Origin of the sequence: Burkholderia sp. RS01, from assembly GCF_039748055.1 — a bacterium.
In the GTDB taxonomy this organism is placed as follows: domain Bacteria; phylum Actinomycetota; class Actinomycetes; order Actinomycetales; family Micrococcaceae; genus Arthrobacter.
The window spans coordinates 1-57264 of the sequence record NZ_JBDLAK010000007.1; the positions used below are offsets into that span (position 1 = coordinate 1).

Annotated in this window: 52 protein-coding genes (1 of these 52 only partly in view); 15 read left to right on the forward strand and 37 right to left on the reverse strand. The window is 62.2% G+C overall.

The window, feature by feature from the left end; genetic code table 11:
- Positions 1-593: 593 nt before the first annotated feature.
- The 8 genes from ABFP37_RS08220 to ABFP37_RS08255 all read right to left on the reverse strand — a co-directional run bounded on the left by ABFP37_RS08220 (position 594) and on the right by ABFP37_RS08255 (position 7879).
- A complete protein-coding gene (locus ABFP37_RS08220; protein WP_015062036.1) occupies positions 594-734 on the reverse strand; it encodes a hypothetical protein in 141 nt (46 codons plus the stop codon).
- Between the two features lie 179 nt (positions 735-913).
- Positions 914-1546 (reverse strand): division plane positioning ATPase MipZ, encoded by a 633-nt coding sequence (locus tag ABFP37_RS08225; RefSeq protein WP_015062035.1) that lies wholly within the window; start codon positions 1544-1546, stop codon positions 914-916.
- A 661-nt stretch (positions 1547-2207) separates the two neighbouring features.
- A complete protein-coding gene (locus ABFP37_RS08230) occupies positions 2208-3821 on the reverse strand; it encodes a hypothetical protein (protein WP_347033229.1) in 1614 nt (537 codons plus the stop codon).
- A 390-nt stretch (positions 3822-4211) separates the two neighbouring features.
- Entirely contained in the window at positions 4212-4457 is a 246-nt protein-coding gene (locus ABFP37_RS08235; RefSeq protein ID WP_015062033.1) for a hypothetical protein, read from the reverse strand.
- A 72-nt stretch (positions 4458-4529) separates the two neighbouring features.
- Positions 4530-5993: a hypothetical protein gene (locus tag ABFP37_RS08240; protein WP_347033230.1), complete on the reverse strand. Its 1464-nt coding sequence runs from the start codon at positions 5991-5993 to the stop codon at positions 4530-4532.
- A gap of 6 nt (positions 5994-5999) precedes the next feature.
- On the reverse strand, positions 6000-6515 hold the full coding sequence (locus ABFP37_RS08245; protein WP_347033231.1) for a hypothetical protein: 516 nt from the start codon (positions 6513-6515) through the stop codon (positions 6000-6002).
- Positions 6512-7594, reverse strand: a complete 1083-nt coding sequence (locus tag ABFP37_RS08250) for a CHAP domain-containing protein (RefSeq protein WP_347033232.1) — start codon at positions 7592-7594, stop codon at positions 6512-6514. Before ABFP37_RS08250 ends, ABFP37_RS08245 begins: the two co-directional genes overlap by 4 nt.
- A 33-nt stretch (positions 7595-7627) precedes the next feature.
- Entirely contained in the window at positions 7628-7879 is a 252-nt protein-coding gene (locus ABFP37_RS08255; protein ID WP_015062447.1) for a helix-turn-helix domain-containing protein, read from the reverse strand.
- A gap of 188 nt (positions 7880-8067) precedes the next feature.
- Here ABFP37_RS08255 and ABFP37_RS08260 point away from each other — a divergent pair, with 188 nt between their 5' ends.
- The 10 genes from ABFP37_RS08260 (at position 8068) to ABFP37_RS08305 (ending at position 18729) form a co-directional block, all read left to right on the forward strand.
- Positions 8068-8661 carry a DUF6668 family protein gene (locus ABFP37_RS08260; RefSeq protein ID WP_347033234.1) on the forward strand — a complete coding sequence of 198 codons (594 nt, stop codon included), beginning with the start codon at positions 8068-8070 and terminating at the stop codon, positions 8659-8661.
- A 13-nt stretch (positions 8662-8674) separates the two neighbouring features.
- A complete protein-coding gene (locus ABFP37_RS08265; protein ID WP_347033235.1) occupies positions 8675-8962 on the forward strand; it encodes a hypothetical protein in 288 nt (95 codons plus the stop codon).
- An 11-nt stretch (positions 8963-8973) separates the two neighbouring features.
- Positions 8974-9699: a hypothetical protein gene (locus ABFP37_RS08270; protein ID WP_347033236.1), complete on the forward strand. Its 726-nt coding sequence runs from the start codon at positions 8974-8976 to the stop codon at positions 9697-9699.
- A gap of 206 nt (positions 9700-9905) precedes the next feature.
- Entirely contained in the window at positions 9906-11003 is a 1098-nt protein-coding gene (locus ABFP37_RS08275) for a hypothetical protein (RefSeq protein WP_347033237.1), read from the forward strand.
- Position 11004: 1 nt separating this feature from the next.
- Positions 11005-12516, forward strand: coding sequence for an SCO6880 family protein (locus ABFP37_RS08280; RefSeq protein WP_347033238.1), 1512 nt, complete (start codon positions 11005-11007; stop codon positions 12514-12516).
- Complete coding sequence (locus ABFP37_RS08285; RefSeq protein WP_347033239.1) at positions 12516-14123, forward strand: hypothetical protein; 1608 nt, start codon at positions 12516-12518, stop codon at positions 14121-14123. The genes ABFP37_RS08280 and ABFP37_RS08285 overlap by 1 nt, the downstream gene beginning before the upstream one ends.
- Positions 14124-15126: 1003 nt before the next feature.
- A complete protein-coding gene (locus tag ABFP37_RS08290; RefSeq protein ID WP_347033240.1) occupies positions 15127-16896 on the forward strand; it encodes a TraM recognition domain-containing protein in 1770 nt (589 codons plus the stop codon).
- Positions 16889-17311, forward strand: coding sequence for a DUF4913 domain-containing protein (locus ABFP37_RS08295; RefSeq protein ID WP_347033241.1), 423 nt, complete (start codon positions 16889-16891; stop codon positions 17309-17311). The genes ABFP37_RS08290 and ABFP37_RS08295 overlap by 8 nt, the downstream gene beginning before the upstream one ends.
- A 298-nt stretch (positions 17312-17609) precedes the next feature.
- Entirely contained in the window at positions 17610-18125 is a 516-nt protein-coding gene (locus tag ABFP37_RS08300) for a hypothetical protein (RefSeq protein ID WP_347033242.1), read from the forward strand.
- 373 nt (positions 18126-18498) lie between these two features.
- Complete coding sequence (locus ABFP37_RS08305; protein WP_347033243.1) at positions 18499-18729, forward strand: DUF2188 domain-containing protein; 231 nt, start codon at positions 18499-18501, stop codon at positions 18727-18729.
- A 366-nt stretch (positions 18730-19095) separates the two neighbouring features.
- Here ABFP37_RS08305 and ABFP37_RS08310 read toward each other — a convergent pair whose 3' ends face one another.
- The 8 genes from ABFP37_RS08310 to ABFP37_RS08345 form a co-directional block, all read right to left on the reverse strand.
- A complete protein-coding gene (locus ABFP37_RS08310) occupies positions 19096-19368 on the reverse strand; it encodes a hypothetical protein (RefSeq protein ID WP_166842944.1) in 273 nt (90 codons plus the stop codon).
- A 69-nt stretch (positions 19369-19437) separates the two neighbouring features.
- Positions 19438-20463: an ATP-dependent 6-phosphofructokinase gene (locus ABFP37_RS08315; protein ID WP_028271809.1), complete on the reverse strand. Its 1026-nt coding sequence runs from the start codon at positions 20461-20463 to the stop codon at positions 19438-19440.
- A 94-nt stretch (positions 20464-20557) separates the two neighbouring features.
- Positions 20558-20809 (reverse strand): hypothetical protein, encoded by a 252-nt coding sequence (locus tag ABFP37_RS08320; protein ID WP_043438973.1) that lies wholly within the window; start codon positions 20807-20809, stop codon positions 20558-20560.
- A gap of 20 nt (positions 20810-20829) precedes the next feature.
- Positions 20830-21852, reverse strand: a complete 1023-nt coding sequence (gene galE / locus ABFP37_RS08325) for a UDP-glucose 4-epimerase GalE (RefSeq protein ID WP_028271808.1) — start codon at positions 21850-21852, stop codon at positions 20830-20832.
- 970 nt (positions 21853-22822) lie between these two features.
- On the reverse strand, positions 22823-25954 hold the full coding sequence (locus ABFP37_RS08330) for a glycoside hydrolase family 2 TIM barrel-domain containing protein (protein WP_347033244.1): 3132 nt from the start codon (positions 25952-25954) through the stop codon (positions 22823-22825).
- A complete protein-coding gene (locus tag ABFP37_RS08335) occupies positions 25951-26856 on the reverse strand; it encodes a carbohydrate ABC transporter permease (protein ID WP_134165682.1) in 906 nt (301 codons plus the stop codon). Before ABFP37_RS08335 ends, ABFP37_RS08330 begins: the two co-directional genes overlap by 4 nt.
- Complete coding sequence (locus ABFP37_RS08340) at positions 26853-27812, reverse strand: sugar ABC transporter permease (RefSeq protein WP_134165681.1); 960 nt, start codon at positions 27810-27812, stop codon at positions 26853-26855. The genes ABFP37_RS08335 and ABFP37_RS08340 overlap by 4 nt, the downstream gene beginning before the upstream one ends.
- Positions 27809-29008 (reverse strand): extracellular solute-binding protein, encoded by a 1200-nt coding sequence (locus ABFP37_RS08345; protein ID WP_347033245.1) that lies wholly within the window; start codon positions 29006-29008, stop codon positions 27809-27811. Before ABFP37_RS08345 ends, ABFP37_RS08340 begins: the two co-directional genes overlap by 4 nt.
- A gap of 263 nt (positions 29009-29271) precedes the next feature.
- Here ABFP37_RS08345 and ABFP37_RS08350 point away from each other — a divergent pair, with 263 nt between their 5' ends.
- Positions 29272-29931: a TetR/AcrR family transcriptional regulator gene (locus ABFP37_RS08350; protein ID WP_134165679.1), complete on the forward strand. Its 660-nt coding sequence runs from the start codon at positions 29272-29274 to the stop codon at positions 29929-29931.
- Positions 29932-30211: 280 nt separating this feature from the next.
- Entirely contained in the window at positions 30212-30379 is a 168-nt protein-coding gene (locus ABFP37_RS08355; RefSeq protein WP_347033344.1) for a histone-like nucleoid-structuring protein Lsr2, read from the forward strand.
- Between the two features lie 729 nt (positions 30380-31108).
- Here the strand turns inward: ABFP37_RS08355 and ABFP37_RS08360 are convergent.
- The 3 genes from ABFP37_RS08360 to ABFP37_RS08370 all read right to left on the reverse strand — a co-directional run bounded on the left by ABFP37_RS08360 (position 31109) and on the right by ABFP37_RS08370 (position 33559).
- Positions 31109-31555 carry a DUF2871 domain-containing protein gene (locus tag ABFP37_RS08360; protein ID WP_134165677.1) on the reverse strand — a complete coding sequence of 149 codons (447 nt, stop codon included), beginning with the start codon at positions 31553-31555 and terminating at the stop codon, positions 31109-31111.
- 99 nt (positions 31556-31654) lie between these two features.
- The gene (locus ABFP37_RS08365) at positions 31655-32353 is read right to left on the reverse strand and encodes an ABC transporter ATP-binding protein (protein ID WP_134165676.1); all 699 of its coding nucleotides are present in this window, start codon (positions 32351-32353) and stop codon (positions 31655-31657) included.
- A 72-nt stretch (positions 32354-32425) separates the two neighbouring features.
- Entirely contained in the window at positions 32426-33559 is a 1134-nt protein-coding gene (locus ABFP37_RS08370) for an ABC transporter permease (protein WP_134165675.1), read from the reverse strand.
- Positions 33560-33736: 177 nt separating this feature from the next.
- Between ABFP37_RS08370 and ABFP37_RS08375 the strand changes: the two genes are divergently transcribed.
- Positions 33737-35053 (forward strand): sensor histidine kinase, encoded by a 1317-nt coding sequence (locus tag ABFP37_RS08375; protein WP_347033246.1) that lies wholly within the window; start codon positions 33737-33739, stop codon positions 35051-35053.
- A gap of 16 nt (positions 35054-35069) precedes the next feature.
- The gene (locus tag ABFP37_RS08380) at positions 35070-35696 is read left to right on the forward strand and encodes a response regulator transcription factor (protein ID WP_347033247.1); all 627 of its coding nucleotides are present in this window, start codon (positions 35070-35072) and stop codon (positions 35694-35696) included.
- 640 nt (positions 35697-36336) lie between these two features.
- On the opposite strand, the gene ABFP37_RS08385 is transcribed toward ABFP37_RS08380, so the two are convergent.
- The 13 genes from ABFP37_RS08385 to ABFP37_RS08445 all read right to left on the reverse strand — a co-directional run bounded on the left by ABFP37_RS08385 (position 36337) and on the right by ABFP37_RS08445 (position 51070).
- Positions 36337-37083, reverse strand: a complete 747-nt coding sequence (locus tag ABFP37_RS08385) for a glucose 1-dehydrogenase (protein ID WP_347033248.1) — start codon at positions 37081-37083, stop codon at positions 36337-36339.
- Positions 37084-37449: 366 nt separating this feature from the next.
- Entirely contained in the window at positions 37450-38571 is a 1122-nt protein-coding gene (locus tag ABFP37_RS08390; RefSeq protein WP_055805566.1) for an alcohol dehydrogenase catalytic domain-containing protein, read from the reverse strand.
- A 221-nt stretch (positions 38572-38792) separates the two neighbouring features.
- Complete coding sequence (locus ABFP37_RS08395) at positions 38793-39821, reverse strand: LacI family DNA-binding transcriptional regulator (protein ID WP_055805569.1); 1029 nt, start codon at positions 39819-39821, stop codon at positions 38793-38795.
- Between the two features lie 194 nt (positions 39822-40015).
- A complete protein-coding gene (locus tag ABFP37_RS08400) occupies positions 40016-41359 on the reverse strand; it encodes an MFS transporter (protein WP_055805572.1) in 1344 nt (447 codons plus the stop codon).
- Between the two features lie 40 nt (positions 41360-41399).
- On the reverse strand, positions 41400-42704 hold the full coding sequence (hisD, locus tag ABFP37_RS08405; RefSeq protein WP_055805657.1) for a histidinol dehydrogenase: 1305 nt from the start codon (positions 42702-42704) through the stop codon (positions 41400-41402).
- 847 nt (positions 42705-43551) lie between these two features.
- The gene (locus ABFP37_RS08410) at positions 43552-43854 is read right to left on the reverse strand and encodes an antibiotic biosynthesis monooxygenase family protein (RefSeq protein ID WP_055805575.1); all 303 of its coding nucleotides are present in this window, start codon (positions 43852-43854) and stop codon (positions 43552-43554) included.
- A 34-nt stretch (positions 43855-43888) separates the two neighbouring features.
- Complete coding sequence (locus ABFP37_RS08415) at positions 43889-44338, reverse strand: hypothetical protein (protein ID WP_055805578.1); 450 nt, start codon at positions 44336-44338, stop codon at positions 43889-43891.
- A 266-nt stretch (positions 44339-44604) separates the two neighbouring features.
- Positions 44605-45828: a Gfo/Idh/MocA family oxidoreductase gene (locus ABFP37_RS08420; RefSeq protein WP_347033249.1), complete on the reverse strand. Its 1224-nt coding sequence runs from the start codon at positions 45826-45828 to the stop codon at positions 44605-44607.
- Between the two features lie 93 nt (positions 45829-45921).
- A complete protein-coding gene (locus tag ABFP37_RS08425) occupies positions 45922-47085 on the reverse strand; it encodes a Gfo/Idh/MocA family oxidoreductase (protein WP_055805582.1) in 1164 nt (387 codons plus the stop codon).
- On the reverse strand, positions 47082-47867 hold the full coding sequence (locus tag ABFP37_RS08430; protein ID WP_055805584.1) for a ThuA domain-containing protein: 786 nt from the start codon (positions 47865-47867) through the stop codon (positions 47082-47084). The genes ABFP37_RS08425 and ABFP37_RS08430 overlap by 4 nt, the downstream gene beginning before the upstream one ends.
- A gap of 71 nt (positions 47868-47938) precedes the next feature.
- Complete coding sequence (locus tag ABFP37_RS08435) at positions 47939-48808, reverse strand: carbohydrate ABC transporter permease (protein ID WP_055805586.1); 870 nt, start codon at positions 48806-48808, stop codon at positions 47939-47941.
- Between the two features lie 12 nt (positions 48809-48820).
- Positions 48821-49684 (reverse strand): sugar ABC transporter permease, encoded by an 864-nt coding sequence (locus ABFP37_RS08440; RefSeq protein ID WP_235506089.1) that lies wholly within the window; start codon positions 49682-49684, stop codon positions 48821-48823.
- 156 nt (positions 49685-49840) lie between these two features.
- Complete coding sequence (locus ABFP37_RS08445; protein WP_055805589.1) at positions 49841-51070, reverse strand: ABC transporter substrate-binding protein; 1230 nt, start codon at positions 51068-51070, stop codon at positions 49841-49843.
- A gap of 258 nt (positions 51071-51328) precedes the next feature.
- Between ABFP37_RS08445 and ABFP37_RS08450 the strand changes: the two genes are divergently transcribed.
- Positions 51329-52375, forward strand: coding sequence for a LacI family DNA-binding transcriptional regulator (locus ABFP37_RS08450; protein ID WP_235506093.1), 1047 nt, complete (start codon positions 51329-51331; stop codon positions 52373-52375).
- Between the two features lie 636 nt (positions 52376-53011).
- Here the strand turns inward: ABFP37_RS08450 and ABFP37_RS08455 are convergent.
- From ABFP37_RS08455 to ABFP37_RS08475, 5 genes are all read right to left on the reverse strand, one after another.
- Complete coding sequence (locus ABFP37_RS08455; protein WP_347033250.1) at positions 53012-53242, reverse strand: hypothetical protein; 231 nt, start codon at positions 53240-53242, stop codon at positions 53012-53014.
- Positions 53243-54435: 1193 nt separating this feature from the next.
- Positions 54436-55110, reverse strand: coding sequence for a Gfo/Idh/MocA family oxidoreductase (locus tag ABFP37_RS08460; protein WP_055802838.1), 675 nt, complete (start codon positions 55108-55110; stop codon positions 54436-54438).
- Positions 55111-55181: 71 nt separating this feature from the next.
- Entirely contained in the window at positions 55182-55361 is a 180-nt protein-coding gene (locus tag ABFP37_RS08465) for a hypothetical protein (protein ID WP_347033251.1), read from the reverse strand.
- Positions 55362-55626: 265 nt separating this feature from the next.
- Positions 55627-57084 carry an aldehyde dehydrogenase family protein gene (locus ABFP37_RS08470; protein ID WP_082506854.1) on the reverse strand — a complete coding sequence of 486 codons (1458 nt, stop codon included), beginning with the start codon at positions 57082-57084 and terminating at the stop codon, positions 55627-55629.
- Positions 57085-57146: 62 nt separating this feature from the next.
- Positions 57147-57264, reverse strand: partial view of an iron-containing alcohol dehydrogenase gene (locus ABFP37_RS08475; RefSeq protein ID WP_082506853.1) — the end only. 1064 nt of this gene lie beyond the right edge of the window; 118 of the gene's 1182 nt are visible here — the last part of the coding sequence; its start codon lies beyond the right edge, outside the window; the stop codon is at positions 57147-57149.

Genomic DNA, 57264 nt, shown 5'->3' on the forward strand with positions numbered 1-57264 from the left:
TGCCAACAGGATTTCCAGCCAACGATCGTTCACGCTCATCACTCTCATCTGATTAAGAGTGTCAGCGATGTCCCGCCAACGGACTGTCAGCTATGTGTCAGGACCGTGCACAATCGTTTGGAACGGGTGGCTCAGTTTTCAACCGTCACAATGGCTCACTTTTCGACCGTCACCGACACGCAGGGCGCCTGTAGCAGAAGAGGCAGGAGAGCTGACGCCATCTCTAGGCAGCAGGCCCGATGTACCAGTCCCTCCTGACTACCTCCGTTTAATCGCAGCACCCGCACTTCTAGCCCTTGCTGGAGCTACGTTGGCCTGGGTTATGAGTAAACGCCGGCGATAGCTCCAGAACGGTTGCTGTCTCGCTAAAAGATCAGAGGTTGCGCACGTCCGTCGGCGTTGGGTGGTGAAGTGCTAAGGGGATCCGGAGCCAAGTTGGTGGGAAACTCAGGCCTTGTCTGCTTTGATCGCGTCAAACCACTGTGGCTGCATTTCCTCCAACCGGCCACGGCGTCGCTTTGAGCCAACTATCTTGCGACTGCTATGGAGTTGCTATCAACTTGATAGCAACTCCACCGATCCGGGTGGCTTACTTACTCGTAACTGTCGCGGACCTGCTCGAGACCGATTCTAAGAGCGCGCAATGCCATCGGATGCTTCTTGCGGCCTTCGAGCTTCGCGACGTCCGCAAGTAAGTCCATGAGCTCACGGTCCTCGTCAAAACGAAGCAACATCGTTCTGGCAGTCCCCTTGTCCCTCGAATCACTAAGTGTGGGCGTGACACTGGGCCTGGCTGGAGTTCCGCGCTCAGCGCTGACAGCAGGCGAGGCCAATAGTGGTTCAGCGGCATTGCCAAACGCCTCGATAGCCTCATCCCTAGCCTTCTCGGACGCGGACCGTTTCTTGATTGCCACTACCCCATCAACTCCTCTACCAGCCCCCGGATTTCCCTCGCAGCTTTAGGGTTCTTCCACTCAACAACTCCGAGCCCCTCCCCCACCACGTCTCGATAAGCCTTGCGCTCGTACAGAACGGTTCGCAGTGGTTCGATACTCGGATAGTCGGAAAGGTAATCCCTGGCGTCGCCACTTTCAGATTCGAACGCGTTGGTTGATACCCGCGTAAGAGCCCCCCTGACTCGAAGGGAGGGATTGAAGTCACGGGCAGTTTCGATCAACCTATCGACAGTCGCGAGTGTGTCGAGATCAAATTGACTCGATTGCGTCAGGATCAACAACTGATGGGCCGCAGTCATGGCTGTGCGCATCTCCTTGCTGTCCTTCCCTGCCACATCGACAAGGACAACGTCATAGCTCGTATCCAGTTCACGCAATGTCTCGTGCAGGCTGCCCAGTTTCTCCACTACAAAGATGCGAGGTTCATGCCCGGCCTCTTCGCGGTCTACGGCCCAACGAGCAGTGGAGCGCTGCCGGTCACCGTCCACGACCGCTATGCGCATCCCCCGCTTCGCCAGCTCAACAGCAAGGTTAGTTACAACCGTGGACTTGCCTACGCCGCCCTTTTCGCTACCCACAACAATGATCATGCCTCCAACCTAATGCCGAGGTTGATAGCAAAAGGCTAGCGACACGCTACCTGTTTGATAGCACTATGAAAGCAGTATTAAATAGGCCGAATCGAGATCAGGTCCTCCGAAACGGTGACAGCAGTTTCAAACTGCTATCACTTCACTATCAAAACAATATCCTCGAGCGATGAAGGCCCAGGCCGTCGGCAAGCCCGAAGCTCAAGCTCAGCCGTTACTCATCGTTACTCACCCCCTGACTCGAGGTCATGCGTCATATCGAATACTGCTTCGCTCGCTACTAAACCGCTATTGAATCACTATCGATTTGCTAGTGACTGTGAGACGGGGGAGGGACAAGCTGGCGACTGCAGAGAGGCTGATTTGCTAGCGAAACACTACTTATTCGATAGCACTATGAAAGTAGTATCAGTACGCGGGCGGCGGACCAATGTATGCCCGAGCCTAGGAGCAGTTTCAAAGTGCTATCAAACCCACTACACAACCGCGACTGAGGACCAACCTCAAACTGCTGGACGAGCGTAAACTGGACGCAATCGCCACCCACGCGCAGTAGGGATGCCGGACCGACTTGAAACGCGGTGCTAGCGAGAAGCTACTAGAGCACTATCGGATCGCTAGCATTTTGGTAGCTAGCAGCGAAATAAACTGCACCAGGGACCTATGCCGGCTGAGCAATTCGCCACACTGCCGCATCATCCGGGGGTAGCCAATACTCATCCCTTTCAGGATCAAACAAGTCGACCTCAGCGATCCCAAGCTGCAGTGGCTTGAACCTATCAAGGTAGGCATGCCAGATCGCGCGTTCGTGACGGTTCCGGCGGATGTGGGCAAGGTAGTCGTCGAGCACTCCGAGCCTGGCAGCGAGCATGCGGAGGTTCACTGAAGTGGTTTTCCACACTCCACCGTGGCGCTGGATCATACCGAGTGTCTCCATCTCAGCCAATGCGGCCGAGCAGGCGTTGCGGCTGACACCACTGTTACGGGCTACTTCCGCGGTGGTGGGGGAGTGGCGCCCGCGTTCGATTGCCTCGTAAGCAAGGGCAGCCACGTCTCCCAGGGCCCGAAACACCGGGCGGATGGCGTGGATTTTTCCTTTCCGCCACGTTAGTTCCCGTGCAAGTTGTTGGTAGTGCTCGGGGAGTTGAATGAGGTAAACATCGGCCGCTTTCTGACGTGCGTCGGCGATCTTAGTGAGGATCCCATCAGAAGCTTGAACCAGGATGGGTAACAGCCTGGCGATGGTGACGTGATGTTTGCCCATCGCGACAGCAAGAGTGCGGCAACCGACATCAAGGATGTCTGTTTCTTTAGCCCGCATGTATCCCAACAATCCGCGGATCAGTAGACGGAGGCTGAGGCCTTCGCGACCGCGTTTTTGGAGTCTGTGGTCAAGGACTGCATAAAGAACGTTTTCCAAATCGTTCACGAGTTGATGTACAGCAGCACTGCTGGGTTTGCTTGCCCCCCCGGTGGTTAATGTGGGGCTTGTGTTGTTAATAAGTGCACTCCTTTCCCCGCGATTACGGGGGAGCGGTTTTCGCGTGCTCGAAGCTGCGCCGGTGAAGGCCTGGGCTTTGGCCCACTCGTAAGGAAGGAGCCTTGCCTGGCGTTCTGCAGATCCGTAGAGGGCAGCTAGGCCCGGGAACTGGCCGGCGAGTTCGTTTTCTACGTGCTGCAGGGACCAGCCACAGGCACTGAAATGGTTCAGCACGGCCATTCGGGCCTCGGACGGGCCCTTGTACTTAGCCGTGTCGTACAAACCGGTTCGCGCGACCCGTCGCAGCGGGGTCTCACTACTGGATTTCAGTGAGAGCGCCGGTAGCCCGCCGGTCCGTTGAGCGGCGACGGTCTTCGCTTCTCGGGCTTTGAGTGCGCGTTTGCGGGCCAGTTCCGGCGCCAACGCCGTACGCAGCTGCACTAAGCCCCGTGCTGAGTTGCGGTGGCGCAAGATGTCGTACGCCTGGGACAGGGGAGTGATGAGGGTTTGGTGTCCACCGGACTTGTGGATTGTTCCTGGGACACGGATGCACCCGTCTGTGATGTTCTGGTGGGGGCTCGGGTCAAGACTGGTGGCCATAAGGGCTAGCGCTTCGACCAGTTCCCGGGCCTCTGCTGCGTCCATCCGGTCGTGCAGCGGCACGTACAAGTGTCGTCCACCGCTGGGGGAGAAATCCTCCACGAACCTCATGCCGCACTCCGACAACAATCGGCCCACCCGGACCGCGTCCGCGTCCACCACGCCCTTCAGCGCCTTCGAGGTATCAAAGTCCAAGCACAGCGTGGAGACTCGGCCATCCGTGCCGTGCACCATTACAGCAGCAGGATGTCCCGGCAAAGAACGAGTGATCTTCGGCGCATTTTTCGGCCGAGGATATTGAAACCTCTGCCCAATCCACCGCCCCAACCGGTACGAAGGCGCGCCAGCAATCAGCGGAGCAAGACCCCATGCATCTTCCGGTGTGGGACGTGGAGCGACACTCACAAGGGCATGCGTTGACGTCAATACCGGTTCCGGTACCATAAGGACAGTAGTTCCTTTCGAGGTAACACAAATGGCACCCACAGCGTGGGTGTTGTAACAGCTCGGATCCGGATCTTGGCGGATGAGGGATCTGAGCGAAGGATTAGGAAGGTCCCTCCTTTTAGGAGGGGCCTTCTTCCGTTAGGAAGCCTTATCGATAGGCAGGGCTCCTTGTTCCTGGTAGTCGTCTATGTCAGGCCAAATAGGCAACCCGCGAGCATCCAGCCGGATGCTCATCAGGAGGCGTTCGGCTGCCTGTCCTTTGGAGAGTCCCATGTGGGTGGCAAGACGTTCCACCAGAGCTTTAGCATCGGCAGCAACGTCAACTTTGAGGACGACGTTGCCGGCCCCTGTACCCCGTACGCGTCTGTGGATGGCTGTACTCATAAGCCCGAGCCTATAGGTACCGGTACCGTTAACTGCGCGGCCCGTTCGGCGTGTCGTTTCCATTAGACGAGGTCAGAAGCCTTTAGCCACCGCGGCAGCCGCGGCGAGCCAGGCGCGTTGGGTGGCTGGTTGGAGGGCCTTGTAGCGGATGGGGCCGTTGACCAGGGCGGGGTCGTAGGGGATGCGGACTACGGCTCGTACATGGGGGGCGAAGCCGTCAGCGATCCGCCGGGCCTCATCCTTGGCGCGCTTGAGCGCATCGCCGCTCATGCTGCGCTTGGCGTCGGTGGACTCGGACACGATGACGACGGCGTTGCGGGCCAGCTCGGCGTCGTGGCCGCCGCGGGATTCGAGCGTTTGGAGGGTCAGGCGCGCGGCCTCGGCGCGGTCTTCGATGGCTGTCACGGGGACCACGAGCTGGTTGGTGTGGTGGATCATTCGCCGCCAATTTGCGGCGCGGGCCGTGTTTCCGGAGTCCATGACGATCAGACGGTAGTAGCGGGTGAGTACTTGGTGGGCGATGTCCACCTCCTCTGCGGTCACTTCGTGGTCGCCCTCCTCGTTCTCGTCTGAGCGCAGGACGTCGAACTTGTCCGAGGTCTGGTGGTGGACGAATTGGGCGATCTCGGCTGCTTGGGCGCTGGGGGAGAGCAGAGCCTGGGACGAGTCGATGAGATCCAGGACGCTGTTGTCATGGCCACCCTTTTCGGTGCGCCAGCCGAGCGTGCCTTGTGATTCGTTGTTGTCCCAGGCCACGGTCGCCGCGCCGCTGTAGCGGGCCAGGATCGCGCTGAGCATGACGACGGTGGGAGTCTTGTTCGCTCCGCCCTTGCGGTTGACGACAGCTACGGTGCGGGGGCCGGGCCAGTGCTGGCTCACTGTGCGGATGTCCTCGCGTTCGGCCAGCTCTTCGGGTGATGGGTCCATGCGGAGGCCGATGCGGCTGAGAATGCCGCGCCAGCCGCGCGTGGCCGGCTGGAGCACGGGCGCGCTAATGAGGAACGAAGTGTCTTTGAGGCTGCGCCGAGTGGCAGGCTCCACAGCGGCTGCTTTGGCAGCCGGTGCGGGCCCCTCGGCGGGTGCGGCTGTAACGGCTGCGCTGAAGGTCACCGGCGCAGCGTCGGCAGCTTGTGCCGGCGCCTCCTCGGACGGAGAGTCGTCGGGAACCGAAACAGGCGTAGGTGCAGGCGCGGCCGTGGTCGTGGCCTTGGCCGTTTCCAGCGAAGGGGATGCCGTAACGGGCAGACGGTCCTGCTCCCGCTTCGGGGTGGCCTTGATCGGTGCGGCCTCGCTGACGACGCCCTCGGGGGAGACGATGATGAGGCCCTGCCCGTCCGGGTCAGTGGTGCTGACGCGGACGGGTCGGCCGAGCTGAGCAGCGGTTTCAGTGATGATCCGTAATGCATCGCTAAGGACGGCGGCTTCGTCGGCGGCCTCGATCGCGTGGGAGGTCCCGTTGATGGTGACTTCGCCGGTTCCGTTAGTGCGTAGAACGGCGTTGATCTTGGGGAAGTCGAGCGCTTGAGTTTCCATCATCTGTCCTTACTTTGTGCCGTTCGGGGGCGTGAAACGGTTGACCTGCCAAGGCTTGTCGGCTGCGCTGCGGAGCAGTTGCACGTCGTAGTCGCCGGCATCGGTGGGAAAGACGACATGGCAGCCGAAACCGTTGTTCTCATCGATCCTGAGCTGGCCGGTTCCGGTGATCCTGGTGGCCGGGATGTTGGCCGGGTCAACGTATTGGTAATCAGCGGTTGCTTGGGCGGTCAGGAGCTGCCCGAGCTCCTGGATCCATTGTTTGTCCGGGACCGTGGGACGGGCGTACAGCGTCATGGCCTTGGTCGCGGTTTCCAGCGCGGCTGTTTTGCTTGCCTCGTCCCAGTCGATGCCCAGGGTGGCCGGTGCTGTGCCGCCGGGAGCTTGGGGCTTACCGCCTGCGCTGAGAGTGGCTGGGGTGGCGGCGGAAGTGCTGGGCGACGGTTCCGGGGGTGTTGAGCTGGATACCGGCGCGCAGGCCGTGCACACGAGCAGGGCCGTGAGGGCTGTCAGGGCGTGTTTCATGGTTCCTCCGGTGAGTCGCTGCCGGGCAGGTAGAGAAAGGCGCTGGGAGTGCTGTTCTTTACTGTGCGGGTGTAGTAGGTGTGGTCGTTCGGGGCGGGGTTGCCGTTGTAGCCCTCTTCCAGGAAGCTGCCGTCTCCGTTGACGGCTTTGACGACGGCGACGTGGCCGTAGGTGCCGTCGGCGCCTCCGGTGCCGGGGGAGTACCAGACGACAGCGCCGACACGGGGTGTTCCACCGGTGGGCCAGCCCTTGGCGTCCCAGCCGTTTTTCCAGGTAAGGGCTGAGCCGAGCACGGCGCCGTCAGGCCGGAAGGTGCCGTTCAGGATCTTGTAGGGGGTGGTGGTGCTGCCGAACTGCTGGTTGACGCGCCAGAGGGCGAAGTCGACGCATTCGCGGTTGTACATGCCCAGCGGGGATGGCTCGTAGATCTTGGCTGTGCGCCACGGCAGGTCATCGTCTTTGCCGGATTGCCCGGGAATGCCGCAGGAGCTTTCCCCGCCGGCATCGGTGATCTGCACGTCGGCCAGGGCGGCGACGACCTCGACGGCGGCCGCCCAGTAGGACTGGTAGTGGAACGGGTCGGCGTTGCGCTGGACCCTGTGCGCGGCCGTGGTGGGTTCGAGCTGTTCCCACCCGCTGACCTTCTGCAGGGCGGTGAAGAAGTTCGTGGCTGACGTCGTGGGGTTCATGCGGTCCGGGTAGGTTCCCCACGCGCCGTTGTCGCGCTGCTGGAACAGTCCCCGGGAGTCAGGTCCCGGGCCGTCGCCGTGGTCCAGGACCCGAAGCCCGGATTCGCCCATAGCCGTCATGACACCGATCGTCTGCCCCCGGGCCGACAGGCCAAGGGTTTTGCCTGCGTTGATGATCAGGGCCGCGTTCTTCAGCTGTTCGCCCTCGTAGCCGCCGACAGCCACCTTGGGCAGCTGGCTTGCGTCAACGCTGACGCTGGATCCGGTCGGTGAGCAGACGTCGGCAGCGGCCTGGGAGCCCCCGCCGAACAGGATGATGGACAGTACCAAGCCGACGGGTGCAAGGCCGGCGCCGGCGGCCAGCGCAGGAGCGCTCGTTCGTGATTGCATGTGTCCCCCTCACATCTGCTCGGCTGCTTCGCCCTAGGGCTGGTCCTCGTCGTTCACTTCCGGTGTCTGGCCCTTCCTGAGTGTGTTCCGGTTCTCCCACACCCAGTCCTTGACTTGATCTCTGGCGATCAACCATGTCTTCTCGACTTGGTAAGCAGGAATCACTCCGGTTTGGAGCCAGCGGTAGACGGTGTTTCGGGACAACCCGAAGATCTCTTCGAGGTCCTGAGGCGTAAGACGCTCCGGGTACTTGGCGAAGAGTGCTTCCAGGTACTTGGGGTCCACGCTCAGTCCGTCCCACCGCATAGAGCCATCGTAGACCACAAATTGGTACTGTGGTGTACTAGGCGTGACTGAAAGGTACTAAAGCTGTTGTTTGCGGTCACTTTTGGCCTTTCGTGTCGGATGGTACCGATACGATCTTTGCGGACATTAGTAGGGGAAGTGAAATGCCGGTCTCAAAGAATCGCTGGGTGACGCTCGGCGCAGAAACTATCGACGAACCCGTTCCAGCCATCCCGGAAGAGCCGCCGTTCATCCCTATGGGGGCGACCAGGCCACAGCTGAGTGTTCCGCAACCGGACCAAGCTGACCGGCTTCCCCGCAGGAACGCTACGGGGAGGGAACCGAGCTTCTGGTGGCTTGGCGTCCACGGCGGCGCCGGCGAAACGTCGCTTGCACGCCTAGACAAGGGAACCAAGGCTGCCGAGCATCAGTGGCCTTTGACGGCAGCCGGATCCGTGATCGTCCTGGTTGCCCGGTCCAATATCCCGGGCCTTCGCGCAGCACGGCTGGCGGCAACGGAATGGGCTTCCGGTTCTCTTCCCGGGATCCACGTCGCTGGCCTCATGGTCATGGCTGACGCTCCCGGACGGCTCCCCAAAGAGATCCGCGACTTCGCCCGCGTCGTCGGCGGGGGAGTGCCCCACATGTGGCATTTCCCGTGGGTAGACGCATGGCGCTACGGCCATGACATCGCCACCGAGGAACTTCCCAAAGAAGCCCGCACCACCCTTGAACAGGTGCACATCGCAGTAACTGCCACTGCCGGACTCCCGGCTAAGTAGAAAGTAGAAACTCATGTTGTTTTCCAAGGCCATGGAATGGTCAAGCTTTGCCATCACCGAGATACCGAACCCGGGCACAGGTGAGGCACCTCCCGGCTCTGAAGGTTTGCTGACGATCCTCAAATGGGTCGCATGGATCGTCTTCGGCTTGGCAGTCGCGGGCATCCTGGTCACGGCCGGAACGATGATGATCAATAACCGACGCGGCGAGGGCGGCGAGCATGCCGGTCGCCTGGCATGGGTCCTCGGCGGCTGCATCCTGGCAGCCTCCGCCGGCGGCGTCGTAGGCGCCTTGGTCTAAGGAGCCGAGCCATGACTGAACCGACAGTGAACGAAGACCAGAATCCGCTGACCAAACCTAAGTTCATCATCTCGGCCGTTGTCGTGGCGATCATTGTCGCGCTCGGGATAATCCTGGCCCTGGTTCCCAGAGGCGGCGGAACAACGTCCCCTGAACCGAGCACCACCAGCACGAGCACCAGCAGCGGCGAACCTACGGCGACGGCGGCGGCCAGCGTGTGCGGCCTGCCATCCGGTGACCAGGCCAAGCCGGCCACTACACCCGCCGACACCAAATGGGAACTGGTCGGCAAGATCGCCGCACCAACATCGCCCACGCATTTCGGCCCCGGCAAGACCGAAGCCAACGGCCTCCGCTCCTGCTTCGCACACTCACCCATGGGAGCCCTGTACGCCGCGTCGAACGTCGCCGTACTGTCCGCCACGGGGAAGGCTCGGCTGGTTTATGAGGAGCTAGCAGTCCCTGGACCCGAACGCGATGCACTGCTGAATCAGCCTGAGCCGCAAGCGACATCAGCTGTGACAGCGCAGATCGCCGGCTTCCAGATCCGCTCGTATGACCCCGATCGAGCCGTGATCGTCATTGCTGCAAAGGGCAGCAACGGTGCGCTGGTTTCCGTTCCTGTTCCGCTCCAGTGGCACAGCGGCGACTGGAAGGTTGTTGTTCCCGCAACCGGCAGCACGGGCGGGGGACAGATAAGTGACTTGTCCGGGTACATTCCCTGGTCTGGTGTCTGATGGCCTGCGAAGGATGGGACGCCTTCAGCATCGGCTGCCATGCAGGCGCGGCCTTAGAGGACGTCGCCAATGATGCCGTCAAGAACATGGCAAAAGCTATTGCCGATGCCGTTGGACAAACAGTCCAAACACTCGGGACATTTTGGCTGAACGTGGGAACGCCCGCTCTAACCGCAGCCCCGGGAGGGTCCACCGCGAGTGACCCGGTGTTGTTCCTGCAGAACAGTCTCTACTTCTGGACCGCTTCCCTGGCGGTGATGTCTGTCCTCGTGGGTGCAGCCAAGATGACGATTGAGCGCAGGGGTGCCCCCTTGCGGGATCTGGTGCGTTCGCTGGCGACCCTAATCGTCGTCTCCGGCGCCGGTGTGGCAGCAGTGGGACTGCTGACAGTCGCGGCTGATCAGTTCTCAGCCTGGATCATCACTAACTCCACGAACGGGACCTCGTTCAACGAAAACATCACCGCCCTGTTGGCGCTTTCGGCCACCAGCCCGATCGGGTCGATCATGATCATTCTCCTGGGGCTCATTGCGATTCTGGCCTCCGTAATGCAGATCGTGCTCATGATCATCCGCGGTGGCCTGCTCGTCATCCTGACAGGGATCTTCCCTACGGCTGCAGCTTTCAGCAACACCGAGGCAGGCAGGGGTTGGTTCCAGAAGTGCACAGCTTGGCTGATCGCTTTCATTCTCTACAAGCCCGCGGCCGCCATCGTCTACGCGACGGCCTTCCAGCTCAGCGGCAGCAAGATCTTCGGGAACGTTGGTGACGGCAAGGACTTTGGCTCCGCGCTGCTGAGTACGGTCACCGGGCTGGCTCTGATGACCATTGCTTTGTTCGCCATGCCAGCCCTCATGCGGTTCGTCACCCCGATGGTTGGTGCTGTCGCTGGCGGCGGTGGCGCTCTGGCAGCAGGGACGGTCGGCGCACTGGCTTCCGGCGCAATCAGCATGGGCAGCGCCGGACGCGGCGGCGGATCATCCACCAGCTCAACGACAACCAGCAGCACCTCGAGCCAAAGCCCTGGATCGCAGGGCCCCTCGGGCACTGGCAGCCAGGGAACGGCAGGAACGTCCGGCACAGCGGGGAAGACAGGTACCCGGAGCGCCGGAGCCACTGGCGCGGCAGCATCTCCCGGTGCCGGCAGTGCTGCTGCAGGCAGCGGAGCAGCCGCGAGCGGTGGCGCTTTGGCGGCGGGCGCGGGCGGTGTCGCCGTACTGGCAGCACAGAAGGGCGTCGAAGCAGGCCAGGCCGCTTCCGGTGCCATCAAAGACATGAGCGAAGAATCCACGGGGGGTGCCTGAAATGGCCGCTATAGAGAACACATACAGGGAACCGACTTACGGCAACTGGCGGCGTCCGCGTAAGGCAGGCATCGGCACCCTTGGTGGGCTGGCAACAGCCGGTTTGTTTGTTGGCCTCATCATCACGGTGATCTGTCTCTTTGTCGGCGGCTGGCTCGCCGGGCTCATTGCTTTGCTCGTCCTTGGGATGGCGCTGGCCGTCGTCTCGGTGACCGACAAGCACAACAAGTCCGTAGGGGAGCGGGTCTTCGCCCGGCTGGCGTTCCGCTCAGCACGGCGCAGACGCGCCAACATCTACCGCTCCGGTCCGCTGGGACTGACGCCTTGGGGCGAGTTCCAGCTGCCGGGGATCTCTGCCAGTTCCAAGCTTTACGAGTTCACCGACTCCTATGACCGCCCGTTCGCGCTGATCCATCTTCCCGCCACCGCGCATTACACCGTTGTCTTCGGCACCCAGCCCGACGGTGCGTCCCTGGTTGATCCCGAGCAGGTTGATGCATGGGTGGCTAACTGGGGCGGTTGGCTCGCTTCGTTATCGAATGAACCTGCCGTCGTGGCTGCATCCGTCACGGTCGAAACCGCGCCCGATTCCGGGGCACGGCTGCGCCGGGAAGTTGAATCGAACATCCACGACGACGCCCCGGACATTGCCAAGGCCATGCTCCGGGAGGCCTTGAACACCTACCCGCAGGGATCGGCCACGATCCGTGCCTGGGTCGCGCTGACGTTCAGCGCCGCTGCCCGGGCCGGCGGCAAACGACGCACAGCAGAAGAGATCGCAAGGGATCTCGCCTCACGGCTTCCCAGCCTGACCGAGCGTCTGGAATCCACCGGCGCCGGGGCATGCGCACCGTTGAACGCCCAGGAACTCTGTGAGGTCGTTCGGGTCGCTTACGACCCTGCAGCGGCCCGGCTCATCGACGAAGCCCACTATCAGGGCACACCCGTTGACCTGGACTGGGGCGACGTCGGACCATCCGCGCACCAATCCAACTGGGACGGCTACCGCCACGATTCCGGGCACTCAGTGTCCTGGACGATGACGGGCGCCCCGCGCGGACACATCCTGGCATCAGCGCTGGGCCGCCTCGTCGCACCGCACGGGGAGATCGACCGCAAGCGCGTCACCTTGCTGTACCGGCCGATCGAAGCCGGCCGCGCGGCCGCCATCGTGGAATCGGACCAGACCAGCGCCCTGACCCGGGCCTCCTCGACCAACCGGCCCACCGCCCGTGCCCTGGTCGATGCCCGTGCGGCGCAGGCCACCGCAGCGGAGGAAGCCAAGGGCGCAGGGCTGGTCAACTTCGGCATGGTGGTCACGGCCACGGTGCTGTCCTCCCGTGACCTTGAGGACGCCGTGGCCGTCGTGGAGGGCAACCTCGGCCCGTCGGCACGTCTGCTGTTGCGCCGCGCTTACGGTTCGCAGGATTCTGCGTTTGCCGCGTCCCTGCCACTGGGGCTGGTCCTGCCCAAGCACTTGAAGGTTCCCGAAGAGATCCGCGAGGCCATGTGATGTTCGGCAGCAAGACCAAGCACCAGCGCACACCGGCCCCGGCCACGAAGCTCGCCGCCGCGGTCGCCCGCCGCCCGGGTCTGCGGGGCTGGCGCGGCCGCGGACAGGGCGAAGCCGTCTACGTCACGGCAGCCGACGAATGGCGCGGAACCTCGGTCCAGGTCTGCGGTCTCTGGCCGTTCGTGGGCGGGTCCGGCACCCCGATCCTGGGAGTGCCGATCGGCGTTCACACCGACACCGGAGCACCCTTCGGCGCCGATCCGATCAGCTGGTTCATGCATGGAATGATCAACAACCCCTCCATGTTCGTCCTCGGCCTGCCGCACTACGGCAAGTCCACCCTGGTCCGGCACATCGTCCTGGGCTTGGCAGGGCGCAGCATCAACCCCTTAATCCTTGGTGACCTGAAGCCGGACTACGTTGACCTGATCGAAGCCCTCGGCGGGCAGGTCATCAGTCTGGGTCCTGGCCGCGGCCACTTGAACGTCCTGGACCCCGGTGAAGCCACGGGGGCCGCCGTCAGGCTGCTCGCCTCGGCCGAGGAACACCGGGCCAAGGCGAATCGGACCCTGAACGATCCAGATGGCGACCAAGCTGGGGCCGCGCCGCTGATCGCTGCCGCGGTGAAGGCGGAGAAGCTGGCAGAACAGCTGATGGCAGACTCGCACAACCGGCGCCTGAACATGATCACGGCGCTGATCACCATCGTGCGGAACGCAAAGCCCAGCGCCCACGAGGAATCCCTGATTGACCGGGCACTGCACATCCTGGACGAGCGCCTGGACCGCGTTCCCCTGATCGGGGACCTGATCGAGGTCATCAAAGACGCCCCCGACGAGCTGCGGGCCATCGCGCTGGACCGCGGCGACATGAGCCGCTACCTCGACGCGACCGACCAGCTGCGCCAGTCGCTGTACTCCCTCGACGGCTCGGGCCGGTTCTCGGACATGTTCTCCCAGCCCACCGACCAGCCGATGGACCTGACCAAACCCGTGGTCTTCGACCTGTCAGGAATCTCCGACACGCAGAGGGACATCCAAGCGGCCTGCCTGCTGGCCTGCTGGTCAACCGGGTTCGCCACCGTCCAGGTCGCCCACACCCTGGCAGACGCTGGCCTGGAGCCGCGCCGGAACTACTTCGTCGTCATGGACGAACTGTGGCGTGCCCTGCGCTCCGGTGAAGGCATGGTCGACCGGGTTGACTCGCTGACCCGCCTGAACCGGACCGAGGGCGTCGGGCAAGCCATGATCACACACACCATGAGCGACCTCGAAGCCCTGCCCACCGAATCCGAACGGATGAAAGCCCGCGGATTCGTCGAACGCTCCGGCATGGTCGTCTGCGGCGCGCTCCCCGGGGCCGAAATGGAAAAACTCAACAAAGCCGTCGCCCTCTCCCGGGCCGAACAAGCCCGCCTCATCTCGTGGGCAGACCCCGGGTCATGGACCGACGTCGGCGGCTCCCGCAAACGGGTACGCCCGGGCCTGGGCAAGTTCCTCTTCAAAGTCGGCGGCCGCCCCGGGATCCCGGTCGCGCTCAAGCTGACCAGCGTCGAGGAGCGGCTGCACGACACCAACAAGCGCTGGCACGATCACGAGAATCCATGAAACCTCGTCGCAGAAGCCCCGCCATTAGGAAGAGCAGGGCTCTCAACAAGCCACTCGAGACCGCGCAGCCAGCGGCCCCGCTGTGGCTAAGAGTTACGGCAAGCGTAGCTTTGTCTTGCGCAGCTTTCCTAGGTTTATTTACCTGGTTCTTCGCAATATCCGCTTCACCCAACCAGCCAGAAACTGACCAACAGATACTGATCTTCACGGATCGACCTGGGGTGCCGCTGCAGGCGGCTATTGATTTCAGTGAGACCGTCAGCCGTTCCGGCGAGGAAATCAATATGGTCTTTTTGCTGCTGACCGTAGATTCGAGTTACCAGGGCGACTCTGTAGGGGTCAGCATCGCCTTCCAAGGCGAAGGCTTCCGACGTCCTGACCAGCGTCTGGTCCCCCCTGTCGGGAATTGCAGCTTAGAAGTTGACGTCTATGAGTCCGGAGGTAACTCTCCCACGTGCACCGACGGCGAGATTTTGCGGCCATTGAGCCGAGGGGACGGATACCAGGTGCTCTCTGCAACCTTAAACCGCACTGTCAACCCTATGCGTTTTACTTTGGCGGCGCGTTCCACTGACGATTGGTCGTCGTCTGGCTCTTCTAGGACAGCTTTTCACCTGCCCCGGGTGGGCTCGGGACACGGAGAACCGGATTCCCTGTCACCTCTAGAGAAAAACGTCGGTCCCAGACACCTTTTCCATCCGGATGTGACGTCGCTGGACGTTACATACCGCTCCCTAACCTCTGACGAGAAAATTGAGATTGTTTCGCCTGAACCGCGTGATCCCGAAACCTTGCACTGGAGCAAATCCGGCAACGGATCCTTTGCAGCGCACGGATCAACGGTCGTCCTAGGACGGCTGGAACGACAAAGCAACCAGACCTTCCTAATCGGCGTCATGGCCGGTCTAGTCCCCCTTGTCGGCAGTTGGATCTACAAACAGCTGGGGGAACCACTCCCGTTCCGACGTAAACGCCGCCGGATTCAAGGATAAGGAGAAGACTCGTGGGTTCACCCAACAACAGCAAACGCTCGCGGCTCGACGGTGAGACGGTACTGCTTTGGATCTTTATTACCGCCGTGGTGCTTGGAGTTGGCTCGGTTACCGGGGCAGTTCACCTAGGGTCGATACTGACCGGCGACGGCCAGGAACTCCCGGCGAATCCGTTTGAACTGGTCATCGGCTTGTTATCGCAGAAGGTCACGTGGCCGGCGGCCGCCACCTGGGTATTGATTGGCTTCGGCGTCCTCATCATCCTCGTGGCTGTTCTGGTGATCCGTGCGGTGCTGCGCAAACGGTCCAAGCGTTCCCGCGTGGACGCCGCAGCCCAGCACATGGCCAAAGGCCGGGACTTGCGTGCCCTGAGCCTGCGCGGGGCCACGGCCACCGCCGAGCGTCTCGGAGTGAAAGGCTCACCCGGCGTCCCGGTCGGAAAGACCGTTCTCGGCGGGCAAATGGTCTACGGCTCCTGGGAAGACATGCACATCGACATCTGGGGCCCCAGGACGGGCAAGACGACGTCAAGGGCCATCCCTGCCATCCTCGCCGCCCCGGGGTCCGCGTTGGTGACCTCGAACAAGCGGGACATCGTTGATGGGACCCGCGACGTCCGGGCCGCCGAGGGTCCGGTCTGGGTGTTCGACCCGCAGTCCGTCGCCCTCGAGGAACCTTCCTGGTGGTGGAACCCTCTGTCCTATGTCACGGACGAAGTGAAAGCGGCACGCCTGGCCGATCACTTCGCCGCCGGTTCCCGCGGCTCGGACGCCAAAACGGATGCCTACTTTGATCCCGCCGGTCAGGATCTCCTTGCCGGGCTCCTGCTCGCCGCAGCCTTAGACGGCCGCCCGATCACGCAGGTTCACACCTGGCTGACCCATCCCGCTGACGATGAAGCCGTGGACATCCTCAAGGCCCACGGCTTCACCCAGACCTCCAACGCCGTCGGCGGCGTAATCAACGCACCCGAAAAGCAACGCGGCGGCGTGTACGGCACGGCGCTGCAGATGGCCTCCTGCCTCACCAACCGCCAGGTCGCCCGCTGGGTGACACCCCAGGGTGAAAAGGACGAGCGACCCCAGTTCGATCCGGCAGAATTCGTCCGGTCGAAGGGGACCCTGTACAGCCTTTCCAAGGAAGGCAAAGGCACCGCCGGCCCGCTGGTGACGGCGCTGACCGTGGCCACGGTCGAGGCCGCCGAAGAACTCGCCGTACATTCACCCGGTGGCCGGCTGGCCACGCCCATGGTCGGTGTCCTGGACGAAGCAGCCAACGTCTGCCGGTGGCGCGAGCTGCCGAACCTCTACAGCCACTACGGCTCCCGTGGCATCGTCCTGATGACCATCCTCCAGTCCTGGTCACAAGGCGTTGAAGTGTGGGGCCGCGACGGCATGCGCAAGCTCTGGAGCGCCTCCAACATCAAGGTCTACGGCGGCGGTGTCGCCGAAGCAGAGTTCCTGAACGAGCTCGCGCAACTCGTGGGGGAGTACCGCTATTCCAACATGACCAGAAGCCGCTCCAAACAGGGCACTTCCTACAGCCACGACGACGACCGAAAAGAACGCACACTGGACGTGTCGGACTTGGCCGCGTTCCCTCGTGGCCGCGCCATCATGTTCGCCTCCGGCGCCCCTGCGGCATTGCTGGAGACGGTGCCTTGGATGAGCGGTCCGCAGGCTGATGCGGTGTGTGCCTCCATCGCCGCACATGACCCTGCGAACAGACCGGCGGCCGCAGCCGGGAACCGGTGGGTCACCGCGGGTGCCTCTGATGAGTGAGGGCCTGGGAGAGTGGGACGACGAGCTGGAGGACACCGCAGCCCCCACTGAACCGGCCGAGGAGGACTCGGACGCGCCCGAACTGTTCTACCCGAACGTCGCCGAATTCGTCAGCGGCAAGCTGGCCACCAGCTACCGCCGGCAGCTCAACGTGCAGGGCGGTGTGACATGGTGCCCGCAGTGGTGGAAGCACGCGGAAGCGATTAGCCGCCTCGAAGCGCTCTGGCGGGCCTGGGAATTCCTGCGCCTGGACGGCACCACAGGGATGAGTGTGTGGTGGCGCGACCACGCAGACCACCACATGTCCGTTCTGCTCTCAACTGATGGGCCGTTCAAGGGCTGCAGCCCGGACGACGGCCACCGCTCCAAGCTTGTTCCTCTTCCTTGTGAGGAACCGCCCGCAGGGCTGTTCTAAATCGCGTGGTGGGTCCAGCGCTCCAGGTGGCCCCGCGCGCTGTCCATAGTTGGGGTCAATCCGGGTTATCCACGGCTGGAATCGGGAGCCATCGGGAAAGCTCCCTCAGCAGCAGTAGCGGTGGATAACCCATCAGGACTGTCCCCGGCTGTGGGCAGCGAAACCAACTATCCAGACTGGTTTTCCAACTTCAGGCCTCAGCTTGTTTGCCTTGGCAGCCCGAGTTGTCGGAGCAGGACGGTAAGGTGTCCCCGAGTGCGCGGACAAGGGGTCCTCGTCACCAAAACGAGGGGGAGATATGTCGCAGGAACGCCTAGAGAAATTGCAGTCACAGTTGCGTGCGAGCAACGAAGACTGGCCGCGGAAGGACCTCTTCACGCGTTCGGAAAAGCTTGTCTCATGGCTCGAGGTTCGGTTGGCGAAGTCCGTCGGGGACTCCGAAATTGAGTTCATTACCTCTGGAGTTGAAGGCGGACGCGGGTCCAGCACGACGAAGTATTCAGCGACCATACTTACATCTGATCTGGTCCTTTTCGGTGAACTCTCGAGCACTGACTCGAATCAGATCCCGCCCTATCCGGTTCCTGGAGATGTGAAGCTCGTTCACCGTTCGAAGATCACAGGCCTGACTCTGCATCATGTGGAGTATTTTGAAACGGACGAAACGCCAGACTACGTCTCATTCACAGCAGACTTTGAAGACTTTCCGTCACTGACGGTAGGAATGCCCAAGTACTCCTCTCAGCTAGATGGCAGCACCGCACGAATATTTGAATCGCTCAAGGCGGATCTTGCCGCGGCAGGACAGTTATGAGCCGGGAGTACACCACCGCAGAGCGATCTTCCTATCAGGCACCGGAATGCCCTGAGTGCGGCCGCCGCCTAGTTTTCACGTGGGCCGATGTGAAAACGGCGGCCGACAAGGGCGGGAAGTGGGTGCCCACGTCACACCGATGCCCCGGGCGTAGTTGCCCTAATCACGAGCCCTCACTAGGTGGCATCCGGGGCATCTAAGCCAAGAAAAGAACGAAGACTGAAACATGCGCTGATGATCCTTTTGTTCTGTTGGAGAAGGAGGAACGGAGCCGCAGGCTGGAAGGGCGCGACGCGGCTCCGCTCGGCCTGTTATCTTGCACTTACTGCCGAAAATCAGGGCAGTAGTCGGATGGATATTGGGGAGGAAGCTGATGGGCAAGTCAGGCATCGAGACATACAACGAGGATGGTCAGTGGAAGAGCCGCCGTCAGGGCTCAAGCCGGGCCTTTGACGTCGGAGGGACCAAAGCAGAGCAACAGGCCAAGGGCAGGGAGGCTGCCAAGAGGGACGGCGTGGAGCACACCATCAAAAAGCTTAATGGGACCATCGGGGAGAAGAATTCATACGGCAACGACCCGAACCCGCCAAAGGACAAGAACTAGCAAGCCCACAAACGACCAGCAGGGTAACCTGACGATCGTGCTTTCCTTTCCAATTTGGACCGGAAGGCGCGATCGTCATCAGCGGTGTTGCCTACCACTCGCTGGCCGGCACTAGCGTGATTTGCCCCCTTCGCCCTGGAAACAATGTGGCACCCACGACGTCAGGTTAGACTCTCAGATTGTCCCTTAGGCCTGTACCGTAATCATGTTTTGGACCCAATCCTGACGCCTTGCTCACTGCCATCTGACGTCAGGTTAGGGTGTGCCCTTCACTGACGAGAAGCCCTCGGAGTTACACCATCCGAATGCGCCGCGGGCGGTTGAAGCTTGAGTGCGCAGATCTAGTTCCCCCCAACACGATCGCCGTCAGATCCAGGTACGGCGGATGTACGTTCCTGGTTGTTGTTCTACGACGCGCCGGCTGTGGGCTCCGTCCTGCATCAGCCACAGTAGAGATCCGTCGGCCATGACAGCTTCGACGCGGCCGCGGTCGGTTACGCTGCCGCGAGTGTGAACTTCGACGTCTTGGCCGGTCAGCACAGTCCAGTCGTCAATAGGCTGCCACGATGCGAAAGAGTGGATGTTTGTTTGGTCTTGATTCGGCGTCATGCTTGTTGGCATCTCGTCCTCGAGCTTCATAGCAGCAGGATGCTGAGCAAATTTGTGACGGGTAGCAAAGCGTTCGGATGATGTTTGTATTTTGAGCGCTTAGCCGAACAGGACGGCTGCTTCGTCGTAGCGGTTTTGTGGGACGGTCTTGAGCTGGCCCAGGGCCTCCTCGAAGGCGACATGTTGGATGTCTGTTCCCTTCAGGGCGACCATGGTGCCCCAGTAGCCTTCGACCACGGAGTCGATGGCGGCCATGCCCAGCCGGGTGGCAAGGACCCGGTCGAAGGCTGAGGGGACGCCGCCGCGCTGGATGTGGCCAAGGATCGTGGCACGGGTTTCGATGCCGGTGCGGGCTTCCAGCTCCGGGACCAGCTGGTCCGCGATGCCGCCAAGCCGGGGGCGGCCGAAGGCGTCCAGGCCCCGTTCAGAATGGGCCTCATCCATATGCTCGGGAACGAAGCCTTCGGCGACGACCACCAGGGGTGCGCGGCCGCGGTGGTGGGCTTCCTTTACCCACTGGGTGATTTGCTCGATGCTGACTTTTTGTTCCGGGATCAGGATGGCGTGGGCGCCTGCGGCCATGCCGGCGTGCAGCGCGATCCAGCCCACGTGGCGGCCCATCACTTCGGCGATCATGCAGCGGTGGTGGGATTCGCCGGTGGTGCGGAGCCTGTCGATGGCCTCCGTGGCGATCTGCACGGCGGTGTCGAAACCGAAGGTGTAGTCCGTAGCGTCCAGGTCGTTGTCAACGGTCTTGGGAACACCGACGATCTTCAGCCCGGCATCCGTAAGGCGCTTGGCGGCCGCCAGCGTGCCCTCACCGCCGATTGCGATGATGGCGTCGATGCCCAGGCGGTCCATGTGGGCTTTGATGACCTCCGGGCCGCCGCCGTTGTCGAAGGGGTTGGTGCGGGACGTGCCAAGGATGGTGCCGCCCTGCTTGGCGATACCGCGGACCATGGTGCGGGGGATGTCGATGATGTCGCCCTCCACCACGCCGCGCCAGCCGTCGAGGAAACCCACGAATTCGTGGCCGTGGATGGCGATGCCCTTGAGTACGGCGCCGCGGATGACCGCGTTCAGTCCGGGGCAGTCACCACCGCTGGTGAGGATTCCAATTTTCATGCGTGATTCCTAGGTTCAGTTGCCATGTTGGAAAGGGGCCATCAGAAAAGCCCAAGACAGGCATGAGGCTGATTTCGCCTATCGCCTTCGTGTACTACCAGGTTGTTCGTTCGTAGCTCATGCCGTAGGGAACATTTGGGTCAAGGCTTACGATGACCGTTCCCGGAGCCGTCCGGGTTACCAGAATTCCCTGCTTCCGGTACCTCGCACGAGCAGAGAGTTGTTGGACGGCGGCCTCCACGGCGGCCTCCAAGTGGGATCGCGTGTGGACGTGGATGGTGATGGAATCGTGCTGCGTGGGTACATGCTCGTGGAAGTCGGTGCAGGTGGAATTCTCTGTCTGCATTTATCCACTGCTCCTATTGTTCATTCGGGGTTGGATATATAGCCCTGGGGGTTGTTCTTTTGCCAGCGCCAGTGGTCTTTGCACATTTGGTCCACGGTCTTGGTGGTGGACCAGCTGAGGTCGGCCAGCGCGGAGGTGGCGTCGGCCCAGAAGGCAGGGAGGTCTCCGGCGCGGCGGCCGGTGATGTCGTAGGGGATGGGCTTGCCCACGGCCTTCTCAAAGGAGCGCAGGACCTCTAGGACGGAGGAGCCCTTGCCGGAGCCGAGGTTCCAGCGGAACACGCCGGTGGTGTCCGCGATATGGTTCAGGGCCGCTATGTGCCCTTCCGCGAGGTCCACCACGTGGATGTAGTCGCGCAGGCAGGTGCCGTCGGGGGTGTCGTAGTCGCCCCCGAAGACTATGAGCTTGTCGCGGCGGCCCACGGCCACTTGGGCGATGAACGGCACCAGATTGTTGGGGATACCCTGCGGGTCCTCGCCAATCCGTCCGGATGGGTGTGCACCCACCGGGTTGAAATAGCGCAGCAGGGCTATGTGCCAGCGCGGGTCGGCAGCGCCGAGGTCGGAGAGGATGTCCTCGATCTGTTCCTTGGTGCGCCCGTAGGGGTTGTTGGCCCCGATCTCCATCTTTTCCACATAGGGGATGGGGTTGCGTTCGCCGTAGACGGTGGCGGAGGAGCTGAAGACGATGGAGCGGACGTCATGCCTGTCCATGACGCGGATCAGGTTCAGAGTGCCTACAAGGTTGTTGTAGTAGTACTTCAACGGCTCCCGCACAGATTTGCCCACCGCTTTGAGGCCAGCGAAGTGGATGACGGCGTCGATGGCTGCGCCGGCAAAGACCTTGTCGATGGCTGCCTCGTTCACGAGGTCGACGTGGTGGAACTCTGCGGTCTTGCCGCTGAGTTCCGCTACGCGGCGCAGCGATTCCTCGCTGGAGTTGACCAGGTTGTCGATGACGACCACGTCGTGGCCGGCTTCCTGCAGGGAAAGAACGGTGTGGGAACCGATGTAGCCCGTGCCCCCTGTGACCAGGATTTTCATGAGCGGGTGTGGGTTGGGTTGGCTGGTATCGCTTCGATGTTCCAGCTCGCGGTATGACTCTGCCCCGGGAGGAGGACTATGAGGTCTGTCCTGGTGTTGAAGGCATTAGGCGGACAGGTCATTGGTTCTACTGCCAGGCCGGCTCTGCTGGATTCCGCATCTGGGAGGTCGGCTGTGTGTATCTGCACCCAGGGGCAGTCCCGACCCCATGTCATCGAAGTTCCGGACCCGTCCCATGTAGTCAGGCGTGCGGTTGAGTAACCTTCGTTGTCACGTACGAGATCAGTGAAGGCATGGTCGAGTGTTATGGAACCGATGGGGCGGGGGGCAACAAAGTCGTAGTGTCGGTCCTCTGAAACGTCGCTAACTCCTGTAGGTATCAAAAGGTCCGGGGTGACTTGCTGCACTTTTCGTGCGGGCAGCTCGAGAATCCAGTCGTCGACCCGGCCCTCCCCGGCGACCAAGTATGGGTGCCCGGCGGCCCCGTAAGGTGCTGAGCCGGGGCCGGTGTTGGTGGCTGTAACAGTGGTGTGCAGCCCGGAAAAGTCCAGCTGGTAGGACACCTGTACGTCCAGGCGGAAGGGGTAACCGCTCCTCGCTTGAACGACGGTGGACAGAATGGCCGAGGACTCGTCGGATTTAACCGGGCACCAGTCTTCCCAGGCCAATAGGCCATGAAGTGCGTGGCCCCGGCTCGGTTCGTTGATACCGAGCTGGTATTCCACGCCTTCGAATTCATACCGTCCCGCGATAACCCTGTTAGGCCAAGGCACCAATACTGCCCCTCGGTAGGCGGGGCGGACCTGATGTTCCGAAAAGGGGAGAATCAGGTCCCTGCCGTTGTAGCGCAAGGAGCGTAACGATGCACCGACGCTGGCTATTTCGGCGGTGTAGGGGCCGCAGCGCAGCGTGGTCTGCCTACCTGAGATCGGAACGGTATCGGCGCTCATCCTGGACATCACGAGGCTGGTCATTCGGAGGCCGCCAGGCGGAAGGTGAGCGTCCGCGCCTCCGGCGCCAAGGCGGACTCGGGCCAGACATCCGGGCCACACGAGCGAGTGCCGAGCCCGTGCTGGGCCGCGTCGAGGTATAACCATGAACGCGTGGCCGCGGGCAGCTCATGCGGGTGCCGGGCCGCGGCGAGCTCCTGGGCCGTGTACCGGCTCAGGGTGAAGCCCGGCAGGCGGCCCCGCGAGTCCGCGAACGCGTCTACCCGTACCCACGGCTCCGAGCCCCGGAGCAGGTCGAGGGAGCGCATACCTCCGCGGTGACCGGTCTCCTGCGGGCACGCATACGGCACGGCGAGCTGATCGATCCCGGCTGCGTACCGTCCCACAAGCGCGGCTTCGAGGCTGTCAGGGTAGGACTCGTGCGGTCCCAGCCCGAACCATGACGCCGCGTCCACGTCGGCGGGCAGCCCGAACCGCACACCGACACGGGGCCACACACCGTCCCAATCGGAGGATGGCAGAATGTCCACCCGCAGCCACAAACCTTCGGGGTCGAGAATCCATTGCTCCTCGACGGTGACGGTGCGCACCTGGTCCGCCGCGGCGTACCGGGTGCGCACGCGGAGGGCACGGTCATCGAGCACTTCGACTGCCTCAACACGCCCGTGCAGCCGGTCCAGACCGGCCGCGTGCCAACGCGCTGCCGACGAAGGCCCGGGAGCTCCTACACCCGGGATGCCGTCTGCGTCTGGTGCCCAAGGGTCGGTGTCGATGTATCCGCCCCGGGATTCGCCGCGGTCATTGTCCGTGGGCGCCCGGAACAGCTCAAGCCGGGGCCCATCCACAGGGAGGCCAGCGAGTGTAACGAGCCGCCCTTCATCGAAGACTGCCGGCCCGAGCTCCAGGAGCCCGGCGCCTTCTCCCGGCCGCCAATTTCCGCCCAGGAGCCCGGCTGCAAACGGCAGCGGGCGCCTCGCGGGCGACGCGAGGCGGCCCTGCGCTGAGGCGACTTCGTGCCCGGAATGCGCCCACCCGGCATCCTGCTCGAGGACCGCCTCGACGGTCACCCATACCTCTCCAGTGCATCCCTCGGCGGACACCGGAAGGGGGACCGCGGCCGAGGCGCCAGGGGTGAGTGGGCCGCCGTCGAGGCCATCGACGGCGAGCTCACCGGAGGCGACTGGTTCGCCGTCGTCCTCGATCCGCCAGCGAAAGACCATGTCTCCCAGATCCGCGCTGTGTCGCAGGTTGGTCACCCGTATAAAGGGCTTGCCGCCCGGCTCGAGCCCGTCAAAGGCAAGTCTCACGGGCGCCACGACGGTCTTGAACTCATATAGTCCCGGCGAGGGCGTGGAGTCGGAGAGGATGAGGCCGTCGAGCACGAAGTTGCCGTCATGGATTTCCTCGCCGAAGTCGCCGCCGTAGGCGAAGTATTCGGTGCCGTCCGCGGTACGGGCGGCGATACCGTGGTCGCGCCACTCCCAGACGAACCCGCCGTGCAGCCGCGGGTATTTCGCGATGAGGTCCTCGTACAGCGATATGTTCCCGGGCCCGTTGCCCATTGCGTGGACGTACTCGCACAGAATAAACGGCTTGGTCCGCTGCCGCGCCCCCTCGGCAGGGGAGCAGCCCAGCAGCGGTGTGGTGTCGCCGTCGCGGCCGATTGTCTCCACCTCGGGCAGTGTCGCGTACATGCGGGAGTACACGTCGGTGTACGCGCCGGCGTAGTCGTTCTCGTAGTGGACTGGTCTGCCCGCATCCCGTGCATGCACCCACGCGGACATAGCGGCGAGATTCTGTCCTGTGCCGGACTCGTTGCCGAGGGACCACATGACGATCGAGGGTCGGTTCTTGTCCCGCTCCACGGTCCGTTCGATCCGGTCAAGGAGCGCCTCGCGCCACATCGGCTCGTCGCTCGGGTTCCGCGCCCACCCGTGCCGCTCGAACCCGTGCGTCTCAAGGTCGCACTCGAGGATTACCCAGAAGCCCATCTCGTCTGCGAGTTCGAGCAGTCGCGGGTGGGGCGGGTAGTGGCTGGTACGGATTGCATTGACGTTCGAGCGCTTCATGAGCGCAAGGTCCTCGCGGGCGAAGTCCTCGTCGAAGACGCGGCCGAGCGTGGGGTGGGTCTCGTGGCGATTGACACCGTGGAACACCACTTTGCGTCCGTTGACCAGAAATTGGTCTCCCACGATTTCTACGGTGCGGAAGCCGATCCGCAGTGACACCGTCTCGGCCTTGCTGGCCACGGTCGCATCGTAGAGCCGCGGGGTTTCTGCGGTCCAGGGCTCGACGGCAGAAACAGGTACCGGTGCAACATCACCGGGATTGGCCCACTCGACGTCGATGCCGAGCTCGGGTACGCGGAGGCGAACAGGGTATGACGATGCTGGCGCTTTCACTTCCGGTTCTAGGGTCCCCGCCCCGTCGTTGTAGCCGGTCTGGAGCCAGACGTCCTCGATGCCATCGGCCGGGCGGGACAAGAGGGTCACGGAGCGGAAAATGCCCGGCAGCCACCACTGGTCTTGGTCTTCGAGGTAGCTGGAAGCGGACCATTGATGGACGCGGACTGCGATGGTGTTGGTACCTGTGCTGACGGCGTCGGTGACGTCGAACTCCTGGGCGAGGCGACTTCCGGCGCCCCATCCGATCTCTGTGCCGTTGACCCATACCTTGTACCGGGATTCGACGCCGTCAAAGCGCAGGACGACGCGGCTCTCGCCGCCTGTGTCGTCGGCCTTCCAGCCGTCGGGCAGCTCGAACGTACGGCGATAGTCCCCGGTGGGGTTTTCGTCGGGGACGAACGGCGGGTCGATTGGGAACGGGAACTGCACGTTCGTGTAGATCGGGCGGCCGTACGATCCGTCGCCCTGGAGCACCCAGTGGGAGGGTACGGTGAGCGAGGCCCACGTAGAGTCGTCGTACTCCGCAGCGGCCATCGCTTCCGCGGCCTCCCCCGGGGGCAGCACCCCACGCCCGCCGGGTGTTCCGGGGACTCCCTTGAGGAGTCGGAATCGCCATTGCCCGTCGAGGGACAGGGACGGGGCGTCGGTGTGAAGCCAGGAACGGGCTGGTACTCGCCGTCCTTCTCCCGGGCCCGGGTCGGTGACGTAGGCGGTGGAGGCTGTGGCCTCCGCTGGACGGGGGCTCATTTGACGGCTCCTTCTGTGAGGCCTCCACGCCAGAAGCGCTGAAGGACGATCATGGCGATGGCGAGCGGGATGACAGACAGCAGTACGCCGCCGGTGGTCAGCTGGTAGAACTCCGGGAGCCGGTCGGCTTGGCTAAGCCAGTTGTTCAGACCTACCGTGATGGGGAACAGGTTCGAGTCGGAGAGCATCACCAGCGGCAGGAAGTAGTTGTTCCAGATGCCCACGAGCTGGAACAAGAACACCGTCACCAGGGCGGGAGTGAGAACCCGCAGCCCCACGGAGTGGAAGATGCGAAGTTCGCCCGCGCCGTCGATTCGCGCAGCCTCCAACAGCGCCGGATCCACTGTTGCCTGCGCATAAACCCGGCACAGAAACAGGCCGAACGGCGAGACGAGTGAGGGCAACAGGACGCTCCAGTACGTGTTGGCGATGCCGAGCTGGCTGAAGAACAGGAACAGGGGCAGGGCTGTGGCGGTGCCGGGGACGAGGACGCCTCCGAGGACGAGCCCGAAGATGAGACTGTTGCCCCGGAAGTTGTACTTGGCCAAGGCGTAGCCGCCAGCAGCGGCGAAGTACGTCGCGGCCAGTGCGCCAACCCCTGCATACAGAATTGAGTTGAGGAACCAGCGAACGAAGACGCCGTCCCCGTAGGAGAGGACGTTGGCAAGGTTGTCCCATAGGACGAAATTAGGGGCGAACAGGAAACCGTTGGTCGCGAACAGGTCTCCGCTGGTCTTGGTCGCAGCGACCACCACCCAATAAACGGGGACCAGGAAGTAGAGCGCGGCTACGACAAGCAGCCCCGTGACGAGGATCGTTGTGGAGCCGGGGCGTCGGCGCCGGGTCACAGGTGGCTCCCCGGCGACGCTCTGGGGCCGGCTAAGGGTGGGAGTGGCAGTCATGAGGACTTCCTGTTCGTGAACCGGAGGAAGGTGAAGGAGAGGATGAAGGCCGCGAGGGCGATGAGCACGGCCTGGGCTGCGGCGACGTTGTAGTCGTTGTATGCAAAGGCAGTGGTGTAGGCGGAGAGGTTCGGGGTGTATTGGCTGTCGACGGCCGGCGCCACAGTCTGGAGGACTTGCGCCTCGGCGAACAGTTGAAGCGTGCCGATGATCGAGAACACCGTTGTGAGCACGAGGGCGGGCCGGATAAGCGGCAGCTGAATGGTCCACGCGACACGGAAGGGCCCGGCACCGTCCACGCGCGCAGCTTCATATATCTCGCCGGGGATCGACTTGAGCTGGGCTATGACGATGAGCATGTTGTAGCCCGTGTAGCTCCACGTAACGATGTTGGCGATGGACCACAGCACGGTGTCCGGGCCGAGGAAGTTCACGTTGAGGCCTACGGACGTGGCAGCGTCCACGATCGGGCTAAGACCTGGGACGTAGAGGAAAGACCAGAGAATGGTCGCGATGACGCCCGGCACGCCGTACGGCATGAAGTAGGCCGCGCGGAAGAACCCGGGCCACTTGGCCGAGGCCGACTCCAGCAGGAGCGCAAGGACTGTACAGAGGGCGATCATGACAGGAACCTGGACCACGCCGAAGAGCAGTACGCGGCCGATCGAGGCGAGGAAGCTGCCGTCCCCGAGGGCGCGGGCATAGTTCTCGAACCCCGCAAACCCGGAGTGGACGCCCGTCTCGCCGAAGAGGCCACTGCGGGTCACTTTCGTAAAGCTCGAACCGACAGCAGCGATGATCGGGAAGATGAACGTGAGGGCAAAGAGCGCCAGGAAGGGCGCGAGCAGTATCCAGGGTGCACGGGTGACAGCGCTACGCTGCTGCCTTGCCCGTCCGCGCCCCTCCCGCTGGAGTGCTGACGGATTTGCTTGTGCGGTATCTGCGGTGGCGCTCATGCCTGCTCCTTTCTAATCGTCAGCCCTTTGTTCCTGAAGGCGGTCATGATCTGCTGCTCGGCGGCTGCTACGGTGTCGACCAGGCTCGTGCCCGATGCCTTACGGCGGAACCCGTCGCCCAGGATGTTGAAAGACTGCGTGGTGACCGGCCACCAGGACCAGTCCATGTTCTGCGACTTACTCGCCGGAACGATGACGTCCTGGTTGTAGTTCTGCCCGCCGAAAAAGTCGGAGGGCTTCTCGCGCTTTGCACCAATGATGCCCGGCACGGGCGACCATCCGATGCCACTATTGGCGATCTCGGCGTCGATGCCGGCCTGCGTGGACGTCATCCAGACAGCGAACTCGAGGGCCTCGCGGGGGTGCTTGCTGTTAGCCAGGACCGCCGCGGTGGAGCCGCCCAGGTAGCTCGAGCCATACCCTCTGGGGTCCCAAATGGGCATGGGCGCCACGCGCCACTTGCCCGCTCCGCCGCTGACGCTCTGCACCAGGGCATCGGCCCAGCTGCCGCTCGTGAGCGACGCGAGTTCCCCCTTCGCAGCCGCCGCGTACCAGCCGGGGGTGAAGGGTCCATAGGCAGTGGTGACGATGCCGTCGTCGATCGCCCGGTCAAAGAACCGCGCGACGTTCAGCGTTGCGTCATCGGTCATGTTGATGACCCATCCGTCCTCTGCTGGGCGCAGCCAGGAAGCGCCGGCCTGAGCCGCGAAAGAGACGAAATAGGAGGTGTCCGCGAGAGAGAAGCAGTCGATGTAGGCGTTGGCACCGCGAAGTTCCTTCCCGACGGCTGCCCACTCCTCCCAGGTCACCGGTGCCGCCGCGCCTACCTTGGCCAGGACGTCGGGTCGGTAGAACGTGGCCATCGGCCCCGAGTCCTGGGGGATGCCGTAGACGCCCCCGGAGAAGCTCACCTGGCTCCAAAGCGCCGAGTCATAAAGGTGTGCGTATTCACGGGCACCGTAACGCGAGAGATCCACGAGCCCGTTGACGAGCATGAACTCAGGGACAGTGCGCATTTCAACCTGTGCAAGGTCAGGGCCGCCGCCCGCCGCCAGCGCGGCGTAAAGCTTGGAGTACCCGCCACGGTTGCCGCTGGGGATCCAGACCGTCTCAACCTGGACGTCCGGGTGGCTCGCGTTCCAGATATCGGCGACCTTCTGAACATTCTTGAGCCAGGACCAGTACGTCAGTGTCACCTTCTCACCGGTACTGGCCGCAGGAATTGCAGGTGCGGTATTGACGGAAACAGTGCCCGGAGTGGCGCATCCGGTGAGAAGGGCAAAGGCGGAGGCGCCGAGTCCACCGCAAAGGACTTGTCGTCGTGTCAGAGCTGGCATGAGTCCCACTTCGTTATGGTCAGCGCCGCGGACACGGCGCCGGGGCCGTGCGGCCCGACGTGACAAGGCTAACACAAAAGCTGAGTAGATGCTCAGTTTTTAATGAAACTAGACTGGATTTCATGACTAAGAAGGCGAACGCACGCTCAGGCCCGCGCGGCCCTTACGCCAAGACCGCTGAGCGCCAACGGCAAATTCTTGAAGCCGCCGTAGAGGTCTTCGGGTCACGGGGCTACAACGGCGGCAGCATCCAGGATGTCGCGGACCGGGCAGGGATCAACCAGACCACGCTCCTCCACCATTTCCCCACCAAGGCTCAGCTGCTCGTGGCGGTGCTCGAGTACCGCGACCGAATATCCACGAGCACCCCGGGCACGCGGGAGCGGTTTGCCGAAACCATCGTGCGGCAGGCGGAGCACAATGAGGGACTTCCCCACCTCGTTGAGCTCTACTCCGTACTCTGCGGAGAAGCCACGACTGAGGACCACCCGGCCCGGAGTTACTTTGTTCAGCGCTTCGCCCGGCTTCGTGATGAGTACAGCGGGGAGCTGCGCTACCTCGCGAGCATTGGCCGACTCCGGCCTGGCGTGGACCCTGAGGTCGCGGGACCTACCATCGTGGCTCTATGGGAAGGAATCCAAACCGAGTGGCTCCTGAGTCCCGACACAGTGGATGTGCCAGGCATCCTTAAGGGCTACCTCGACCTGATCCTTGTGCCGGACGAAGATGCCGGGTGGTCAGCTGGTACTGCGACCTCCTTGGAAGCGCTGAACTCACTCTGATGTTCGCTGTGCCTGACGACTGCTATGGAGGACGGTAACGGACATTTCCGGCAAGTAGTCGCGCAGTGTCTAGTTGGGGGATGCTTTAGGTGAACCGCAATGGCCAGCGCGGCGAGCTCAACTTCCTAGGAGCCCCAAAGGCGGAAGCATCATCGCAATTAGCCCTACCGCCGGTTAACCTGCAAAGCCCTCTGCTTCTTGGCCGACACCGGCCCTGGTGCAGTGTGCCCTCACGCCCTGGCCGGACTGCAAGTACGCTTACGAAGTGGTTTTAAAGGCAGTGATAACACTTGAGGACGACATTGACGGGTGCGAAGCGGTCGAGACCATCACCCTTGCTTTGGATGGGGATGACTACGAGATTGATTGGAGCGCCGCGAACGCAGGACACGGCGAAACGCGGCAAAGCCCGGTCCTTTTCTGTTGTGACTTTTCAGCCTCGTCCTAGACAAAAAGGTCTGCGTGCGAACGGTATCAGCCGTTACCAAAGCGGGTTGAACGATAAGCCGGCCTTCAGGGTGCTCGATGCGGTGTTAAGGCACCGCGCTCCACGTCCGCTGAGGCCCTAGTTCATGCCAGCCGGAACCTTATCGGGCAGTTGGGTTGTGTCGAAACTATGCTGCACCGGGTAAGGAGAATCCCGTCTGTCAGGTGAGCAAGGCAAGTGGCCGAAGTTGCCGGTTGGTCGTTCCAGTTGTTCCTCACGGGCTGAGCTGCTGTTGATCTTTATGAATTCGGCGGAAATCGTCACCTCGTAACAATCGGTGTTGAGAGTTGGTGAGGCTTCTGGTCCTGCCAGGCTGTGCTGGACGGCTGTTACGCAAGGCAGACGTTCGAGCTGTCTGTGGAGGAGCGCTAGAGATTCTTCGCTGGCGAAGAGGGTGTGCTCAATGACCCAGGTGTCGGCCTCCGACGTAACCCATGCGGTGATGGATCGGGGCACTGTTCCGCGCACACGCACCAGGCCTACGACTCGGTTGACCCCCGGCAAGTCCCTCCCGCACGGTCACGTGCAGTACGAAGTGCTGCGGCATCTTAGGTTCCCGCCACGGCGTATGCGGTTCCGGTGCCGGCGAGAATACTCATGGGTCGTGCGGCGAGCACGACGGCGCGGATCCCTCGTTTGGGACATCCGTGCCCAGCGCTTCTACTTTCCTGATCATTTTTCCGTCCTCGGTTAGCCGGGTCGGCTGGCGGCAGTGAGGTTTGCTTCGGCTGTTGCTTTGCCGGAGACGCGCTTACCCAGGGTGATGAAGAGCAGGACCAGGCCAGCGGTGAGGCCGATGTGTCCCAGCCCGGAGATGCCGGCGATGGCTGCAGTGGGGGTCGTGCCCTGGCTGGTGAGGATGCCGTTGAGGACGATCATGCCAGCGGTGAGGGTAAGGCTGGCGTTGTAGGTCCAAAAGAAAGCGTTGAACGTTCGCAGATGGGAGAGGGTGAAGAGTTTGTCCAGTGCCAGGACTGCGAGGAAAAACAGCATGCCCAGGGCCAGAAGGTGGGTATGGACTACGGAGAGTTGGCTGTCGCCGGTGAAGTCGTTGGCTTTGGTGAATGAGCGGTAGAAAAGCCCGGAGATCAGCCCGGCGATCAGGTAGGAAAGGGCGGCGTAGTAGATCTTTTTCATGGCGAGGTGTCCTTGGTTGTATTGGTTGAAGGCCGGAGGTCTGATGGCATGGGGTATGTAGGGTGTCGGCCTGAATGGTCCGGGTAGCCGATGTCGGGCTTAGACCGTGGTGAGCATGGGGGTGAGTTTGCCGTCGCGCATGGTGGCGACCGAGTCGGTCAGGGGTACGAATTCGGTGTCGTGGGTGACCATGACGGTGGCGACCTTGAAGTCGTCGGTGACGCGGCGCAGGAGCCGGATGATGGAGTAGCTGCGTTCGTGGTCCAGGGCCGCGGTGGGTTCGTCCACGAGCAGGACTTTGGGGTTTCCCATTAGGGCCCGGGCGATGTTGACCCGTTGGCGTTGGCCGCCGGAGAGCTGGTGCGGGTGCTTGGCTGCGCTGGAGCTCAGTCCGACGACGTCGAGCAGTTCCGCGGCTTTTGCCCGGGCGGCTTTGATTGACTTACCGCGCAGGTGGTCTCCGATGATGAGTTGTTCTGCGGCTGTCAGGGACGGCAGCAGGTTTGGCTGTTGAAAGATGATGCCGATTTTCTCCCGCCGCAGCGCGGTGAGGTCCTTGTCGCCAAGTCCCGTGGCGTCGGTGCCATCGATGAGTACGAGCCCATGGGTGGGGCGGACGAGGGTCGCGGCGGCGGCCAGAAGACTGGATTTACCCGACCCGGAAGGCCCGACGAGGGAAGTCATCTGACCGGCCTGCACGGCGAGGTTCACCGAGTCGAGGGCTTTGATTGTTCCGTCACCGTCCGGGTATTCGAGGGTGACGTTGACTAGCTGCAGAGGATGGGACGTGGAGGGCATAGGTAAGGGCCTTTCAAAGAGTTACGCGCGGATCTGCAACGGGATGCGGAGGGTTTCGTCGGGCCGGATGATTTAGTTGCCGCCCAGTGCGATGAGGGCATCGACTTTGGTGACGCGGCCGACGGCCAGTGCCGCGCCGGCCAGGCCGAGGGTGATAATTCCGAGGATGGGCAGCAGTGTTGTTGCAGGGGTGATGAGGAAGGGGGCGGCTTGGGCTGCGAGGAAGCCGCCGAGGATGCCAAGTCCGCCACCGAGTCCTGCTCCGGCGAGCAGGACGATAGCGGCTTGGGTGATCGCGTCGCGGAGGATATAGGTGCTGGATCCGCCCATGGCCTTTAGAACGGCGATGTCGCGGGTCCGTTGCACGGTCCATACGGTCAGGAAAGCGACGATGACCAGGGCGGAGATGCCGTAGAGGAAGGCTTGCATCAGCGTTAGTGAGCCGTTTTCGCTCTTGTAGGACCCTAGGGCCTGGAAGGATTCGGTGCGTGGAGTGCTTACGGTGTTCGCTGCGGCGTTAGCGGTGTCTTCGTCCACGGAGGCGCCGTCCTTGTAGGTGATGGCGGCGACGGTTCCGAGTTGGTTCGGGTCGCTCAGGTGGGCGAGTTTGGCCCAGGTTGGAAGCGCGGTCCAGACGACGCTGGTGTGGGAGTACCACTGGTCCTCGACGATGGCAGCGACGGTCAGCTCGGTTCCTCCGGCGTTGACTTTGTCCCCGGCGGTCAGGGACAAGGCCTCCGCCACCGTCTTACCGATCACCACGGTGTCAGCGGTGACACGGGAGGGAGCCAGTCCGCCGTCTTGCTCGACGCCGAAGACCGCCACGTTGGTCGTGCCGGCGGCCATGCCGGTATCCACGGTCACGGCCTGGAGACGGGTCTGGCTGATACCCAGGGCTTCGGCGTCTTCTACGCCTGCCTGGTGTGTCCAGCTGTCAACCTGCGCGGCAGTGACTTCACTTTCGGTGAAGGAAGCCTTCGGCTCGCTGGTGCCGGGGGCGCCGAAGACAATACGGTCCACTGCTTTAGAAGGGACGCCGCTGCCGTGGACGGAGCCGAGTTTGTCAATGGCGGAGGTCGACTGATCACCCAGCCCGGCCGTCAGTCCAGCGAGCATGACGAGCAGCAGGGTGATCAGGGCGACGACACCACCCATCAGGGCGAACCTGCCCTTGGCAAAGCGGATATCGCGGATAGCAAGAAACACCTTTTGTCTTCTTTCAGTGGATGACGCGTGGCGGCCGAAAGGCTGCTAATTCAACTCTCCCGCCAGCCGGGGCACGTGCCATCGCGCAGGTAGTTGATACTCGGCCGAAATAGGGTTGATCCCCGGGTCAACCGTTTGATTGATCCTGCCCGGACAGGGTGGGCATAAGCTGATTCAATGCCCGTCACGGAACCACCCCACTCCCGGGACGAGGCCGGTCCCAATGAACCCTCCGATCCGCTCATCGGCCTGGATGCTGCTCCTTCGGTTGCGATCCTGCGCGTCCTACGATTGACGCTGCACATCGGCTTCGCCGTCCTGTTGTGTGTCGCAGCCCTGAGGCTGCTGACATCAGGCGCCGGGGATCCCCTTCGGTATGTCTGGGTTGGCATCGCATGCGTTCTGGCCGCGGTTTACCTGACCGGCACCGTTATGGAAAAGCGGTTCGCCGCCGGGAGCACAGATTTCGATCCACGCCGTTACGGTGTCCTGTGGCTGGTACTCGTCACAGCACTGTGGGTCCTCCTGTTGGCGGGCAGCGCTGATTTCGCCTGGCTTGCGTTCCCCCTCTTCTTCCTCCACCTGCACCTGTTGCCACGGGGCGTTGCCCTGCTGAGCATCGCGTTGATGACGGCTGCGGTGATTGCCGCCCAGTGGGCTGCCAGCGGGCTGACGGTCCCGCACTTGGCGGTGGTCCTGGGTCCCCTGTTCGGCGCGGCGTTTTCCGTCGTCACAGGGCTGGCCTATATCGCGCTCTACCGGGAGGCGGAGAACCAGCGCCGGGCAGCAGATGCACTCCGCCGGACCCGTGCAGAGCTGGCAGTTTCCCAGCACGACGCCGGGGTGCTGGCCGAACGTGAACGCCTGGCCAGGGAAATTCACGACACACTCGCCCAAGGGCTGTCCAGCATCGTGCTGGTGGCGCGCGCGGCGGAAAAGTCGCTCGCTAACGGGGATACAGCCATCGCTGCCGAGCGCTTCGCGCTGGTCCAGCAGACTGCTTCCGAAAACCTGGCCGAAGCCCGGAACTTCGTCCGAGGGCTCTCCTCCCCGCACCTGCAGGAATCCTCCCTGGTGGAGAGCCTGCGCCGGCTCTGCGAGAGTACCGAAACCAGCGCCGCAGCGCGGGGCTCGGGGCTGCGGTGCCGGTTCGAACTTGACGGCGATCCCGTTGAAATGCCGCAACCGTACCGGGTGGCCCTGCTGCGGGCCGCCCAGGCGAGTCTCGCCAATGTCAGGGAGCATTCCAATGCGAGCAACGCCGTCGCGACACTGTCTTTTCTGGGCACTGAGGTGACTCTGGATATCTATGACGATGGGGTCGGCTTCGACCCTGCCGTATTGGCCATTGATAGAAAGGCCCGGACCGATGGCAGTGGTTTCGGGATAACGTCCCTGCACGAACGGGTCACCGCGCTGAAAGGGTCACTCGAACTTGAATCAGCGCCGGGGGAGGGGACCGTTGTGGCTGTCGACTGCCCCTGCAGGACGTGACCGGAAGGGGAGAACAATGAATGACATCCGCATTCTGCTCGTTGATGACCATCCCGTGGTCAGGGCCGGGCTGCGTGCGATGCTCACCGAGTTCGAGGGCATCTCCATAGCCGCCGAAGCAACAGACGGCGACGCTGCACTGAAGGAACTCAAACGGCTGCAAACCTTGGGTGAGAAGGTCGATGTCGTGCTCATGGATTTGCAAATGGGTTCCGGGATGGACGGAGCCACCGCGACCGCACAAATCAGGTTGCTGGAAGCGGCCCCGCCGGTTTTGATCCTGACCACCTACGACACGGACGCGGACATCCTGGCCGCCGTGGAAGCAGGCGCCAGCGGCTACATGCTCAAGGACGCACCCCCCGAGCAAATCCGGCAGGCTGTCCTGTCTGCCGCTGCCGGCCAGACTGCCCTGGCTCCAAAAATAGCGGCCCTGCTCATGAACCGGATCGCGAATCCTGCTCCTGCACTCACCAGACGGGAAATCCAATTGCTCGAGCTGTTGGCAACCGGACTGTCCAACCGGGCCATCGCAAAGCAGACCTTCATTTCCGAGGCAACCGTGAAAACGCACCTGGTGCACATCTACGAAAAACTCGGCGTCGATAACCGTACGGCAGCCATTTCCGCTGCGACCCAATGACGCATCATCCGAGCTCCAGGTCAATAAAAAGCCGCATCCTGTACCAAATACTTCTTGCGCTGCAATAGCGACAAGCCACGCAAACCACTACAGACCTGCGGAAATGTGAAATCCGCCAGAGGCCGGGAGTTCTCGCAGCTACTTCTACTCCGAAGCGCCGATAACGGATATTCGGTCAAGTAGCACGCCTTGCCCATTGAAGCTTCTCGGAGGTCGCCTCGCCCTAGAGCAGTGTTGGACAGGGTGGTGGGGAGCGCGGGGAACCTGCGGGAGCCGGGTCTGGCGTCAGAATAGTGCGGAATTCGGCATTGTTGACGGTGGCTCATGATGTTCTCAGATCCCACCCTGACAGTTGGAGGGGCAGGAAACCGGGATACGGTAGCCCGAGAATCATCAAAATAGTCCGAAGAATCGGGTCTTGATGAAAGCCGCAGCGAAGGGGCGGGCGACGTCACCTCCTGCTGTTCGTCAGGTGTCTGAGAACAGACCGGAGCTCCACGGACGGGCAAGTCTTCGCACGTCAGCTGCCCCGACGTCAGGTTGGAGTGTACTGAAAGCGGATTGTGTTGTCATTCCTTCCGCCGTTCTATCGTCAGAGCACGATGGTGCTTTGGCGGAGAAGGGTCAATGGTGAGCATGGTCAGCGGATCGTGTAGCCGCCGTCGATTGTAAGAGTGTGTCCGGTTATTAGTGCGGCGGCGTCGCTCAGGAGAAATGTCACTGCCCCTGCTATGTCTTCCGGTTTACCGAAGCGGCCGATGGGGATCCTGGACAGGAGTTCGGCTGCCCAGTCGGGGCGGTTGAGGGTTGAAGCGGTTAGTTCTGTGCGCACGAAGGTTGGTGCTACGGCGTTGACGCGGATTCCGGTTGGGGCCCATTCCAGGGCCAGAATTTTGGTGAGGTGAATGAGGCCGGCTTTGCTGGTGCCGTAGGCGGCGCGTTCCTCGATGGCGACGATTCCTGCTTGCGATGCGACGTTGACTATTGCCCCTTGGGTTCCGTTTTTTATCCAGTGCCGGGCCAGCGATGTGGTTAGGAAGAAGCTGCCCTTTAGATTCGTGTCAAAGACTGTGTCCCAGTCTTCGGGCGTCAGGTCGAGTGCGGGTTTGGGTATATTGACGCCCGCGTTGTTCACGAGCAAATCGATTCCGCCGCTCTCCTGTATCAGGTCGTCAGCGAACCGGTCTATCTTGGCGTGCTCAGTGAGGTCAATGGCTAAGGCAGGCGTTCCGTAGCGTTCGCTGATCAGGTGTACGCTTTGGGCCTCGCGGCTGGTTCCATAGACAGTCGCGCCGGATTGGGCGAGGCCATCGGCGATAGCCTTGCCGAGTCCGCGGGCTGCTCCGGTAACCAGTGCTTTCTTACCGTCCAGGCGAAAGTCAGGCACTTGTGAAATCCAGCCGTCGGATGTCTGGTCTAACCAGGGCAGGGCGGGGGCACGTTATTTCGCGGCCCCGACATCGCCAGAGCGGGCGTGTCCTTCGAATCGTTCCACCCGTGGGGCGCGTCCGCTGAGTTCCCGGAAGAAGAAGCCGCGGCTGTGGAGGTATGCGGCCAAACCGTCCTTCGCTGGAGTTGGCCAGACGGATGGCGGCGTAGCCTCGCTGGTTGATGAGCTGTTCAGCTGCGGCGCGGATGGCTCGGTAGCGCTGCCCCCGGGCTTTCTCCCGCAGCCCGACGTGGCGCCTATCAGCGGTTGGTACCGAGCGCCCGTTCCCAGCCGCGGGGCTGTAAGTTTCGGTGTCGATAACAATCATTTGAACAGCACGATCTGGCGGATGGCCTTTCCGTCGGCGAGTTCATCCATCGCCTCGTTGATCCCCTCCAGGGCGATGACCGACGACGCCAGCTTCTCGACCGGCAGCCTTCCTTCGCGCCACATCTGGGCATAGAGCGGGATGTCGCGTGCGGGCACTGCCGAGCCGAGGTAGGAACCGATGATGGTCCGGGCCTCGGCCGTAATTCCAAGCGGTTCGATTGCTGACATTGCTCCGGGAGCCGGCAGTCCGACAGTTACGGTGGTGCCACCGGGCGCCGTTGAGCGTACCGCGGTTTCGAAAGCCCGCGGATGGCCCGCTGCCTCGATGACGAGGTGGGCACGGATGCCCAGTTCTTCGGCTGCGCCAGGAGAGTAGGTCTCTGTGGCCCCCAGTTCCCGCGCCACGGTCAGTTTGTCCGGGTTCGCGTCGATCCCGATGATCCGAGCGGGTTCATCCCACGCTGAGCAGACCGCGACGGCGGTCAGCAGGGCTGCCATTCCGACTCCTCCGAGCCCAACGATCATGATGTCCTGTCCCTCGACGGGGTGGCCCGCGTTGATGACAGCCCCGCCACCGGTCAGCACAGCGCAGCCAAGAAGCGCAGCGACCGACGGCGGCACGTCGCTACCGACAGGAACAACCGAACGCCGGTTGAGTACGGCATGCGTTGCGAAGCCCGAAACTCCTAGATGATGATGAACTGGCTGGCCGCTGCGTGTGAGGCGGGTGGGTCCGCCGGGCAGTGTTCCGGCCCCGTTTGATTCTGTGCCCACGCTGCATGGCAGTTTGCCTTCGGTCCGGCAGTTGACGCACTCCTCGCAGCGCGGCAGGAAAACCGTGACCACCCGCTGGCCCGGTTCCAGGTCATCAACCTCCGTGCCAACAGTGACGACCGTCCCGGCAGCCTCATGGCCGAGAAGCATGGGTAGCGGACGGGGGCGGTCGCCGTTGACGACAGAGAGGTCCGAGTGGCAGATGCCTGCAGCCTCCATCCGGATCAGGACTTCCTTCGGTCCCGGTTCGGCGAGGTCAAGCTCCGCAACTAAGAGGGGCCGGGACTGGGCATACGGGCGGGGAGAGCCCGCGGTCTCGAGGACCGCGCCAGTAATCTTCATGGTTCCCTTTCCTGAATTCGGCTGTGATATCGGCGATCCGATAGGTGCCGGGCCGACGACGAAAGTTGCGGGCGGTTACCCGCTGCATGCCACACGGCTTTTTGGATAGCTCCTATGTGGGAGGGGTGGATGCACTAAAGGGCTCTGGGTGCTGGCAGGCATCGGCAGCTTGATGGCCGGTTACTGACAACTAACGCATTTCAAATACGTATGCTGCAAACTTAGTTTGGTGCGGACCCTGATCCGTTGCTGCCGGTGAGGCCAGCCAGCTCGGTGCTTCCACGGACGATGAGATCGCAGGGGAAGTTCACCTTCCGCGGCGCGTGTTTTGGTGTGTGGACTCGGTTGATCATCATTTCTGCTCCGGCGCGGGCCATTTCGCGGCTTGGTTGTCGGACCGTGGTGAGGCTGAAGGAGTCCCAGGCTGCCATGTCGACGTCGTCGTATCCGATGACCCAGCAGTCCTTGGGCTGGATGTGGTGGGCTCGAAGGGCGTCTAAGGCGCCGAAGGCCATGTGGTCGTTGGCGCAGAAGATGGCTTGGGGCCGGTCGGCGCGGGCGAGCAGCCGGTTCGTGATCTGGGCGCTGATGTCGTGGGAAAACTTGCCGTCGAAGCGGAAGTGTTCTGGGACGACGTGGCCCTGCTCTGCCATTCTTCCGAGGAATCCGCGTCCGCGTTCGCGGGAGGTACTGGCGTTTTGCGCGCCGCCGATGAAGGCCACACGTGTCTTGCCGTGTGCCAGCAGGTAGTTGGCGACGGCGGTGCCCCCGGCGGTGTTGCTGCTGGTGACCTGGTCGCAGTCCAGGCCTTCCACTACGCGGTTGATGAGGACGATGGGGCTGTTCTTTTCGATGGCTGCCTGCAGTTCCAGTGAGTCTTCGGTGGCGGTCGTGAAGATTACTCCGTCGACGGCGTGTTCGCGGATGGCCTTGAGCGCGTCGTGGTGGCTTCCGCCGCCGGCGTTCCAGATGACGACACGGAAGCCAGCGGCGTCGAGTTCGCGGCTTAGTTCGTCCAGCACTTCGGGGTAGAAGGGGTTGGTGAGGTCCGCGACAACGACGCCGATGGTGTTGGTCCGGCGGGTTTTCATGGCTTGGGCGCCGGCGTGCGGCACGTAACCCAGGGTTTCCATGGCTGCCTGGACGCGGGCTTTGGTGGCCGGTGAAAGTTTCGCGGGGGAGGACATCACACGGGAGACGGTCGCCTGGGAGACACCGGCGAGTTCTGCTACATCGCGGCTTGTGACCATCGTGCCCTCCTTTCCGTTGACTGATTGTTCCGGTACAGGGTGCACCGGGCTGCTGTACTGCGTTGTTTTCAGACTAGGCCAAGCTCATCCCACCCACTGGCACCCCGGACCCTGGGCAGTGTGGGGGAGGCCGGAGCGGCGGATCCCGCTGGTTCGGGCTCCGCCGCTCCGGCCGAGTAATGCCACTCTTCCGGTTAGGCTTTCGTTCCGGTGAGGGCCGGCCTCTTGCCGATTTCAGCCAGGTCAAGGTCTTTGGTTTCCTTCGCGAAGGAGACCGAGATCATGGCGATGATGGTTGAGGCGATGATGATCAGTACGACGGGCCAGGTCCCGCCGCTCCAGAGGACGAGCGCGCTGGCCAGCGCGGGCATGAATCCGGCGAGCAGGATGGATGCCATCTGGTAGCCGATGGAGATTCCCGAGTACCGCACGGCGGTGGGGAAGAGTTCGCAGTACAGCGCCGGGAGTGGTGCGTAGACCAGCGCGTGACCCAGGGCCAGGAACAGTGCGACACCGAGGATGATGGCCAGTTGCTGGCCCGTGCCGACCAGGGCAAATATCGGCCACGCGGTCAGCACTATTGCTGTGCCGCCGAGCAGGAAGGTCCGCTTGCGGCCGATGCGGTCTGAGAGGCGTCCGAAGACCGGGATCATGATGATGTTCAGGGCAGAACCGATCATGACTGCGGTCAGTCCGTAGTGCTGCGGGACCTTCAGGGTGGTGGTGACGTAGGAGAGGACGAAGACGGTGAAGAGGTAGTAGTTTCCGGCTTCGGCGAAGCGGGCGAAGATGGCGATCAGCAGCGGCTTGCGGTGGTGCTTGAGCAGTTCGGCAATGGGGGCTTTGCGGTGCTGGGCCTCCTTTGCCATTTTTTCCTTTTCGGCAAGGAATTCCGGGCTCTCGGTTGCGTTGAGTCGGATGTAGAGGCCAACTGCGGCCAGCACGATGCTCAGGAGGAAGGGTATGCGCCAGCCCCAGGTTGTGAAGGCGTCACCTGTCAGGGCGCCGGCAAGTGCCACGGCTGCGGTGCCCAGGAGGAGACCGCACGAAACGCCAATCTGTGGCCATGAACCGTAAAAGCCACGTTTTCCTTTGGGTGCGTTTTCCACGGCGATAATGGCGGCCCCGCCCCATTCCCCGCCCACCGCGAAGCCCTGCGCCAGTCGCAGCACACACAGCAGGATAGGGGCCAGCACTCCGACAGCCTCATAGGTGGGAAGCATGCCGATCAGTGCTGTGGAGGCGGTCATGATCGCGAATGTGAGGATCAGGGTCGATTTTCGTCCGATCCGGTCACCAAGGTGACCGGCGACGAACGCGCCGAGCGGGCGGGCGACGAATCCGACGCCGAACGTTGCCAAGGCCGCGATCTGGGAGATGCTCGGGTCCATTGCGGGAAAGAACAGGGGCCCGAAGACCAGGGCGGCAGCGGTGGCGTACACGGTGTACTCGTACCATTCAACGATCGCGCCGATGGTGCCGGAGAACAGGGTCCGTCGGCGGACCTGTTCTGTTGTCATGGACTTCTTGTCTGACATGGCAAAACTCGATTCTTGGGAAAGCGATCAGGGGTTCTTGTCAGTTCCCGAAGGTGTGATCGGACCAAGGCAGGGTGGTACCGCGGTACTTGGCGGCACGGACGTCGCCCGAGCGGGCGTGTCCTTCGAACCGTTCCACCCGGGAGGCGCGCCCGCAGAGTTCGCCGAAGAAGGCGCTGGATTCGGTGTTGGTCACTTCCTGGTAGGTCACGGTGCGCAGGTACTTGCCGACCCAGAGGCCGCCGGTGTAGCGGGCCGCGCCGCGGGTGGGGAGGACGTGGTTGGTGCCGATGACCTTGTCTCCGTAGGAGACGCAGGTTCCTTCGCCCAGGAACAGTGCGCCGTAGTCGTGCATCTTTTCCAGCGCTTCGCGGGGGTTCTCGGTGAGGATCTGGACGTGTTCGTAGGCGTACTCGTCGGCCAGGACGTAAGCGTCGTCGAGGGTTTCAACCACGTGGACGGCACCCCAGTCCCGCCATGCGGCACCGGCGTAGTCGCGGGTGGGCATGTCGACCAGGATCGTGTCGATGTGCTCGATAACTTTCCGGCCGAGTTCTTCGCTAGTGGTGATCAGGACAGCGGGCGAATCGGGGCCGTGCTCAGCCTGGGACAGGAGGTCCACTGCGACGATGAACGGGTCAGCGTGCTCGTCGGCCACGATCAGGACTTCGGTGGGACCGGCGAAGAGGTCGATGCCGACTTCACCGAAGAGCTGGCGCTTGGCCTCGGCCACGAACGCGTTGCCGGGCCCGGCCAGCATGTTGACCGGCTTGATGGTCTCGGTACCGATGGCGAGGGCGGCTACGGCCTGGATGCCGCCGAGCAGGTAAATCTCGTCGGCACCGGCCAGGTACATGGCGGCGACAGTGGCATCAGGAACCTCACCCTGAATTAGGGGTGTGCAGGCGGCGACGCGTTCGACACCTGCGACCTTGGCGGTGACGATGGTCATGTGCGCGCTGGCCAGCAGCGGGTACTTCCCGCCCGGGATGTAGGCGCCGGCCGCTTGGATCGGAACATTTTTCTGGCCCAGGAAGACACCCGGCAGGGTTTCAATCTCGAAGTCGGACAGTGACTCGAGCTGCTTCTGCGCCATCACCCGGACCTGCTCCTGGACAAACTTGATGTCCTCGATGGTCTGTCCCGGAACGCGGGCCATGATCTCCTCCAACTGCTCCTTGGTGAGCAGGAAGGACTCGGGCGCGTACTTGTCGAACTTCTCGGAATATTCGCGGACGGCTGCGTCCCCGCGTTCACGGATGTCCGCAATGACGCCTTCGACGGTGGCTCGCACCTCAGGGGTGCTGCCCCGGTTGACGCTGTTCTGAGCTGGCTCCTTCAACATCACGGAGTCCACGGCCGAACTGATTGCTGCTGTAACTGTCATGAGGATTTTCCCCTCCATCGTCATTGATGGGCGACCTTTGAGCGCCCCGATCCAGACCAACGGCCTGCTTGATCGTCAACTGTATACGTATACATTCGGGTCCACAATATGTTCCGCTGAAAAATGTATACGTATACCTTGTGCGGGTTGGTGGTGCATCGGGTCGGGTCGTGATCGGTTTCGGCGGTGGGTTCTCCATGCGGCGGCGCGGACGAGCCCCCAAAGAACATCGAGCGTGAAGGACGACCACCCCGGAGCGGCAGCTGGATTGACCAATGACGCCCTGAACAAAACGCGAAAATGCAGCTTCCGTCAGACAAATGGCCGGTCAGGTTGAGGTGTGCCGCAACCCGGCGAAGGAGTGATCGGCTGTGGTTGCGACTCGGCCCATGAAATACCGCTCGGCCGTCACCGAGTCTGCGACGCAGTCTGTCGCTGGACACCCAGCCTGGGAACTGGAGGTCATCGTCCGGGTTCCGACCTTCCAGGGTTGCAAGAGTGTTTTCGGCCCAAAAAAATGCACTTTGTCAAAGTCGAAGCCAACAGTTGTCAGACCGAGTCGGGAAATGGGACGGTCTCCCCTGCCGGTTAGTGCGGTCCGTGTTGAGGTGAAATCGGCTGAGCTGGCGTATGGGTCATCGACCTCGAACGTCTTGCGGGACGCTGCCGGAGGCCAGTCACCGTTGATCAGCAGGCCGGTTGGAATACCAGCAAGGAATTGACGAGTCAACGGTGGGCGACGACAATGGGGCTACATTTCCTGAGGGTTCCGTGGGGTTTTGTACAGTGGGCAGAGAATCTGGCTTTAGTCGGCGTGGGACTCGAAGGTGGAGACGGTTCGGCTTTCCAGGATGGGGATGATGGTTTCGGCGCCAATGCGCTGGAAGTGGGGGGTCTGTCGGTGGGCATCGAAGTCCTCGGAGGTTCGGTAGGTCTCCAAAATGACGATTCGCGAGTGGTCCTCAACGCCTTGGAAGTATTCGTATCGGAGGTTTCCAGGTTCCTTGCGGCTGGCTTCGGCTAGGGCACGCAAGTTTTCAAGGACATCCGCTTCCCGTCCGATGAGCGTTGTATAAGTTGCTACGACTTCAAATCTGGTCGCTGACATGTGGTCCTTTTCCGAGCTGGATATGGGGAGGTCGTTAAATGGTCACGGCATTGCCGTACAGCGCGCCCTCGTAAGGGGTGAAGCGGCGCATGACGTCTGGGTCATGACCGGGAACGATGATGAGGCCGGTTGTCTTGGCCTGCTCTCTGAGGTACGCGAACAGGTAGTACATCGCAGGAAGATTGCTGATTGCGATGAACGGCATGTCCCGTTCCAGTTCTTCGTAAGAGTGCATTGCGTCCGAAGCGAGCATGACGAGTTCGGCTGTGGTCTGGAGTCGGACCATGGCCTGCCCGGGGGTGCGTCCGCTGACTTCTAACACGTCGAGCCCGGGCGCGGGGGAGCAGTGTCCTCTGAAGAGATTGAGCTTTCCTGCGCGGTGACCTTGTCGTAGATATCCTATTTCCTTCTCTTCAGCGTAGTAGGAAAACTGGGTGTGAGCCGCGGTCGGCGAGGTCCAGAACCTGTATTCGGATTCGGCCATGTGGAAAGCTGCCCAGGGAAAGAGGTCAGCGTTTCCACCCTGGTGTGCCTTACCTGTTGTTATGCAAATATCCGAGTAAACGTCCGGAGCCGCTACCGCTTTGCTTGGCACGCCGTGGTGGTGATGATGACGATCACCAGGACAGCGACACTCATAAGAGCAGCGAAAGCGACGGCTGCGACAGTAAGGCTGGGCCCGCTGTCGACCCGTAAGGGCAGCATCGGCGCGAAGTGGGACCAGGTAGGCCGGCCCCTCCGAGGCCTTGGCTACCCCACCACAGACCGGATCGACGATGGTTGCGTCTCCACCGGCTGCCAGTTGGAGCCGGCGCTGCTGCTCAGTTCTGCCGCATTCAGGACGCGCTGAACTTGCAGCGCGTCTGAAAATGAGGGCTCCGGCTGCTGTGCAGCGGCTATCGCTCGGACCAAATCCACCACTTGGTGGGTAAAGCTGTGCTCATATCCCAGCCCATGGCCTGCAGGCCACCAGTTTCCCACATAGGGATGCTCTGGTTCGGTGACGATTATTCTGCGGAATCCGGCGCTTTCGGTGTTTTCGGTCCCATCGAAAAACTGGAGCACATTCATGTCCTCGAAGTCGAAGCACACTGAGCCGTCCGAACCGCTGACCTCAAGTCGCATCGCGTTCTTGCGTCCCAAGGCGAAACGTGTGGCCTCGAACACACCGACAGATCCGCCGTCGAACCTGGCAGTGAACAGAGCGGCGTCATCAACGGTTACCGGGCCCCGTGCCGCATCCGGGGCAGAGTCGCCTTGTCCGCCGAGGCCTACGAGGTCGCCTCCGGCGGGCCGTTCCTTGACGAAGGTTTCCAGAACGGCGGACAGGCCCGTGATCTTCTGCCCGGTGACAAACTGGGCCGCGTCAACGATGTGAGCGCCGAGATCCCCCAGCGAGCCGGAACCCGATTTCTCCTTGTCGAGCCGCCAGGTCAGGGGGGCGTTTTCGTCGGAAAGCCAGTCCTGCAGGTACTGTGCCCGAATGTGTCGGATAGTGCCGAGTTTCCCCTGTTGGACCAGCCGGCGTGCGAGAGCCAGCGCAGGGGTCCTGCGGTAGCTGAAACCACACATCGCGAAAATGCCTGATCTTGCCGCCTCTTCCGCCACTGTTGCCATCTGCTCGGCCTCCTCGACCGAGTTGGCAAGGGGTTTTTCACAGAGGACGTGCTTTCCTGCCTTCAATGCTGCCATCGCGATCTCCGCGTGGGTGTTGCCTGGTGTGCAGATGTCGATGAGGTCGACGTCATCACGTCCGATGAGCGTCCGCCAGTCGGTTTCCGTTTCGGCCCAGCCCATTTTCTGTGCTGCCCGCTTCACCGCAGGCTCATTTCGTCCGGCGAGTACTGCAAGTTCCGGTTGCAGGGGCAGATCGAAAAACTTGGGGGCGGTGCGCCATGCGTGCGAATGCGCGGCACCCATGAAGGAATAGCCCACCATTCCCACTCGCAGGGGCCGGTTAGTGTCCAGCGACATATCTATGTCCACTTTCTCGCGGGTCAGGCTTCTCGCCGGGTCCGCGGAATACTTGAAGATCGAAGGTAAGATTCAGACTCAGATACCAGGGAGTTAGGCGGAGGGTGCTGCCCCTACCCTTGAGCCGGCCATGAACACCTCCTGCACTGACGGCCAGGCGAGCAGCGCGTCCCTGACTGCAGGCAGGGACTCATCGTTCACGGCAGCGGTATAGGCGGCACTTAGAACATGCTCCATACTTACCCGCTCCCTCTGCTGGGCCGACAGAACAGCTGCCTCTACCATTGCCAGACTGAGCACATTGGCGTGGATCTCGCCGGAGGGAACGGTTCCCGTCCGCAGAGCACTCACGAACTCAGCCAGGGACCCTTCAATTTCCTCCGCCCCGTCGTGGTCAACCCGCTGTGGCAGGGACACCTCGCCCGTGCCTTCACCCGCAATTTCGAAGTCGGCCTGGTTCTCCCCGTCCCAGCGTGCTGTGCCGTGTGCCCCGCTGATGCGCCAGCTGCCGTTCCAGGAAGTTTCCAGACCGGGGCTGCACCAGCTGCCGGAATAGATGTACCGGGCACCGCCAGTGAATTCGAAGATGGCAGTGGTCGCTGCGTCCCCGGCGTACCAGCTCCAGCTGGGGTTGTATTCCTCGCAGTAAACGGACACGGGCTCCTGGTCCAGCAGATAGCGGGCCACGTCGAAGGCGTGGATGGCCATGTCGACGAGCAGGACGTGCTCCATTTCCTCACGGAAGCCCCCGAAGTGAGGAGCCTTGAAGAACTCGGTCGTCACGGTTCCGACATCCCCCAGCGAGACCAGGTTGTCTTTCAGCTCGGCCAGGTTCCGGTAGTAGCGCCGGGACTGGCTGATCATCAGCAACTGCCCGCTCATTTCGGCGGCGGCAGCCAGGGAAAGCGCCTGACTGACTGTTGGCGCTGCCGGTTTTTCGCACAGTACGGGCAGCCCTGCGAAGAGTGCCTCCACGTTCGTTGGATGGTGTGCCACGGGCACGGTCACGTTGATGACCGCCTGCGCGGCAGTGGCGTTACTGACCTCAGTCAGGTTTGTCCCGCAGAGCACGTTCTCGATGCCCGCGTCCCGAAGTGCTGCTTCTGCTGCGGCGAGGTTGAGGTCAACCAGTCCTACGAGCTCAACGTCGGGCGATGCCATCAACACCGACAGCCATTTTTTTCCCATCAGTCCTGCCCCGAGGAGGACGACTCTGACGGGCGACTTCGTATCTGGCAGGGTGGCGAAGGTGCTCAATTGTGCATTGCTCCCTTGTAGCCGTGGCCGTTGTAGAAGTCTTCTGTTTCGTAGCGCAAGAGCACAGGGCTTGTCCGCTCGGGACGTTCGGTCTTGGCCCATTCAACGCCGTTGGCGATCACCCGACGTACATCCTTGTGGTGGTAAACCGGGTAGTCCTGGTCCCCGGGGCTGAAGAAGAAGATCTTGCCGTAGCCACGCTTGAACGTGCAGCCGCTGCGGAAGACTTCCCCGCCGGAGAAGGTGCTGAGGAAGATCAGTTCATCTGGCGCGGGGATGTCAAAGAATTCCCCGTACATTTCCTGCTCGGGAATGATGAACGGGTGCGGGATGCCCTTGGCGATGGGGTGGGTGGGATCTACTGTCCAGACGATTTCGCGGTCCTGCTCGGAGCGCCAGCGGAGGGTGCAGCTGGTGCCCATGAGCTTTCCGAATATTTTTGACCAGTGCCCGGAGTGCAGGACAACCAGGCCCATGCCAGCCAGAACGTGCGTGTGCACCCGCTCAACGACGTGATCGGAGACCTCTGCATGGGCGGCGTGCCCCCACCACACCAGCACGTCGGTGTTTGCCAAAACCTCTTCGGTCAGTCCGTGCTCGGGATCATCGAGTGTCACGGTGGTTACCTTGGCCTGCTGGCCCAGGTTCTCCTCGATGCCCTGCCGGATGGTGTTGTGCATGCCCTCGGGGTAAATCTCCGCCACCTTCGGCTGTACCTGCTCGTGGCGGTTCTCCCCCCAGACGACGACCCTAAGGTGCCCGGCGGTGCTTGTTTCAGACATTGTTTTCCTAACTTTGTGTACGTGGTGGTGGAATAATCTCGGACTCGGTGGGTCCCGACGCGAGTGTTTGGTTACTTGACGGCTCCGCCGGTGGCCCCGGCGGCTATGTATTTCTGTGCAATCAAAAGCAAGACAATCGCCGGCAATGACGAAAGCACAGCGGTGGCCATCACCGCGCTCCAGTTGGAGACCTCAGATCCCAAGTACTGGTAAATGCCAAGCGTCACAGGACGCACGTCCTGGGTGGTGGTGAGGGTAAGGGCAAAGAGAAAATCGCTCCAGGAGAACAGGAAGGAGAACAACCCTGCCGTGATCAGCGAGTTACGGCTGATCGGCACCACTATCGAGAAGAACGCTCTTACCAACCCGGCGCCGTCAACCCTCGCCGCCTCAACAATTGACGGCGGAATACCGATCATGAATGCGCGCAGGATGAGAATCGCGAACGGAATCGCATGCGTGGCATCGGCCAGGATCAGCCCGGGGATCGAGTTCAGCAGTCCCAGGTCGTTGTAGGCGGCGTATAGAGCGTTGGCGATCACGATTCCCGGGATCATCTGCGAGACGAGAATGACGAGGAGCGCCACGTTAATCCAACGAAACCGGAACTGGGCCAGGGCGTAAGCCGCCGGCGCCGCGATCGCCAGGCTGAACAGGACCGTTCCGACGGAGACGATCAGGCTGGTGACCAGGTTCCTGCCCTGCTGTGAAATCGCTGTTTCGTAGCCGCCGAAATGGGGATTCGTGGGGAAGAGTCCCGCTGTCAGGGTGTTTCCTGATGGTTGGAGTGAAGCGTTCACCATCCAGTAGATCGGGAAGAGCATGATGGCCAGGAACACAACGCCAAGTGCCGTGAAAAGTCCTGGATGAACAGGTTGCCTCGAGCCGGTGGCCTTTTTGTGTGACTCTGGGCGGAGTTTGATTGCTGCCGCTGTTGTCATGGCATGTGCCCCTTATTCGTCGACTGCGCGCCGGTTGGCGCGGAGATAGATGATTGCGAACAGGAGGGAGATCAGAATGAGGACGTTGCTGTATGCCGCTCCCACACCGAACTCGAAGTCGATGAACGACTCCTGGTATGAACGCACGGCCAGTGTCTGGGTGGCGTTCGCCGGACCGCCGTTCGTCAGGCCCAGGATGATGTCCAGAACCTTGATCGTGTAAACGACGCCGAGGACGAGAACGACACTGACGACGGGCTGCAGGTTCGGCCAGGTGATGTGCCGGAAGGCTTTCCACCCAGTCGCTCCGTCCAGTGCCGCGGCCTCGTACAGCTCGTCCGGGATATCCTGCAGACCGCCGTACAGGATGGTGACATTGAACGGTATGCCTACCCAGATGTTCACCAGTACCACCGCCGTCAACGCGACTGCGGGGCTCGTCAGCCACGGGACAGGATCCTGGATTACCCCTATGGCTTCGAGGAACCGGTTAAGGATGCCGCTGTCCTGATCCAAAATTGACCGCCAGGTGGCGCTGCCCACGATCAGGGGGAGCAGCCACGGCAACAGGAGCATTGAGCGCAGGAAGTTGCTTAGCGGGAAGCGCCGTTTGAAGAATGAAGCAAGCGCCAGTCCGATGGCAAATTGCCCGGCGATGGATCCGATGGTGAAGAGTGCGGTGTTAAGCAACGCCGGTGAGAACAGGTTGCTGGAAAAAACTGTCACATAGTTCTCGAAGCCCACCCAAGGCGCTTCTCCGGTGAAAAAGGTTCTTGTGGTGTACTCCTGCAGGCTCATGGTGATGTTTTTCACCACGGGATACCCGAAGAACAATGCGATGTAGAGACCTGCCGGCACGACAAAGAGGATCTTCATCAGGTTTTCCTGCGAAAACCTCTTGCGTGCAGACAGGGTGTTACGTGTCTGGGGCACCGCGATGGGTTGCAGCGCGGACCGCTGAATTGTTGGCATTATTGTTGGCCCTTCCGGCTCCGTCGTCGAAACACCCTGCCTGGATTTCAGAACTCAGTATCAGCCCGCTGATGCACGCGAGAAAGCGTCCTCGACCGAGGCCTGGCCGGTGAGGGCCAGCTGGACGGCGGTGTAGATCGTGGTACCGGCCTTGGGCCATTCAGCGCCAAGTTTCCCTGTCCGCGCCTTGGCATTCTCTACTTGTTCTGTGAAAGCCTCCATCGTCGGCAACTCCTTCACATACGCTTCGTGAAGATCCGCCCGAACGGGAACAGTGTGTCGGGCCTTGCCCAGCGCCATCTGGCTGTCTTCGCTTCCGGTGCACTCAACGAACTCAGCGGCCTTCTTCTGCTTCGCTTCGTCCCCCGTCATCGGGACGGTCCAAACCATGCCGCCAAGAGGTGCAGTGGGTGTTTGCCCGGGCTTGTTTACCGGAATCTGCACGGTGTCCCACTTCACCTGCGGCGCCTGGGCAAGTGCGGGGATCTGCCACGGCCCGTTGATCATCATCGCGGCCTTGCCCGCAAGGAACTGATCCTTTACATCCGCCTGGGTCCAGTTCACGACGCTTCGTGAGGCTGATCCACTGTTTACCAGGTCGACGTAGAGCTGCAGGGCTTCCTTGACTTCCGGAGTGTCCAGCTTGGTCTCATCACCGCCGTTGGTCCACATGAAGGGCAGGAACTGCCACGCCCCTTCATAGGTGGCTGCTGCAGAGAAGGCCAGGCCGTATTGATCACCAACGGTGAGCTTGGCTGCTGCGGCCTTCAGCTCATCCCAGGTCTTGGGCGGCTCAACGCCGGCGGCTGCAAGCAGGTCTGCGTTATAAAAGAGGCCAAGAGTATCCGCTGGCAGCGGCAGTCCGTAAATCTCGCCCTCATGGGTCACGGCATCAAGGCTGTTCCCGGCGAACGGTGCGGTGTCTACGCCGTATCCACCCAGGGGAGCGAGTGCCCCTGTAGCGGCCACGTCCTTCACCTCCGGGTTATCAAGCATCAAGACGTCAGGCAGGGTCCGGGAGGATGACCGCTGCAGTACCGTCTGCATCCGGTCCTTGCCGGGAACCGTGGTTCTTTCAATCGTCACGCCGACCTGCGCAGCGCATTTGTCGATTGCCGCCTGCAGAATGCTCTTGTCGGGTTCGTTGTTGTAACTGTCCAACACGGTCAATGTCTTAACGTCCTCGCCGGAGGTCGCCCCGCCGCCTCCGCCGCTGCCACAGGCCGTGAATGTCAGTGGCACAACCGCCGCCATCGCCAAGACCGCGGTGATTTTCTTTCTGGTGTTCATGCTCAAAAGCTCCCTTGCTTATGTGATTGCGACTGAGATTGTGCCTGCGACTAAACATCGATGAGGCCAAGTTTGTGGATCTAACGATCCTGTTAAGCGGTTAACCGAGACCCGCCGTCGATGCTCGGCTGAAGTGCTTGGGATATCGAAAACAACTCTGCCCGTCGGTGAGAAGGGTTGTCAAGAACTAATTTAACCGGTTAACTGAGATCAGCGTTGATCAGAGATTGCAAGTGAGGGAGGTGTGCCGTGCCCACGATGAGGGACGTTGCAAAACTGGCGGACGTCTCGATTGCCACCGTGTCCTTCGTCATCAACGATACAAAGCCCGTTGCTCCCGCCACCCGGGCCAGGGTAGAGGAGGCGATGCGCCAGCTCGATTATCGCCGCAACGCCCTCGGCCGCGCCCTAGCGAGCAAGCGCACCCGGATCATCGCGCTGCTCTACCCCGCGCTGCAGCGCCGCTTGACCGAGACTGCCGTGAAGTTCTTCACCAGCGCAGCACAGACAGCAAAGGACCTGGGGTACAACCTGGTTCTTTGGCCTATCAGCAACGAGGCCGGGCAGGTCGAGGAGCTCATCGCAAGCGGCTTCATTGACGGTGTGCTGCTGATGGAAGTGCAGTTGGACGATCCCCGGGTGGAGCCGTTGCAGCGGTCCACGATGCCGTTCGCGCTGATCGGGCGGACCAGGCATCCGGAAGGCCTACCGTACGTGGACGTGGATTTCGAGCGCTCGATGATTGAGGCTGTGTCCTACTTGGACGGACTGGGCCACCGGCGGATTTGTTTCGTGGACAGCGACGTCGCCGAACAGGGCCTGAGTGACTACGGCCCTCTCGTCCGGACCAGGTCCACTTTCGTCGCGGAGATGGAGCGAAGGGGACTCGTAACTGCCCACATCTCCTGTGCAAATTCGCCGATTTCAGGGCAGGCGGCCGCAGAAGAGCTCCTCGCCACGGCCCCCGACACCACGGCGGTGATCCTGATGAATGACAACGCCTCGTTCGGCTTCACCAACGGGCTGAACAAGGCAGGGCTCTGCGTTCCCGCGGATATGTCGGTCCTTCTGATCGGATCCTCCCCGGCCATTGCCGCCGCCACTGACCCGCGGCTGACCGTCATGACCCTGCCCAGCACCGCCCTAGGCCGGATGGGCGTCGAGACCCTCATAGACCAACTCGAAGAGCGGGGCGAGCCGATGCGGCAGGCCCTAATCAGTTGCAGTTTTGAGGAGGGACAGTCCACCGGGCCAGTCAGGGTACTGGAACCCCGGAGCCTCTCCCGGGTTCTCCCGAAGCTGTGAAAGCCAATCGTACGCACTGTCCCTGTAGGCCATGAAGGGACCGATGAAGATTCGGTTGGCGCTTGCCTGCGGGGATTGGCGGCTCTTACCGGTATATCGGGACGTTGGCCAAAGCAGGGGCGCTGGAGGTCGTGCATGAACGACCCGTCCGCGGCACAACGGAGCGGACCTACCGCCTCGAGCTCGACCGGCCCTCCGTGAATGACGCTCCGCTACGCGCCGCTCCATCAAGGTACCTCGGGGTAAGCCTCCCGTAGAGCCGCGTTGGACGGGGTGGGGGCATCGGGGGCCAACTTGCGGGCAGCGGTCTGCCGTCCTCATCTGGCACGCGAAATTCGACGCGACGATCTTCGTTGGTGGCAGGATAGCGCCGAAATTCCGTTTTATCGACAGTGGATCATGATGTTCTCAGATGCCACCCTGACAGTCGGAGGGGCAGGAAATTCGGGTGCGGTAGCCCGAGAATCGTTGAAATAGTCCGCAGAATCGGGACTTGACGGAAGTCGCCTGCGGCAGGGGCTGGCGATGTCACCTATTGCAGGTCGGCAAGTGTCTGAGAACAAGACCAGAGCAGCCGACAGGCGAATCCTCCCTGGCCAGGCGGCCCGGCGTCAGGTTGAGGTGTGCCTCAACTTATCAGGTCCAGCACGGCCGGGTTCGGCGATTCCGGTGGATAGTGCGAACCTGCCAGCCGTCCTCCCGGCGGTATGTTCGTTCACCTCTCCCATAGGAGAGCTTGAGCCGGATGATGCTTTGATCTGAAGCCAGGTCTTCGATTACTCCACGTGCAATGACTAGGCCGTCATCGAGCACCTCAATCTCATCACCGGGTTTGATCCCGTTCCAGTTGAAGATTTCGAAAGACATGGCGTTATGAAGCCTTCCTTGATTCTTGCGGCGGGGACGTGTAATTCATGGGGTTCTGGTATCCGGTGATGATGGCGGTCGATAGGTGGTGACTACCTGCGTTTTGCTAACGAAAGCAATGCCAAATCGCGGGCATCAGCTTCGGGGCGAGTTCATGGACAGACGCGAGTATTGCCTCAGACAGGTGCTGAGCGGATTGCCAATGCTTTTAATATGTCATCGCTTTAGGTGGCCTAAATTGCTGTCGGCGACACACCGTGCCCATTTTTACCGGTTGCGGCGATTTGCAAGGTAAGTCCGGCTCTGAGGAGATCTAGTTTCGAGTCTTCGCGGTCAGATGTCAGCCGCTGGACCCGCGGGCAGCAACGTGGTCCGCAGTAGTGCATGACTCCTGGCGTGAGTTGTCTGGAGTTCGAACCGTCACTCGGCAGGGCGGCCAGCAGGTCATGTGCCGCTGCACCGCACGCGCTGAAGGGGGAAGCGATAGTCGTCAGTGCCGGTGTGGTGAAGTCCGACCCGAAGATGTTGTCGAAGCCAACCACGCTGAAGTCGTCTCTGCACTCGAGTCTGACGATTCGGCCAGCACCAACGTCAAGCCGCGTGTGGCGGCTTCGGACTGGGCGCCGCGAATGATGTCGAAGTAGCTTGGATCGGCGAGGTCGGTGACAATGAGCCCAACCATGCCGGTGCGGCCGGTTTGCAGTGCACGAGCCATTGGATTGACCCTGTAGCTGAGTTGCTCGGCCGCATCCTCGACGAGCCTCCGTTTTTGGCACTGCCCGGTCTTGATAGCCCAGCGCACGCGACACCGTTGGGGCATTAACACCTGCGAGTTTTGCGATGTCGTAAATTGTGGCCTTGGCGGGGGCTATATTAGGGATCTTTCGCCATGTCTAGGTCCTTCCAAGACGAGGGTTGCTGCCTGACGGGAAGGTTCTTGAGGATGCCAAGGGACAAGCTCGATTCCCTTGGTCTGCCCATACAAAATCACGCCCGTGACCGAGCGACGCCAGTAAGTTCGCTTGAACAGTTGATGCCACGGTATGTAAGCGTCGGGGGGTCGGCCTGCATTAAGCACCTCACGCGCCCCGCAACTCAATGTGCTGTCCCGTGATGGTGCTGACTCCGCGACGTGTGAGCGCGCCTGGCGCGACAGGACAGCAGCGACGGGGCCGGAGTAGAGCGGTTTCTGCTCATCCCGCCTGGCTACGAGCAATCATGCCATGGACCAGCCGCCCGTGGTTAGGCTTGAGGCGTCCCATTTCCCCACACCTGATCGGGCTCTTGACCAGGATCCGTTGAAAGCCCTGCTCATGGACAGGGGCAGTGGCGTCTAGGAAGCCGAGCTCGTTCAGGGCGTCAGCATCGAACAGGATGGTGCCCTTGTCGCCGTAAATCTCGAGCCTAAGGGAGTTCTTTTGGCCCGTAGCCATGCGGGAGACTTCCACCGAGGCGATCGTTCCGGAGGCGAGGGTCAGCGTGGCCCAGGCGGCGGCGTCGACCGCTACTTCTTCTGGACTGTCCGGTCCGGGGAGACGGTCCACGAAGGTGTGCAGACGGCCGGTGACCTCGGTGACGGCGTCACCGAGGAGGAATACGACCTGGGCAATGGCGTGCGCGGCGATGTCGCCCGGGGCGCCGGGGCTGGCGGTTTCCTTGCGAGGCCGCCATATTACGGGGGATGCGGTGTCGGAGAGCCAGTCCTGGAAGTAGGCGGCGCGGATGTGTCGGACAGCACCCAGCCGGCCCTCGGCAATAAGCTCCCGGGCCAGGGCCAGGGCGGGGACGCGGCGGTAGCTGAATCCGATTATGGACTGGACACCCTTGGTTTCGGCCTCTGCGGTCGTGATGGCCAGGGGCTTCTCCACCAGGACGGGCTTGCCGGCCTCCAGCGTCCAGTCCGGGGCGCAGACGTCTACGATGTCGATGTCGTCCCGTCCTATGACAGAACGGCAGTCAGCCGTGGACTCGGCGCGCCGTTCTTGGCCGCGCCCTCGGCGACGGCGGCCCTCCGAACGAGCATTTTCTGCTCGATTTCGGGAACGTCAAAGTATCTTGCCACGTTCCGCCGCGCGATCAAGTTGGCCTTGCCTGTGAAGGTGTAGCCGGTGAGTGCCACGCCTGAAGGTTTGCTGAGATTGGTCCGGTAGGACATGATTTCTGGCTTTCTTGGAGAGTGATGGGATTCGTCCATGGCGGATGGGCGCGTATCCCCGTTGGACCCTAAACTCCCGTTGCCCGTAGGCGAAGGAGGGGTAGGCCTTGTCACTGGATGAGCAGGAGGGGAGCGGGCTGCCCGCCCCCCTCCGACGTTCTAGCTTTGCGGCCGTGGCTAAATCAGCGACTTGTGGCACGTCGACCCTCCCCGGCGCAGCTCGAAAAACTCAGCTCTTCACGTACACGGCCTTTACCTGGGTGAAGAACTCCTGCACGCTGTGCCCAATGGAGTAGGGCCCCAACCCGCTCGCACCGACCCCGCCGAACGGAACGTGTGCCTGGCTCGACGTACCGTGGTTGATGTGAATCATGCCGACGCGTACGTTCTGGGCGAACTCGTTGGCCACACGGATGTCACCAGCGAATGCAGCAGCGGCGAGGCCGTATTCGGACGCATTAGCGACCTCAATCGCTTCTTCATGGCCGGCAACTCGCAAGACTGAGAGGACAGGACCGAAGACCTCGTCTCGTGCGATAGCCATGGTTGGTGTGACACCGTCCAGTACAACTGGAGCGAGGTAAGCTCCCTCGGGAGCGTCCCTTCGGAAGGTAGCGGTGCGCGCTCCTTCTTCGACTGCGACTTTGACGTGAGCGGCGACATCGTCGCGGGCCTTCTCCGAAACCAGGGGACCAACGTCAACGGCTTCCCGACCCGATCCGATGAGGAGTTCGTCATACGCGGCAGCAAGCCGGAGAACAAGTTCATCGGCAATTGCCTCATGCGCTATCACTCGGCTTATGGCGGTGCACCGCTGTCCCGTGGCCTGAATCGATGCCGAGACAATTTCCGGCACAGCGCGGTCAAGATCCCCAGAGATGTCGACATAAACCGCGTTCTTTCCCCCCAGCTCTAGCTGGGCCGGGACGAGCCTGCGTCCCGCTGCCTCAGCGATTGTGCGCCCCACCTGGGTTGAACCGGTGAAAGTGATTGCATCGATTCCTGGATGAGCCACGAGTGCGGCACCGACCTCGCTCCCGCTTCCACATACAACGTTGACGGCGCCTGCCGGTAGGCCCGCCTCTTCAAGAAGATCGACGAGCCGGAGTGTGCTCAGCGGCGACTCAGCTGCGGGTTTGACGATGACTGTGTTTCCGGCAGCCAGAGCGGGCGCTATCTTGCGTACAGGGGCGACGATCGGGAAGTTCCACGGGGTTATCGCCGCGACGGTGCCAACAGGAACCCTCGTTGTGTAAATCAACGTGCCAGGTGTTGCGCTCGGGAAAGTTTCCCCGTTGAGGCGCAAAGCCTCGCCGCTCATGAACTGGATCTCCGAGACGGCGCGGTCGACTTCGCCGCGGCTCTCCTTCAGAAGCTTGCCCATCTCCGAGGTTGCCAACGCGGCGAGCTCCTCTCTGTGCTGAAGCAGTAGTTCCGCCCATCGCAGGAGGACTCTGCTGCGTTCCTGAGGCGCTGTGGCTGCCCAACCTGCCGATGCGCTGCGGGCGGCGGTGACAGCGTCGTCAACGTCGGAGGAGGTCGAGCGGGGAACAAGGGCGATGACTTCCAGCGTCGCAGGATCCAGGAGCGGAGCGGTGCGGGTGTGGGGAACGGAGCGTCCTCCGATGCGATTGGCTGAGACTGGCACGTCAGTGGCCGGGGAAGTGCTCGTTGGTGTTGTGGTCATTTGCGTAAGACGCTGTGCGTCAAACCTTTCTGGTGGAGTTACAGACTAATTTGGGAGCGCGGTCAGAGCGCGGCTTCGAGGAGGGCGGCCAGCTGCGCCCGGGATGCCTCCCGCGGGTTCGCATCCACGTTGTCACTCTTTACGGCGAGGTCGATAACCCGGTCGTAGTCCTCAGGAATG

What these genes read in the sequence shown, in the direction of transcription:
- ABFP37_RS08250 (WP_347033232.1), bottom strand. Translation starts at nt 7,594, where the DNA reads ATGCAATCACGAACGAGCGCTCCTGCGCTGGCCGCCGGCGCCGGCCTT.
- ABFP37_RS08305 (WP_347033243.1), top strand. Translation starts at nt 18,499, where the DNA reads ATGGGCAAGTCAGGCATCGAGACATACAACGAGGATGGTCAGTGGAAG.
- ABFP37_RS08455 (WP_347033250.1), bottom strand. Translation starts at nt 53,242, where the DNA reads ATGTCTTTCGAAATCTTCAACTGGAACGGGATCAAACCCGGTGATGAG.
- ABFP37_RS08470 (WP_082506854.1), bottom strand. Translation starts at nt 57,084, where the DNA reads ATGACCACAACACCAACGAGCACTTCCCCGGCCACTGACGTGCCAGTC.
- ABFP37_RS08415 (WP_055805578.1), bottom strand. Translation starts at nt 44,338, where the DNA reads ATGGCCGAATCCGAATACAGGTTCTGGACCTCGCCGACCGCGGCTCAC.
- ABFP37_RS08360 (WP_134165677.1), bottom strand. Translation starts at nt 31,555, where the DNA reads ATGAAAAAGATCTACTACGCCGCCCTTTCCTACCTGATCGCCGGGCTG.
- ABFP37_RS08350 (WP_134165679.1), top strand. Translation starts at nt 29,272, where the DNA reads ATGACTAAGAAGGCGAACGCACGCTCAGGCCCGCGCGGCCCTTACGCC.
- ABFP37_RS08420 (WP_347033249.1), bottom strand. Translation starts at nt 45,828, where the DNA reads ATGTCGCTGGACACTAACCGGCCCCTGCGAGTGGGAATGGTGGGCTAT.
- ABFP37_RS08270 (WP_347033236.1), top strand. Translation starts at nt 8,974, where the DNA reads ATGACTGAACCGACAGTGAACGAAGACCAGAATCCGCTGACCAAACCT.
- ABFP37_RS08265 (WP_347033235.1), top strand. Translation starts at nt 8,675, where the DNA reads ATGTTGTTTTCCAAGGCCATGGAATGGTCAAGCTTTGCCATCACCGAG.
- ABFP37_RS08450 (WP_235506093.1), top strand. Translation starts at nt 51,329, where the DNA reads ATGAGGGACGTTGCAAAACTGGCGGACGTCTCGATTGCCACCGTGTCC.
- ABFP37_RS08310 (WP_166842944.1), bottom strand. Translation starts at nt 19,368, where the DNA reads ATGAAGCTCGAGGACGAGATGCCAACAAGCATGACGCCGAATCAAGAC.
- ABFP37_RS08380 (WP_347033247.1), top strand. Translation starts at nt 35,070, where the DNA reads ATGAATGACATCCGCATTCTGCTCGTTGATGACCATCCCGTGGTCAGG.
- ABFP37_RS08395 (WP_055805569.1), bottom strand. Translation starts at nt 39,821, where the DNA reads ATGGTCACAAGCCGCGATGTAGCAGAACTCGCCGGTGTCTCCCAGGCG.
- ABFP37_RS08340 (WP_134165681.1), bottom strand. Translation starts at nt 27,812, where the DNA reads ATGAGCGCCACCGCAGATACCGCACAAGCAAATCCGTCAGCACTCCAG.
- hisD (WP_055805657.1), bottom strand. Translation starts at nt 42,704, where the DNA reads ATGTTGAAGGAGCCAGCTCAGAACAGCGTCAACCGGGGCAGCACCCCT.
- ABFP37_RS08435 (WP_055805586.1), bottom strand. Translation starts at nt 48,808, where the DNA reads ATGACAACAGCGGCAGCAATCAAACTCCGCCCAGAGTCACACAAAAAG.
- ABFP37_RS08445 (WP_055805589.1), bottom strand. Translation starts at nt 51,070, where the DNA reads ATGAACACCAGAAAGAAAATCACCGCGGTCTTGGCGATGGCGGCGGTT.
- ABFP37_RS08335 (WP_134165682.1), bottom strand. Translation starts at nt 26,856, where the DNA reads ATGACTGCCACTCCCACCCTTAGCCGGCCCCAGAGCGTCGCCGGGGAG.
- ABFP37_RS08280 (WP_347033238.1), top strand. Translation starts at nt 11,005, where the DNA reads ATGGCCGCTATAGAGAACACATACAGGGAACCGACTTACGGCAACTGG.
- ABFP37_RS08285 (WP_347033239.1), top strand. Translation starts at nt 12,516, where the DNA reads ATGTTCGGCAGCAAGACCAAGCACCAGCGCACACCGGCCCCGGCCACG.
- ABFP37_RS08225 (WP_015062035.1), bottom strand. Translation starts at nt 1,546, where the DNA reads ATGATCATTGTTGTGGGTAGCGAAAAGGGCGGCGTAGGCAAGTCCACG.
- ABFP37_RS08315 (WP_028271809.1), bottom strand. Translation starts at nt 20,463, where the DNA reads ATGAAAATTGGAATCCTCACCAGCGGTGGTGACTGCCCCGGACTGAAC.
- ABFP37_RS08410 (WP_055805575.1), bottom strand. Translation starts at nt 43,854, where the DNA reads ATGTCAGCGACCAGATTTGAAGTCGTAGCAACTTATACAACGCTCATC.
- ABFP37_RS08300 (WP_347033242.1), top strand. Translation starts at nt 17,610, where the DNA reads ATGTCGCAGGAACGCCTAGAGAAATTGCAGTCACAGTTGCGTGCGAGC.
- ABFP37_RS08245 (WP_347033231.1), bottom strand. Translation starts at nt 6,515, where the DNA reads ATGAAACACGCCCTGACAGCCCTCACGGCCCTGCTCGTGTGCACGGCC.
- ABFP37_RS08365 (WP_134165676.1), bottom strand. Translation starts at nt 32,353, where the DNA reads ATGCCCTCCACGTCCCATCCTCTGCAGCTAGTCAACGTCACCCTCGAA.
- ABFP37_RS08295 (WP_347033241.1), top strand. Translation starts at nt 16,889, where the DNA reads ATGAGTGAGGGCCTGGGAGAGTGGGACGACGAGCTGGAGGACACCGCA.
- ABFP37_RS08320 (WP_043438973.1), bottom strand. Translation starts at nt 20,809, where the DNA reads ATGCAGACAGAGAATTCCACCTGCACCGACTTCCACGAGCATGTACCC.
- ABFP37_RS08235 (WP_015062033.1), bottom strand. Translation starts at nt 4,457, where the DNA reads ATGAGTACAGCCATCCACAGACGCGTACGGGGTACAGGGGCCGGCAAC.
- ABFP37_RS08330 (WP_347033244.1), bottom strand. Translation starts at nt 25,954, where the DNA reads ATGAGCCCCCGTCCAGCGGAGGCCACAGCCTCCACCGCCTACGTCACC.
- ABFP37_RS08375 (WP_347033246.1), top strand. Translation starts at nt 33,737, where the DNA reads ATGCCCGTCACGGAACCACCCCACTCCCGGGACGAGGCCGGTCCCAAT.
- galE (WP_028271808.1), bottom strand. Translation starts at nt 21,852, where the DNA reads ATGAAAATCCTGGTCACAGGGGGCACGGGCTACATCGGTTCCCACACC.
- ABFP37_RS08440 (WP_235506089.1), bottom strand. Translation starts at nt 49,684, where the DNA reads ATGAAGATCCTCTTTGTCGTGCCGGCAGGTCTCTACATCGCATTGTTC.
- ABFP37_RS08240 (WP_347033230.1), bottom strand. Translation starts at nt 5,993, where the DNA reads ATGATGGAAACTCAAGCGCTCGACTTCCCCAAGATCAACGCCGTTCTA.
- ABFP37_RS08390 (WP_055805566.1), bottom strand. Translation starts at nt 38,571, where the DNA reads ATGAAGATTACTGGCGCGGTCCTCGAGACCGCGGGCTCTCCCCGCCCG.
- ABFP37_RS08430 (WP_055805584.1), bottom strand. Translation starts at nt 47,867, where the DNA reads ATGTCTGAAACAAGCACCGCCGGGCACCTTAGGGTCGTCGTCTGGGGG.
- ABFP37_RS08220 (WP_015062036.1), bottom strand. Translation starts at nt 734, where the DNA reads ATGTTGCTTCGTTTTGACGAGGACCGTGAGCTCATGGACTTACTTGCG.
- ABFP37_RS08400 (WP_055805572.1), bottom strand. Translation starts at nt 41,359, where the DNA reads ATGTCAGACAAGAAGTCCATGACAACAGAACAGGTCCGCCGACGGACC.